Source organism: Bradyrhizobium zhengyangense, assembly GCF_022012555.1.
Classification (GTDB): domain Bacteria; phylum Pseudomonadota; class Alphaproteobacteria; order Rhizobiales; family Xanthobacteraceae; genus Bradyrhizobium; species Bradyrhizobium zhengyangense.
The window spans coordinates 56521-112199 of sequence record NZ_JAKLTZ010000015.1; the positions used below are offsets into that span (position 1 = coordinate 56521).

Here is a 55679-nt window from a genome sequence, read left to right on the forward strand (position 1 = left end):
ATCTCGTGCCTCCGCTCGGCTGCTGGCCCGGCGTCGTGGGCTTCTTGGCCGACAATTCGCTGAGAGGCAGATAGGGCACAACGCCCTGGCCCGATGGACCACCGTCATAAATCAGCTTGTCCGAGCCGCCGAGCACGCGCTCCATCGTCTCAAGATAGATCCGTTCACGGGTCACTTCAGGGGCCTTCTTGTATTCGTCGTACACTTTCAGAAAGCGCGCGCTCTGGCCCTTCGCCTCGGCGACCGCCTGCTCCTTGTAGCCCTCGGCGGCCTGCAGGATCTTGGCCGCGTTGCCGCGCGCTTCCGGCACGACCTTGTTGGCATAGGTCTGCGCTTCGTTTGACAGCTGCTCGAGATTTGCGCGGGCCGCCTGCACATCGCGGAACGCATCGATCACCTGCGCCGGCGGATCAACCTTCTGCATCTGCACCTGGGTGATCTGGATGCCGGCCCCATAACCGTCGAGCGTCTTCTGCATCAAATCCTGCACGGTGGCCTCGGTCTGCGTCCGCGCGCCAGTCAAAATCGGCTGGATGTCGGAACGGCCGATCACCTCGCGCATCGCACTTTCGGCTACCGCCTTCACGGTGCCCTCGGGGTTCTGGATGTTGAACAGGAAATTGCCGACGCCGTTGGGCTTGATGCGCCACAGCACGGTGAAGTCGACGTCGACGATGTTCTCGTCGCCGGTCAACATCAGGCTCTCTTCGGGCACATCTCGGATCGAGCGGCCGCGCCGGGCCGGATCGTCGATCAGCGTCATACCGATGGAAATGGTGGAGACGCGCAGCGCCTTCGGCAGCAGCACTGTCTCGATCGGATAGGGCAGATGATAATTCAGGCCCGGGTCGACGGTGCGCACATGCTTGCCGAAACGGAGCACGACGCCCTGCTCTTCGGACTGCACCCGGAAGAAGCCCGACAGCAGCCAAAGCGCGACGACGATGAGCAGTATCAGCGTGATGCCGATACCGGAGAAATAACCGCCCGGCATGATCTGCTGCAGCCGGTCCTGGCCACGCCGCAGAAGGTCTTCCAGATCCGGCGGCCTCGGCCCGACCGGTTGCGGGCCTGTGCCCCATGGTCCTTTCGGACCCGAGCCCCACGGGCCACCGCCCTGATTCTTCCACGGCATTCGACGTTCTCCTCGGCAGACCGGGACTAGAACTAAAGCCGGCCCGCATTGTCCGGTCCGGCTTTATAGGGGACCGAGAGGACCCTTACAACGCAAGCCTGACCGTCTCACGAGCTATGCTCGGGGGCGGAAAAGTCAATGTAAACATTGGCGAATGCAGTTAATGGGGCGGCCGCCGACGATATGTCACATAGGAGTAGTCGGCGCTGTCGTCCGGGCCGGCGGGATGGCGGACGCGCGCCGTCTCCTCCCACGTTGCCTTGTCGATGTCGAAATGCGTGTCGCCGCCGGGCAGCGCATGCACTTCCGTGATCTCGAGGCGGTCAGCACGATCGAGCCATTGCCGGAAGATTTCGGCGCCACCGATCACGGCAATTTCAGCGGCCGAACGCCGCAGGGCATCGCCAAGCGCAACCGCGAACGCGTCCGCCCCCGATGTCGTGACGATGGCGCCGGCGGCGCGATAGGCCGCATCGCGCGTGATCACGATGTTGGTGCGGTTGGGCAGCGGCCGGCGCGGCAAAGACTCGAAGGTCTTGCGGCCCATGATCACGGGCTTGCCGATAGTAAGCGCCTTGAAGCGCGCCATGTCGGATTTCAAACGCCACGGCATCGCATTGCCAGCGCCGATGACGCCGTTCTCCGCGATCGCGACGACGAACACGATCTCCATCAGGACGAGCCCCCTGCAAGTCGCGTCAACGCAGGCCCCGTAACACGACACAGCGTCCAGTCGTCCATCATCGCGGCGCCGAGCGACTTGTAGAACGCAATCGAGGGCGCGTTCCAGTCGAGCACCGCCCATTGCAGGCGCGACCAGCCGTTATCGACGCATTCCCTCGCCAGATAGATCAGCAGCGCCTTGCCGAGACCCTTGCCCCGATGCGACGGCCGCACATACAAATCTTCGAGATAGACGCCATGACGGCCGCTGAAGGTCGAGAAATTCAGGAACCACACTGCAAACCCGACAGCTTCGCCGTTCCATTCGGCGATCGCACAAAACAGCCTGGGATCGTGACCGAACAAGGCGTCCGCAATGTCAGCTTCGGTCGCCTCGACCTCATGCGAGAGCTTCTCGTACGCGGCAAGCTCGCGGACGAAATCCAGAACGAGCCCGGCTTCGTCCGAGCGCGCGCGGCGGATGTTGAGCGACATCGCCTTACAGTGCCCGCATGATCGCGGCGCAAACGCATTTTGCGCTTGTCGCGAGGGAAAACCGCTTCACGCTGTTCCGGATCATGCTCTAGACCGCGACTTCCGCCTTGATATGCGGATGCGGATCGTAACCGACGAGCTCGAAATCCTCGTAGCGGAAGGAGAAGATGTCCTTCACGTCAGGGTTGATCTTCATCGCCGGCAGCGCGCGCGGCGCGCGGGAGAGCTGGAGGCGCGCCTGCTCCAGATGGTTCGAATAGAGATGGGTGTCGCCGAACGAATGCACGAAGTCGCCGGGCTTGAGGCCCGTGACCTGCGCCACCATCATGGTGAGCAGCGCGTAGGAAGCGATGTTGAAGGGCACGCCGAGGAACACGTCGGCCGAACGCTGATAGAGCTGGCACGACAGTTTTCCATTGGCGACGTAGAACTGGAACAGGCAGTGGCACGGCGGCAGCGCCATCTTGTCGACCTCGGCCGGATTCCAGGCCGAGACGATCAGGCGGCGCGAGTCCGGATTGCGCTTGATCATGTCGACGACGTTGGCGATCTGGTCGATGCTGCGCCCATCAGGCGCGGGCCAGGAGCGCCACTGATGCCCGTAGACCGGGCCAAGATCGCCATTGGCGTCAGCCCATTCGTCCCAGATGGTGACGCCGTTGTCGCGGAGATATTTGATGTTGGTGTCGCCCTTCAGGAACCACAACAGCTCATGCACGATCGCCTTCAGCGGCAGCCGCTTGGTCGTCAGCATCGGGAAGCCGGCGGACAAATTGAAGCGCATCTGATGGCCGAACAGCGACAGCGTGCCGGTGCCGGTCCGATCCGTCTTCTCGGCGCCGTCTGAAAGAATCCGCTCAAGCAGGTCCTGATACTGGTGCATGTGCCAAATGAGCCTTTGGGGAGGCGGCGAACATAACGGCGCCCCCTGCGCTGCAACAGCGGCGATTCGCTGCGCCCACAGATTATACCCTGAAAAGGTGACCCTTCCCGCCGCAAACGACAAGGGGCGGAACTCGCGTCCCGCCCCTCTCCTATCAGCTTGATTATTCTGATTAAACTTGCCGGCCGAGCACCGGAGTCCACTTCTCAATTCTCGGATTCGGTGAACACCTCGTCGCGCTTGGCGCGTAGCATGGGTAGCAGCGTGAGCACCAGCAGGAAGGCCGCGATCGCGAGCAGCGCAGCCGAGAGTGGACGCGTCAGGAATACGCTCCAGTCACCACGCGAGATCAGCAGCGCACGGCGAAGGTTTTCTTCCATTAGCGGTCCGAGCACCATGCCGAGCAGCAGCGGCGCCGGCTCGAAATCATGCTTGATCAGCCAATAGCCGACCAGGCCGAACACGCCGGCGAGGATGACATCGACCGGCGCGTTGTTCACCGAGTAGATGCCGATCGCGCAGAAGATCACGATCGAGGGGAACATCAGCCGGTATGGCACGCGCAGGAGGCGCACCCAGATGCCGACCAGCGGCAGGTTGATGATGATCAGCATGAGATTGCCGATCCACATCGAGGCGATCATGCCCCAGACGAGGTCCGGCTGCTTCTGCATCACTTGCGGACCCGGCACGATGCCGTGAATGGTCATCGCCCCCACCATCAGCGCCATCACCGCGTTCGGCGGAATGCCGAGGGTGAGCAGCGGGATGAAGGAGGTCTGCGCAGCGGCGTTGTTGGCGCTTTCCGGCGCCGCCACGCCCTCGATCGCGCCGCGGCCGAACCGCCGCGGATCCTTGGCGAGCTTCTTCTCCAGCGTATAGGCCGCAAACGACGCAATCACCGCACCGCCGCCAGGCAGGATACCGAGGATCGAGCCGAGCGCGGTGCCGCGCAGGATCGCGGGCGCCGAGTCGATCAGGTCCTTCCTGGTCGGCATCAGGCCGGTGATCTTCTGCTGCACGAGATCGCGGTTCATCTCGGCGCCGGCGTCGAGATTGCGGATGATCTCGGCAAAACCGAACACGCCCATTGCAACCGTTGCAAAGCCGAGACCGTCGGCAAGCTCCGGAATGTTGAAGGCCATGCGCGAGGCACCGGTCTCGATATCAGAGCCGACCATCGACAGCAGCAGGCCAAACACGATCATCGCGATCGCCTTCAGCACCGAGCCCTTGGCGAGCACGACCGCGAAGATCAGGCCGAGCACCATCAGCGAGAAATACTCCGCGGGCCCGAACGCCAGCGCGAGCTTCGTGAGCGGCGCACCAAGCACGGCGATGAGCACGGTCGCAACGCAGCCGGCGAAGAACGAGCCGATCGCGGCAATCGCCAGCGCCGGACCGGCGCGGCCCTGCTTGGCCATGGCGTGACCGTCGATGGCGGTGACGACCGATGTCGCCTCGCCTGGAATGTTGACCAGGATCGAGGTGGTCGAGCCGCCATACTGGGCACCGTAATAAATGCCGGCGAGCATGATCAGCGCGCCGACCGGCGGCAATCCGAAGGTGATCGGCAGCAGCATCGCGACGGTGGCGATGGTGCCGATGCCCGGCAGCACGCCGACCAGCGTGCCGACGAGCGCGCCGATCAGGCACATCAGAAGGTTGATCGGAGAGAAAGCGACGACGAAACCGTGAGCGAGGTTGGCAAAAAGCTCCATGACAGCCTCACTGAACCAGGAAACGCGGGAACATCGGCATCGGCAGGCCGAGCACGTAGGGGAAGAGCAGCGCACAGCCCAGCGTCAAACAGGCGCCGACGATGGCGGCCTCCACCCAGCGTGTTTCATGCGATCCGAGTGCAGCGATCATGAAGCTCACGAATGCCGAGACCACGAGGCCCAGAGGCCGGATCGCCAGGGCGAAGAACAGGATCGCGCACATCACGAACAGCGGCCCTCGCCAGGAATAATGTGCGAGTGCCGGTCCCTCATGCAAAAGGCCGGTCAGGGCGATGGCCGCGGACAGAGCCACCAGCAGTCCGCCGAACATCCGCGGCGCGGTGCCCGCACCGAAGGAGAAGCCGCGCATGCCCTGCAAATCGCTCGAGGCCCACAGCGCGAACAGCGCGAGGGCCATCAGGATGACGCCGCCGATGTAGTCCTGCCCCGACTTGATCGTCATGAACAGCGTGACGATCGCCACTGCAAACAACGGATAGGAATAGATCAGCGCCAACAAAACATCCGATGATGCCTTCTTGGTCTCACCGCCGATCGCGCCGAGCAGCGCAGCCGGCGCGCCGGCGACGAGCGCCGTCGTGTGGCTGATCAGGACCGTGGCCGGACCGCGTCCGGCGCCCCAGCCGAAGATCGTCCCGATCGACCAGATCAATTCGAAAATCTGAGGGGCGAGCGCCAGCAGGCAGAAGCCGAGGGCCACCGAGGTGTTTTTGGTGGCTGTTGCCGAGTGGCCCATTGTGTCGGCCATGCATGTCTCCTCCGCGACCCGTAAGTCACGAGCACTGTTGTTCTAATCGGCTGGAAATCGATCCGCCCCTGATCATTGCCTAGCGATTTTCATCACACAATACCAGCAAAACCCAACAGTCCGCCTGCGAGTAGAAGCCACAACGGATTGACCCGCGTAACGGAAGCGATCACTGCAACCGTCGCGGTCAGAAGCAGCGCAGCAATGGTGCGATCGGTCGACCGTGCGAGGATCAAGGCACTCGCCGCCATCAATCCGATCGACAGCGGAACCAATGCAGCCTGGATCAGGGCAGGCCAGCGCGATTGGTTCGGCCGATTCAGCAGCCGGCTGACATAGTAGGCAAGCAGCGCGGTCGGCAGGCACATCGCGAGCGTCGCGGCCAGCGCGCCTGGAATGCCGGCAACGGCATAGCCGATCAAGGTGACGATCAGCACGTTTGGACCCGGCGAGAGCTGCGCGATCGCATAGGCATCCGCGAACTGCTTGTCGGTCATCCAGTGATGCACATCGACGGCGACGCGGTGCATCTCGGGCACTGCGGCGGCAGCGCCACCGACCGCGAACAAAGACATAAGTCCAAAGGTGGAGATCAGCGCCCAGATCGGGTTCTGGCTGTTCATGCTGCTACCTTCCGTCGCATCACATAGGTGACCGCGATGCTGAGCGGGATTGCAATGAGCAACACCGCCTGCAACGGCCAGCGAAACACGCCAATGGCTGTGAACACGCCAAGCATCAGGATGAGCACGACGACGTCCATCCGCTTGAGCAGCGGCGTCATCATCCTGAAGACCACGGCGATCAGCAGGCCGACCGCGGCGCAGGAGATACCTGCGAGAATGCGGCGCAACACCTCCACATCGCCGAACCGGGCGTAGATGATCGCGAGCACCGTCATGATCAACGTCGGCGGCAGCAAAAGCCCAGTGAAGGCCGCGACACCGCCGGCGATGCCGCGCAGCCGCGATCCGAACACCATCGACAGATTGACGATGTTAGGCCCGGGCAGGAAATGGCAGAGCGCGAAGGTCTCGTTGAACTCATCCGCCGTCATCCAGCGGTGCTGGTCGACTATGGCGTGTCTGGCAAATACCAGGACGCCGCCGAAGCCGGCCAGCGACATCCGGGCGAAGGCCAGGAACAGTGCTGGCAGGCCGGGCGGAGGGGCGTGGATTGCGGGATGATCCGGCTCTTGGGCGGCCGGTGCTGAATCCGTGGACATGTCAGGAGCTTAGAACGCGAGCCGCAGGCCGGCCAAGATCAGGCTGCGGGCCATCTGGACCTATCCAAAGGGAACCGTGCCCTCACCGCTCGAAACCTCTGTTTTTTGAAACCTTTGCCCCCTATATTGGGGGTGCCGGTTCGCCGGCTATGGAAATAAACGGTCGTCGCAATAAACCATTCGGACCCGGGGGCGGTACCCGGCGCCTCCACCAAAGCCCACCAGCGGGCTGACCCGAAAGCGGGCTTTGGCGGGGGCGAAATAGGATCGACGAGGGCGTAAAGGGCGTGCTTTTTCCCGGTATTGTTCCGCCGTTATCGGGCTACTGCAATAGTTGCCAACGACAACTTTGCTCCGGTTGCTCAGGCTGCGTAACGCAGTTTGAAAGACCAACTTAAAGTCCTAACGGGTTAAGCTCCGTTAGGCGGGGTTCGGAGGCACCTGGCAACAGAAGCCTCCACTTACCTCTGATTTCCTTCCCGGCGGGGACTCCTGCCGACCCGTCAGGCGCGGTACTATTGCGGCTTGGCGAGTCGGACCGGCGGGGCCCGTCTCCTGGAATGCAACAGGACCACCATGGCGACCGATCACATCCGATACGACGTGCTGGCGAGCGAGGCTATGCGCGGCGTGGTCAAGAAAGTGCTGACTGACGCTGCGGCCCATGGCCTGCCGGGCGAGCATCATTTCTTCATCACCTTCCTATCGAAGGGCGAGGGCGTGAAGCTATCCAGCCGATTGCTGGCGCAATATCCGGAAGAGATGACGATCATTCTGCAGCACCAATTCTGGGACCTGACTGTGCTTGAGGACCGTTTCGAGGTCGGCCTCTCCTTCGGCGGCATCCCGGAGCGGCTGGTGGTGCCGTTCAGCGCCATCAAGAGCTTCCTCGACCCGTCCGTGAAGTTCGGCCTCCAGTTCGAAACCGCCGATGTCGACGAGGTGGCGGGCGAGAATTTGCCGGCTGCCCCTGCCCCGTCGGCTGTCGCGATGCCCACGCCGGCCGTTGAGCCGACGGAGACCGCGGAAGAGCCGAGCCCGCCGAACCAGGGCGGCGCCGAAGTCGTTCGGCTCGATCGTTTCCGCAAGAAATGATCTGGCTTGGCCGCGAGAGCGTCGCGTCCGGCCAAACTCCCTATATAGAAGAGCACATGAATACGCCGTGCGGCACCGCGCGCGGCAGAATGGATGTGCTCATGGCCAAAGCTGCGAAGACCGCCCGCCCCGCGACCCGCACCGAGACCGACAGTTTCGGTCCCATCGAGGTGCCCGCAGATCGTTATTGGGGGGCGCAGACCGAACGCTCGCGGCAGAATTTCCGCATCGGCATCGATCGCATGCCGATCTCGCTGGTCCATGCGCTCGGCATCGTCAAGCTTGCGGCGGCACAGTCCAACCTCGAGCTCGGCCTGCTCGACAAGCGCAGAGCCGGCGCCATCATCCGTGCCGCGCACGAGGTGATCGAGGGCAAGCTCGACGATCATTTCCCGCTGGTGGTGTGGCAGACCGGCTCGGGCACCCAGAGCAACATGAACCTCAACGAGGTCATCGCTAACCGCGCCAACGAGCTCCTCGGTGGCGAACTCGGCGCCAAGAAGCCCGTGCATCCCAACGACCACGTCAACATGAGCCAGTCGTCGAACGACTCCTTTCCGACCGCGATGCACATCGCTGCCGCAAGCCGCATCAATGCCGATCTTGTCCCAGCCCTCGGCGAACTGCACCGCGCGCTCCGCAAGAAGGAGAAGGAGTTCGCCAAGATCGTGAAGATCGGCCGCACGCACACCCAGGACGCGACACCGCTGACGCTTGGCCAGGAATTTTCCGGCTATGCCGCGCAGGTCGAAAGCGGCATCGCGCGACTGAAGGTCGCAGTGAAGGATCTCTATCCGCTGGCGCAGGGCGGCACGGCTGTCGGCACCGGCCTCAACTCCAAGCCGCGCTTTGCAAGGCTATTTGCAAAGCACGTTGCCGGGATCACGAAGCTTCCCTTCACGAGCGCCGCCAACAAATTCGAGGCACTCGCGTCCAACGACGCCTATGTGCTGGCGCACGGCGCCATCAATTCCGTCGCCACAGGCCTGTTCAAGATCGCCAACGACATCCGCCTGCTCGGATCGGGCCCGCGCTCGGGGCTGGGCGAACTGATCCTGCCGGAGAACGAGCCGGGCTCATCGATCATGCCGGGCAAGGTCAATCCGACGCAATGCGAGGCGATGACCATGGTGTGCTGCCAGGTGTTCGGCAATCATACAGCGATCACGGTCGCCGGCAGCCAGGGTCATTTCGAGCTCAACGTCTACAAGCCCGTGCTCGCCTACAACATGCTGCACTCGATCCGCCTGATGGCGGACGCGGCGCGCTCCTTCACCGAGCATTGCGTCAGCGGCATTCGCGCCGACGAAAAGCACATCAAGGAGCTGATGGAGCGTTCGCTGATGCTGGTGACTGCGCTCGCGCCGAAGATCGGCTACGACAACGCCGCCAAGGTGGCCAAGACCGCGCATGCCAACGGCACCACGCTGAAGGAGGAGGCGCTGCGGCTCGGCTTCGTCTCGGCCGACGAATTCGACCGCCTGGTGCAGCCGGAGAAGATGACGCGGCCCGGGTGAATTCCGAATTCCGATAGTCATCCGTAGTGATACGGAGCCCTGAAGCTCATAATTATGAGGTTTAGGGCGCAGGATTTGATTACCGTCAATGTTCCTGCGGAGGTGCGTGCTACGCAATGCCTTCGTGCCCGTGACGGGGCGAAATTCATCGTTTGATGGCCCTCGAGGCCAATTGACGAGGACAAGCGAATGACCACGATCAAGCCTTGTGGGGCGCGAGGCCGCGCCCTGTTTCTGAATGTAACATCCTGCCGGCAGAGGATCAGGTGATGGAGACGCGGCATGGGGAACGTCATCAACCTGAATCGTTTCAGGAAGCGCGCCGAGCGGGAAGCCTCGGCGAAGCAGGCGGACGCCAACCGAACGAAGTTCGGCCGCACGAAGGCCGATCGATCGGCGGAGGAGAAGCAGGCGGACCAGGCGAAGGCGCATCTGGACCAGCACCGGATCGATCGCGAGGAGCAGCCATGAAGTCGCCCGTCGTGAAGCGTTCGATCGTGGTCGCCGGCCACAAGACCAGCGTCAGCCTGGAAGAGGCGTTCTGGAACGGCATGAAGGAGATCTCGGGCCTGCGCAACATGACGCTGTCCGAGCTCGTCGGCGAGATCGACGGCGCCCGCCAGCAGGGCAATTTGTCCTCGGCGATCCGCCTGTTCGTGCTCGACTACTTCAAGAGCCGCGCCCTGGCCGCCATGCAGCCGGACAAGGTTCCGGCGCAATAGCGCCGGCGCCTGGGCACGGCTTCGTGATCTGCACTTTAAAATCCCTCTAAGGTGCAGTTTCCATGGGCGCGCGCGCTTGACCTACATGCCTTGCGTTGAAAATACAGGGCATGACCGACACTCATGATATGCGCCGCGAGATGCCGCTGGGCCTGGCCCAGCGCGGCTACACCGGCGTCATCCAGCACCTCGCCGCCAAGGAGGCGGGCTCGGCTCTCTCGGATATCGAGCTCGAGAGCCGGCTGATCGAGCTCGGCTTCGTCGAGGGCGCCCGGGTCGAGGTCCTGCACGAGGGGCTGGTCGGGCGCGACCCGATCGCCGTGCGTGTCGACAACATCACCATCGCGGTGCGCCGCCGTGAGGCCATGGCCATCATCGTCGCTTAAGCGCGCGACCGGATATCTGTTTCCATGGAATTACCCCTTCTGCATCTCGCCCTGGTGGGCACGCCAAACAGCGGCAAGACCTCGCTGTTCAATGCGCTGACCGGCAGTCGGCAGAAGGTCGCGAACTATCCGGGTGTCACCGTCGAGCGCAAGGAAGGTTTTTTCGTCACGCCGCTCGGGCGCCAGGTCTCGATCGTCGACCTGCCCGGCACCTATTCGTTGCGCGGCCGCAGCCCCGACGAGGAGATCACCCGCGACTTCGTGCTCGGCAAGGCCTCCGGCGAGATCGTACCTGACCTCGTGCTGTGCGTTGCGGACTCCACCAATCTGCGTCTCACCATCCGCCTGCTGCTCGAGCTGAAGCGCACCGGCCGGCCGCTGGTGTTGGTGCTCAACATGTTCGACATCGCGAACCGCCGCGGCATCTCGGTCGATGTCGACAGGCTCGCCAAGGAGCTCGGCGTGCCCGTGGTCACCTCGATCGCGGTGCGCAAGGGCGGCACGGCCGACCTCTTGAAGCTGACCGACGAGATCTCCGCAAAACTCGCCGCCGAGCCGCAGCCAAACAACTGGCGCGCACTCAGCGTCTCCGAGCTGCGCGCGACCCAGCGCGAGGCCGACCGCATTATCTCGGACTGCGTCAGCCTGCCTGCCAGGCCCGACACCTTGACCGCGCGGATCGATGCGATCGTGCTGCATCCGGTCGGCGGCCTGATCGTGCTGGCGCTGATCCTGTTCGTGATGTTCCAGGCGGTGTTCGCCTGGGCGCAGCCGCTGATGGAGCTGCTGCAATCCGGCTTCGATGCGCTCGGCGAGTTCGTGCACGCCACCCTGCCCGCGGGCCTGTTGCAGAGCTTCCTTCAGAACGGCGTGATCTCGGGCGTCGGCAGCGTCATCGTGTTCCTGCCGCAGATCATCATCATCTTCCTGTTCATCCTGCTGCTGGAAGATTTCGGCTACATGGCGCGCGCCGCGTTCCTGATGGACCGCATCATGGGCGGCGCCGGCCTGCATGGCCGCGCCTTCATTCCGCTGCTGTCGAGCTTTGCCTGCGCCATTCCCGGCATCATGGCGACGCGCGTCATCGACAACAAGCGCGACCGGCTGACCACGATCCTGATCGCGCCGCTGATGACCTGCTCGGCGCGCATCCCCGTCTACACGCTGATCATCTCGGCGTTCATTCCGGCAAGGGACGTCTTGGGCTTCATCAATTTGCAGGGCCTCGTGATGTTCGGCCTCTATGCCGCCGGAATCACCAGCGCGCTGGCCGTCTCGTTCCTCATCAAATTCTTCATGCTGCGCGACTATGCGCCTGCCCCCTTCATGCTGGAGCTGCCGGACTACAAGGTGCCCCGGCTGAAATCGATCGCCATCGGCATCTTCACCCGCGCAAAGATGTTCCTGCAGCGCGCCGGCACCACGATCTTCTCGATGATGGTGCTGATCTGGTTCCTGGCCTCGTTCCCGCAGCCGCCGGCAGGCTCGACGGAGCCCGCGATCGACTTCAGCCTCGCGGCCATCATCGGCAAGGCGATCGAGCCGCTGCTCGCGCCTGTGGGCTTCAACTGGCAGATCGCGGTCGCGCTGATCCCGGGCATGGCGGCGCGCGAGGTCGCGGTCGCAGCGCTCGGCACGGTCTATGCGATCGAGGGCGGCAAGGAAGCGGCGGAGCAGATCGGCCAGGTGCTGGCGACGAAATGGTCGCTCGCCACCGCGCTGTCGATGCTCGCCTGGTACATTTTCGCCCCGCAATGCGCCTCGACCCTCGCCGTCATCAGGCGCGAGACCGGAAGCTGGGGCTGGATGGCGGCGACCTTCACTTACATGTTGGTGCTGGCCTATGCGGCGAGCCTGTTGACCTACAACGTCGCGGTTGCGCTGGGCGCCGGCTAGCGCCCCGCAAAACCAAAACGCGAAAACAACCCCATGCACAGTAGACAGGGGGGTCCCTCGCGCGATGCCCGACCGGCCCCGCTGCGCTCCAACCGGCTACACGCTTCGGAAAATCCGTTGACGCGTCGGGCAAAACACTGGCACAATGGCACCATCGAAGGATTACGACGGGCTTGGGGGACAGACCGCTCCCGATCGGTTCACTGATGCGAGCTGTCTGAATCCAGTGCCGTCCGAACCGCCGACGCAAGCTCGGCGGGCCGGAACGGCTTGCGCAGAAACGGCGCGTTCCCCATTGCAGCTTCCAGCGCTGCGGAATCGGCGTAGCCGCTCACGAACAGGACCGGGAGCGAGGGTTGCACGGCTCGCGCCGCCTTGACGACCTCGGCGCCGTTAGTGCCGGGCATTGAGAAATCGATGATCATCAATTGCGGGTTCACGGTTTTCTGCATCGCGAGCGCCGCATTGCCGTGGTCGGCCTCGTGCACGACGTATCCGATTTCGGCCAGAAAGCTGGTCATCAGGCCGCGGACGTCATGATCATCGTCCACAACCAGAATGCGCTCGGCATGTCCGCTTTCGGCGGCAGCCTGCGCTTCGGCGGCCGTCTCGGTGCCGGCGATTGACCGGCGTAGCGACAGTTGCACCAAGGTGCCTTTGCCGACCTCGCTCTTGATGTCGACGTCTCCGCCCATCTGCCGCACCAGGCCATAGACCTGCGAGAGGCCAAGACCCGTCCCCTTGCCGGGAGGCTTGGTGGTGAAGAACGGATCGAAGGCGCGGGCGATGACATCGGGCGGCATGCCTTTCCCGGTGTCCGCCACTGACAGCATGACCCGGCGATTGTCCGGATCGTCGCAGGCGGTCGTGATCGTCAATGTTCCGCCATCTGGCATCGCGTCTCGGGCATTAATCGCCAGATTGAGCAGGCTGACCTCGAGCTGGTTGTAATCGGCGACCACGAAAGGCGCACGCGCATCAAGCTCGGTCTTGATCGAAATGCTGGCGCCGAGCGAGGTGTTGAGTAGCTCGGATGCGTTCATGATCAGGCGATTGAGGTCGACGGATTCGGTCGCAAGCTTCTGCGTCCGTGAAAACGCCAGCAATTGCGCCGTGAGCTTCGAACCGCGCTCGGCCGCCTTGAAGGCGTTCTCCGCAAGCCGCGTAATGCGCGGCTCGGTCGCGCGAGCACGGATCAGGTCGAGATTGCCGACCACCGCGGTCAGGAGATTGTTGAAATCGTGTGCGAGACCGCCGGTCAACTGTCCGACGGCTTCCATCTTCTGGGCCTGCAACAACTCGGATTCTGCCTTGCGGCGCTGCACGATTTCCCGATGTAATTGCGCGTTGGCCTTTTCAAGCTCTTCGGTGCGCTCTCGAACCTGTTTGTCCAGCGTGGCGTTCAGCGTTCGCAAGGCATCCTCTGAGCGGCGCACGCGCAGCAGCGCATTGATCGCAGCGGCAAGCTCGACCGGTTCGGCAGGCTGCACGAGGTAGGAATCGGCGCCCGCGTTCAGTCCGCTCACTCGATCCTCTGTCGCAGTGAAGGTCGCCGATGTCTGCAACACCATCACCTGGGGCCATTTCTGCTTGATGAAGGCGCAGACCTCGAAGCCGCTGATGTCGGGCAATTGAACGTCAAGCAGCACGACAGGCGGCTTGTGCTGCTCGATCAGGCGGAGCGCTTCCGCGCCGGTCTGGGCCTCGATCACGGCAAATCCGGCAGCGTTCAGGTCGCGTGTCTTCACATAGCGCTGAGATTCGAGATCGTCGACGTTCAGCACGACGACCTTTTCGCTGGCGCTCATGTGGCCCCCTGAACCGCGTCACGCAGGAAGGAGGACACGCTCTCCCGGGAGATCGCATTCTTGGAGATCAGGCGCACATGTTCGGGGAGACGCGATCGGAGCGATCCATCGATCGTCATCGAGGTCGAGATGACGACAGGGATGTCGTTGGTGCGGTCGTCCGCGGCGAGCTGTTGGAGCACGGTGAAGCCGTCGATCGCGGGCATTTGCAGGTCGAGCACGATGACATCGGGCTTTCTTTCCCGCGCGAGCCGCAGTCCTTCCTCGCCGCCGTCGGCCTCCATGAACTCGTAACGCGTCTCGTTGCCGACGATCTGCCGCATGACGTAACGGAACGTCTCGTCATCGTCGATCAGCAGCACACTCCTGCTGCCGTCGCCGGCAGGAATCGGCATTTCGCGGTCTGGATCGCCGAGCGAGGCCGGAATCTTCAGCGAGAACACCGAACCCTGCCCCAGTTCGCTCTCGACCGTGAGGTCGCCGCCCAGCAGGCGCGCCAGAGATCGCGACAACGGAAGGCCAAGCCCCGTGCCCTTCACCTTTCTTTGCAGCTTCGTGTCGACCTGCGAGAACTCCTCGAAGATGCGCTCATGGTGCTCCGACGCAATCCCGATGCCGGTGTCGCGAACGGAGAACACCACGCTGGCGCCGTTGTCACTGGTGCGCGAGGTCACCCGCACCTCGCCCTCTTCGGTAAATTTCAGCGCGTTCGAGATCAAATTACGCAGGATCTGCGCGACCTTTGCCTCGTCGGTGTAGAGCGGCGGCAGGTCTTTCGGCGATTCGAACAGAAGTTCGACCGCCGTGCTGGTCAACAGCGGCTTCAGCGCTCCGCGCAAGGCGCCGAACAGGCTGGCGACCGCGAACCGCACGGGCTTGATCTCCGCCTTGCCGGCCTCGACCTTGGCCAGGTCCAGCATGTCGTTGACAAGTTCGAGCAGGCTTTCGGCGGATCGCCTGATGTAGCCGACCTGTCGCTCCTGCTCCGGCGTCAAATCGCCGTCGATGCGGTCAAGCAGCAGGCGCGACAGCGCCAGCACGGAATTCAATGGCGTCCTGAACTCGTGGCTCATGTTCGAGAGGAAGCGCGTCTTGAGCTCGCTCGCCTGGCGCAACTGCTCGGCGCGCCCGTCGAGCTCGGCATAGAGCGCCACCACGCCGCGATTGGTGTCGCCGAGCTCCTGGTTGAGCTGCTGGCTTTCCTCTTCGCGGCGCCGCAGCTCCTCCAGATTCTGCATCAGCTCGCGGTTCTGCTCCCGCAGCGCCGCAAGCGGATCTGACGACGTCTCCTTCTTCAGGCTGGACACGATGTCGGTGAGCTTGGCGCGCGGCCATGGCGCGACGCGGAGCGGCAGCTTCTGCCCAACTTCGACAGTTGTCCCTTTGCCGGGCACGGAATCGATGCTGAACGTGTCCATCAGACGGCGCGCGCCGATCAGGCCGAGCCCCATCCCGCTCGGCGAACGATATTGCCCGTCGAGGATGAGCTGGAGATTGTCGATGCCCGGTCCGCTGTCGCAGATGCGAACGACGAAGCGTTGAGGGATCGTCGCCGCATCGAGCGCGAATTCGGCGCGGCCGCCGCCGGCATAGCCATAGGCATTGCGTGCGAGCTCGGAGACCGCAGTCGCGATCCGGGTCTGGTCCTGTCTTTCGAACCCCAAGAGATCGGCAACGCGATGGGCACGCTGCCGAACTGTGACGACATCGCTCTCGTTCTCGATCGGGACTGTGACGATGGGCCAGTGTTTCGAGGTTGCTGCCATAACCTTCACCATTTGGCCACGAGCACGGTCGCGTCGTCGCGATGGCGACTGAAATCGCGATAGAGGATCGCGGCGATCAGCGAGGGATGAAGCGCGGCCAGATTGGGGTAACGGTCGACCGTCCAGCTTGAGGCCAGACCGTCCGAATGCAGAATGATCAGGCCTTGCGTGAACGGGTAATCGAAGGCGCGGATTTTTCGCGTGTTGAAACCCGCCGTCCCCGCCATCGACACCATCCGTTTGGTCTCGCCCGCGGCGATGATGACGCCGGCGACATTGCCGATCCCGGCAAAGTTGATGTTCCCGGTTGCGGGGTCGAAGCGGGCGATGGACACGGCCGCGCCGCGTGTCGCGCGCAGGCCGCCATGGACGTAGTCAAGCAGGTTGGCGACGGTATGACCATTATAGCGATGGAAAATTCGCACCGCCTCGACGGCAGCTTCGGCCGCCTCCGGCCCGTGCCCGAGGCCGTCTGCCACGAAGAGCGTGCGGACATCTCCCGTGTTGGAGAGGCTCCAGGCATCGCCGCAGACATCTTCGCCCGCCTTGGCAATCGAGACGGCGCCCCAGGTTGGGACAGTCGGCGGCTTGAGGGAAGGCGCAGCGCCAGGCGCAACACGCGCCAACACGGCAGTCCCTACCCCCGGCCACGAGCCGATATCGACGAAGTGCGATTGCCGTACCACGGCGCCCAGGCCGCGCCCGGCGGTGCCTGCGCTGGAGTAGCCGTCTTCGAGGCATGCGGCGACGTTGCTCATGCCGGCACCCTTGTCTAGGGCAAGAACTTCAATGCCCTGGCTTTCATTGTCCTCATAGGCTCCGACGAGAATTTCCCCGCCCGAGCCGTGCTTGACGAGGTTGGTTGAAAGTTCGGTCGCGATCAGGGCGAGCTTGCCCTTATCAGTCTCGTTGAAGCCGACGCGTTGGGCGAGATCAGTTGCTGCCCGCCTTGCCTCCGCGACGCCGCTTGGATCGTTGACGCCGACGGATTTCATCATCACTTCCAACGTGCGATTGTGACTTTAGTGCCTAAGCCCGGCTCCGAGACGATCGAAAATTCGTTGCAAAGTCGCTTGGCGCCCCCTAAGCCGAGGCCCATGCCCTTGCCGGAGGTGAAACCGTCCTTGAGGGCCTGCTCGATGTCGGCAATGCCGGGGCCTTTGTCCTCGAAGGTCAACCGGACGCCGCGGCGGCCGCCTTGCTCCACGATCTCCGCGGTCACGTCGCCACCCCCGCCATAGTCGAGCGTATTGCGCGCAAGCTCACTGGCCGCCGTGACGACCTTGGTCTGGTCGACCAGACCGAGGCCGACCTCGAGCGCGAACGTCCGGGTCAGCTGCCGCACCCGAACCACGTCGTCCGAGATCCTGATCCCGAGACGTTCAGTCTTCGTCGTCGGCATCGTCAGCCTCCGAACCGGCGAGGCGATCATGGATCATGGCCATGCCGCGCTCGACGTTCAGCGCGGTTTTCACTCCGGTCAGCGACAGGCCAAGCTCGACCAGCGTGATCGCGACGGCCGGCCGCATGCCGACGACGACCGTGTCGGCGTCGAGAATACGCGAGACCGCTGCGATGTTGTCGAGCATCCGGCCGATGAAACTGTCGACGACCTCGAGCGCCGAAATGTCGATCAAGACGCCGCGCGCATTGTTCGAGACGATCCTGCTGGTCAGATCTTCTTCCAACGCGGTCGCCAGTCGGTCGTGCATGTCGACCTGGATGGTGACAAGCAGCGCATTGCCGAACTTGAGGATGGGAATGCGATCCATCGTCAGGCGCCCTGCCTGCCGCTCTTCTCAGGAAGCGCGAAGCCCTCGATCCTCCTGGCCTTGACAACGGCTCGCCCGGTTTGCCGCAATGCAACTGCGAAGGCGTCAGCCAGAGACGCTTTCGAGATCACGTTCAGCTCGACGCCGAGATGCACCATGGTCTGGGCGATCTGCGGCCTGATGCCGCTGATCAGGCAATCGGCGCCCATCAGGCGCGCCGCCGCGACGGTCTTCAGGAGATGCTGGGCCGTGAGCGTGTCGACCGTCGGCACGCCGGTAATATCGATGATGGCGATCTCGGCCTCGGAGTCCACGATCGTCTGCAGAAGGTTTTCCATCACCACTTGGGTACGCTGGCTGTCGAGCGTGCCGATCAGCGGCAGGGCCAGAATGCCCTCCCACAGCTTGACGACGGGAGTCGACAGCTCGGCGATCTCACGCTGCTGGCGGACAATGATCTCTTCGCGACTCTTCTGGAAGATTTCCAGCGTGAACAGACCGAGCTCGTCGAGCAGAACGGTCAACGACCACACCGTCGACGCGATCTGCTCCCCGGACAAGGTCTTGTCGCGGTTCAGCGCATTGAACAGCGGCTGCTTGAGCGAAAAGACGAATGTGGCCGTCTCGCTCGGAGAAAAGCCCTGCAATGCGCGGCTTCGCGACAGTTCGGTCAGCATGGCTTTCGCGGGCTCGTAAGGCGCCGCTGACGTGTCTGTTCCGGATTGCGTCAGCGCGTCGCGCAGCAGATGGAGGAAGTTTCTGGACTGGGACTGCAGTTCGCCTTCCGAAATGCGTCCGGTGTGCAGCGTGCCGGCGTTCTTTTGCAATTCGACCCATTCGGGGAGAATGTTTTGCTCGTTTCGGGTTACGAGCGATGCGACGTCACTGCCCACTTGCCCAGCCATTCCTGTTCTCCTTGATCACGCACAACCGCAGCCACTCGTTGAGCGTAGGCGGCACTACGGTGGCAAATGCCCGCCTGCGTACTGCTGAATTTGTCGGTAAGTCGTTGCCCCCGGCAACACGATCGCCCAGCGTGACGCGCTGAGACCCCCAATATGCCGAGACCCAACGCGACAGGGAACAACTGGTTCCATCAGCGGTGGAACGATAGTTGTGGGAAGCCCCCGACTGTGTACGATTTCGAACACTGCGATCCGGAGGGGTGCCCCACAGAGGAACTTGTTCCTCGATCTGGGATTGAGGTTCCGGCCTTTTCGCCAAGGAGTGTCGTCATGGAGCGCCGTCGGAGCAAACAGGTCGCGAACCTGGAGACACGCCTGGCCACCGAGGCCAAGCGGCTTCGCGAGGAAGCCAAGGCGCTCGAGCCCGGAGCGATCCGTGACGAAATGCTCCGGAAAGCCCGCCAGTGCGAGACCGGCTCGCACATGAGCGACTGGCTGAGATCGCCCGGATTGCGAGCGCCGGAATAACGCCGCGTTCGTCCCATCTTGGCTGCGACACGCCGATGACAAGGCCTAGTGACGGCGATCGTTTTCCGCCCGGTTCGCAGCGGAGAGCTTGTCCCGGACGTATCCCGTCAGGTCGCCAACTTCGTTCGCCATGTCCCGTTCGGAAATGCCCTGGCCCCTGGCTCCCTCAATGAGGCGACTGACCAGGTCGTTCACGCTCTGGGAGGCACCGGGGGTACCGTACTGCTCTGCCGCGTGAACGCTGGTCTCGATCCAGAAATCGATGTACTCGCGGACTTTGCTCGTCATCATCCCTTACCTGCTGCGCGGACAAATAGACTGCGGGGCACTTTGCCGCAATCGGCATTCTGGAGACGCCAGCGATATCGACCACTGACGCAGGGCGACGAACACGGCCATCTGCCCCCATGGATCAAATCATGGATCATTTCAGCACCGCGAGATTGACGGCCCAGCGCCTGCGCGAGGACCACCTCGCCGACCTCGTCGCACTCCATCTCGATCCGGACGTTTCCCGCTATCTCGGTGGCGTGCGTTCCGCCGAGGTCACGAAGACCTATCTCGCGACCAATATGGCGCATTGGGACCAGCACGGCTTTGGGCTCTGGGTGCTGCGTACGAAAGACGGCGCATTCGCCGGGCGGGCCGGCATCAGGCATATCCTCGTGGACGGCGTGGACGAGGTCGAGATTGCCTACACGTTCAAACGCGACCTCTGGGGCCAGGGGCTCGCCAGCGAGATTGCGACCGCGCTGACCGAGATCGGGCTATCACAGCTAAAGCTGCCGTCCCTCATTGGTCTCGTCGCTGTTGAGCACTGCGCCTCGCGGCGCGTGCTGGAGAAGGCGAACTATGCGCTAGAGAAACACACCTCGCATCACGGCGAAGACGTCGTGATCTATCGCATCAGGCGATGATGCATGACATGCCGGCAGCTCACAGCCTCATCAGCGCCGCAACCAGCCGTTCGGGATGAAACGGCTTTTCCAGCAGCACGCTGTCGGGCACGCCCTGCGACGTCCACAATGCAGCACCGGCGCTGCCCGTGATGTACACGACCGGAAGGGCCGGATCCTTTTCCCGCATCCTCCGGGCGAGATCCCAGCCATTGAGCTTGCCGCCCAGATTGACATCGGTCACCAGCGCCCTGTGACGCTTGCCGCGCGCGACGAACACCGTCATCGCCTCTTCACCGGACGAAAGGATGTCGGAGGCAAAGCCGGCATCCGCCAGAACGCTCTCGAGCACGCCCTGAAGCGGATATTCATCCTCCACAATCAGGATCGAAGGCGGTTCCGACATGCTTGCCTTTGGCTCGACACGAATGTTCCAGACCGTGCGGAGTTCACCACGTGTTTTTGGCTTTCTCACGATGAACCGCATGAAACCTGAACAGCGGTTCAAGAAAGTTTCTTGTCAGTTCCTGCAACAGGCGACGGCGGCATCCGTTGACGAACCGACGAGGCAGAAGGAGGAGGAACAGATGAGGAAGCTGACTTACGCCCTTGCGGCAGTTGCGACACTCGCAATCGGTGCCCCCACCATCGCCAACGCGGCCGGCTTCGGCGTCTATGTCGGCGGCGACCGCGATGATTACGGCCCGCGTGCACGCATCTACGAGCATGACCGCGGCTGGCATCATGGCTGGTACCACCACGACCGCGACTACCGCGGCGTCGTGATCCGCCGTCATCACTGGGACGACGATTAGGTCGTGCCAGCATCGTGAAACAAGAAGGCCTCGCTTCGGCGAGGCCTTTTTGCTTGGACGGGGCTCGCAGCTCGTCGAACCTCTACCCCGCCGAAGGACGATCCGGCCACGCCGCCATCGCCGCCCTCGCCGCACCTTTGAGCTCGTCGGTCGTCGCGCCGTCCTTGGCCTGGATGGCCATTCCTTCATAGACGCTGAGATAGAACCGGCTCAGAGCATCGGCGTCCGTTGCGGCAGGCAGTTCACCGCCGGTCATCGCAGCCTCTATCCGCGCACGCAGATTGCCGAGCATCTCCAGGCGAATCTTCCTGATCGCGCGGGCAATCGGCGCTGGCCACTCATCGCTGACGGCGCCCAGCACGGCCATGCAGCCCGCCGGCGCGGAGCGCGATTTCGGCAGGATCGCGGCCGCCGCGAACAGGAAGTTCTCGATGCCTTCACGCGCGGTGGCGCCTTCCGCGAGCCTGCCCCAGACCGGCGGCGCCTCGGTCTCGACGTAATGTTCGATCGCCGCGAGGTAGAGCGCCTCCTTGCTCTCGAACGCGGCATAGAGGCTCGGCGAGCGCACGCCCATGGCCTCGCACAGATCGTTCATCGAGGTTGCCCCATAGCCCTTGCGCCAGAACAGCAGCATGGCCGCCTCCAGCGCCGCCTCGCGATCAAATTCCCGTGGCCGTCCCGCCATGACGTCTCTTTCTGTAATGATCAACACATAATTGACTTGACCGGGCTGATCAAGATCCCAGATATTCTGTGTCGATCGTTACAGAATAGGAGAACACGATGACGCTAACGGTAAAACGGGCCCTGGTGACGGGCGCAAGCAGGGGTATCGGCGCGGCCATCGCGAAGGCGCTTGCCGCCGAAGGAGCGGACGTCGCCATCACTTACGAAAAATCCGCCGACAGCGCCGCTGGGGTCGTCGATGCGATCAAGGCGAGCGGGCGGAAGGCCGTAGCGATCCAGGCCGACAGCGCCGATGTCGCCGCCGTCCAGGCTTCCGTCGACAAGACCGTCGCCGCCCTGGGTGGGCTCGATATCCTCGTCAACAATGCCGGCATTTTGCGCCTGGGCGGCCTCAACGACATGTCGCTCGCCGACATCGACGCGCTCTTGAACGTCAACGTCCGTTCGCCGATCGTGGCAAGCAAGGCCGCGCTGCGCCATCTCGGCAAGGGCGGGCGCATCATCACCATCGGCAGCTATTTTGCGGATCGCGTGCCGGCGCCGGTGCTCGGTCTATACTCGGCCTCGAAGTCGGCGCTATCAGCGTTCACGAAGGGATTGGCGCGCGAGCTCGGTCCCAAGGACATCACGGTCAATCTGGTGCAGCCGGGCTCGATCGACACCGACATGAACCCGGCCCACGGCCCGACCGCGGAAACGCTGAAGCAGTTCATGGCGGTCGGCCGCTACGGCGCGCCTGACGACATCGCCAATGCGGTCGCGTTCCTGGCGAGCACGAAGGCAAAATACATCACCGGCTCGACGCTCACCGTCGATGGTGGCGCCAACGCCTAAGCGACAAGGACATGACGGCCGGGCCAGCGATTCGGCCCGGCCGAATTTTTATGCGCGCGAGGGCCGCAAAAAGACCACTGGGATTTGAATGGCTTTCCGGCAATCGACTGTCTATGGTCTGACCATGTCGCGCATCTCATGTCTGTTTATTGCTGCCATCCTGTCGCTGCTGCCGGCCTTTGCGCCGACCGAGGCCGTCGCAAAGAAGCCCAAGCAAAGCTGGCATGGCTATGGCTTCCTGCCGGGCTATCGCCAGCCGCTCAGCAACAGCCAGCCGATCTTCATGCAGAAGAACGGCTTTCGTCGTTATGCGCGCGAAAACCAACGCCCCTGGTACATCGATCCGGTGCCGGCCTATTACCGCTACTTCGACGGCGAATGGCATTATTTCGGCCGGCCCGGCTTTGGCGGCTCTCGCTACAATGGCGGCAGCTTCGGACCGTGCTGGACGCGGACGCCGATCGGCGCGATCTGGAATTGCGGCTAAGCAGGCTCTCGTCGAGCGCCCGCAAGCAAGACTGAGCTTTGCTTGCTTACCTGAAATATCCGACCACGAGATCGGTGTCCGCACTGGCGGCGACCGTGCCGTTCAGCTCGGCGTCGATCACGCGGCGGCAGGCTTCGATCGCGGCGTGGTCGCCGAGGTCGTTGGCGGCTTCCAGCACGAGCCATGCGGCGTCGACTGTGGCCTTCTCCGGAGCCGCCCCGCCCGTCTCGGCGGGAAGCGGCTTGGCGAGGCTCTTGTTCTTGCGAACTGCGGTGCCGAATTGAGGCAACATTGCAAATACTCCCTCGATATCCCGCTCAGTGAACCTGGAGCTCAGGCTGACGACCCGTGGCGGGATCGGCGCCGGCGCTGTTCTTGCGCGACTGGTAGAATTTCAGAATGCTGCGCGAGGTCTCGATCTTCAGCCGGCTGAAATCGCGCTCGTTGTCGTGGAGCTCGCGCGCCGTGATCAAATGATCCTTGGCGCCGAGGAACAACAGCGACATCGTCGTGTCCCAGGAGAAGTCGAGCGCCTTGCACAGCACAAGGATCATCTCGCGGTTACGATCCATCAGCGCGCGCTCGATCACGTCGACCGGGAGCGAGGACAACAATGACAGGCCGATCTGGACCTCGTCGAAGCGATGCTGGCGCGCATAGTTCGAGATCGAGACCTGGTTGAGGTTGCCCTGCCGGTACTGCGTCGTCACCACGCGTTTGGCGACGAAGTAGCTGCGCGAGGACGGGCCGAACTTTGACTGCAGATCGCCGGTGACCTCGGTCACCGAGCTCTGGATCTGCGACATCATCTCCGGGCGCTCGGTCCCGAGCCGGCGGCGGACGTCCTCCGATGCCTTGGAGATGAGCTGCTGGAAGATGTGGCGCGGCACGTCCTTGCGCAGGCCAAGTTGTTCAGCAAGAATCGAATCGCCCTCGGCGCGGCGGACCATGTGCAGCAGGCCCGAGCCGGAGAAGCGCGCACCCTCGTTCCTGGCGACCGAGGTGACAACCTCCTGGTTACCACGCTTGACGAGAACGTCGGTCACAGCCTCGCCGATCGCCTCGCGCTGGGAGATCGCGAGCAGATGTGCCTGGCCCTTGGTCATGGCGCTTTCGACCAGCACCTTCTCGCCGATCCGGTTGGAGTCGCGCAGCACGGGGCCGGCGACCGCGATCTCGTCGTCGAGCGCGAGCTTCTCGATGACGTTGAGCGGCGCGTGATCGCAGCCTGCCATCAATTCGGAGAGCTGCGTTCGCGCGGCGACCTCGATTTCGTCCGCAAGCCGGCCGATGACCTCGCCGAACATGCTGATCTCGTCGTCGACGTAGCGACCTGTGATCAGAAGATCAGTCGCATGCCACAACGCCTTTGCCCGGCTCTCGTCTGTGCCGCGCGCGATTGCGTCGTCCAGATCCTGCAGAAGCGTCTTCGCCCCATCCATGTCGATAACCCCAATTCTTGGTCCAGTTCCTGGCGAGCCATCCTGCCGATGCGGGCAGGACGCCGGATTCCTCTGGGAGCCACACTAGGGAACAAACGCGAGAATCCAGTAAAACCGTCACATCAGTTTTGCAGACAAAAATTCGTTCAAATGCGAGCGAATGTGGTTACCGGGGCGTAAGGCTGCTCACCTCTCCCGTAGGGAGAGGTGAGGACCGACAGAGAGAGAGAGAGAGAGAGAGAGATAGAGCCCCAGCGGATTGCTGCTCCACGTTACGGATTCTGTGGCGTCAGGATCAGCGGCGGCTTCGGCCGGGGCTTTGCGGGCGGCGGGCCCGGGGCGGGCCGCACGTCGATCGGCGGCGGCAAGGGGGCGACCTGCTGGCTCGCCAGCGGCGGGCTTGGCACGGCGGGCGCGGCAAGCGGAGGCTTCGGCGTCGGTGCGACCTTGGGCTCGACCTTCGCCTTCGGCGGCGCGCGGCGCGGATCGCGGCCGGGCATCGGCACGTCGGTCAGCGACGGCTCGGGTACGGGCTCGGGCGAGACCAGCGTCGGCAGCGCGGCGGTCGCCGGCGGCGGCTCACCGCGCTCGATGGCGTCGAGCCGGCGCGTCTCGCGGTCGATCGTGCGCACCGCAAGCCACGACGACAGCGGCGTGAGATCGACGGTGCGGCTGAGCTTGTCGGGGGGACCTGCCGCAAACAGCTGGATCTCCGGCGGCGCGCCTGAGAGGCCGGTCATGATCGGCGTCAGGCTGGCGCGGATATCGGCCTGGTCGGCGGGGATGTCGTAACCGCCGGAGACAATGGCATGGGCGTTCTTCGCTTCCAGCGGCGTTGCGCCGACGCGCAGGCGACCGTCGCGGATCGTGAACGGGATCTGCGCCGAGGCGACCGCGATAGGGGCCGCAGACAATGCGGGCTCGACCAGCTGACGCAGCCTGGCGTCGTCGGAGACCTGGCCGCCGTCGCTGGCGCGGATGGCAATCTCGAAGGCGCGCGGATTGAGGCCGCTGATCTCGGCCGCATCGAGCGTCACCGTGCCGTTACCGGCGAGCGCGCCTGTCAGCGCCGAGACGCTGCGGCCCTGGCTCGTCAGCGTCATCTGGGCCGAGGCGCGGCCCTTGGGCAGCGCAAGATCGCGGTAACGCAGCGAGGCCGCATCGACATTGGTGAGATCGAGATGCGCGTTCAGCGCCAGACCGTTGGGGCCGTTGCGCGCGTCGAGGCTTGCGGTCATCTCGCCGCCGCCAAGGCCGCCCTTGAGCGTATCGAAGGCGAGCGACTGACCGTCGCTCCTGAGCGTGCCGCTGAACGGACGGATCTCGATTCCACCGGGCAGGTTGCCGCGCAACGCCTGGAATGCGATGCGGCCGCGCCAGCCGCTGACAAGGCCCGCACTCAACGGCTCGCCGCTGCCGCGCCCGGCAGCGCCCACGGCAAGCGCGAGCGCCGGCATCAGGTCGAGCGTATCGAGCCCGACTTCGCCGTCGACGCTTTTCTCCTGGTCGAACGTCACGGCGAGATGGCCGCGCAGGCGCGAACCGGATGCGGTGCCGTCGAGATCGTCGAAGGTCAGGCGATTGCCTGACAGCGTGAGGCGGGAGGACAGGCTTACGGTCTGAGCCGATTTGTCGGCCGGAGCGGTCCCAAACAGCGGCGCCAGATTGGCGTTGCGTACACGCAGATTCACGTTTGCTTTCGGTTCTGCCGCCGACAAGTCGACGCTGCCTTGCGCATCCGCGTCCAGGCCGCCGCCACCGAGCTTTGCGTTCAGCTGCATCGGCTTGCGCCAGGCGCCGCTGAGCCTGCCCTCGATCTGCGAGGCGCCCTCGCCTGCGGCGACCATGCGATCGAGGCCGAGCAGCGCCGTCAGGGCGGTCGCCTGCGGCGTCGAGACTTTCGTCTCCAGCGTGAAGTCGCTACTGCGCAATTTGTCGATGTCGATGCCGTTGACATCAGCGACCTGGGGCTGCGCGGCGAACGTCGCGGAGGCCTTGAGCTGCGGTGCATCGAGGTCGAGCGCGACGCGCGCATCGCTGCGGTCGGCATGTTCGGCGTTCTTGTCGAGGCTGAGATTGAGCGTCAGGCGCGTCGCGCCCGGCAAGGCCGGGATGGCATCGAAGCGCGCGCGGACCGCAGGCGCGATCGGCTCCAGCAGCGCCGTGAGATCGCGCAGCGAATTGGCCGAGGATTTCAGTGCGAGCTTGCCGGTGGCCCTGGTGCGGTCAAAACTGCCTGATGCCTCCGTGGTCACGCCGCTGGCCTGGCCGAACCGCAATTGCTCAAGCGACAGCGCCGTCGGGCCGTAGCCCAGCCTGGCCGCGAACGGCCGCAACTCCTGCCCCGACGAGATCGCGCGGCCGATCTCGAGCGAGAGTTTCGCCTCCTCCGGCCATTCGCCTTGCGGACCTGCGAGCGCGCGGACAAAGCTCGCGGCGGCATCGAGATCGAGACGATCCGCCTTCAGCTCCGCATCGATCCGCGAGCCCTTGTTGGCGCCCGTTTGCACGAAGGCGATCCGTCCCTCGACGGTGCCACCTTCGATATCGGCCTTCAGCCCGTCGATGGCCAGATGGTTGGCGGCGATCGTCAAATTGCCGTTGAGGCGGAGCGGCCGCGTGCTGCGCCTGATAATTTCGCTGCGGCCCTGGAGCCAGGCCATGAGCGTATCGGGATCGGAGGATTCGACGCCGAGGCGGCCGCTAAAACTGTCGGCGCCGGGCGCGGCGCCGTTGAGCGAAACCTGCGTCATGCCAGGTGCGCGCAGGTCGAGCCGCTGAAAGGTCCAGGACCGGCCATCGGTCTGAAGCTCGGTCGTGATGTTCTGGAGCGGACGGCCGCCCAGCATGATCTGGTCGGAGTTGAACTCGATCTGCGCCGGGATCGGCGCCTGCGGGATCGCGGCAAGGCCGGCGCGCAGGGCCGGAAGGATGCGCAGCGGCTCGGCATCGGCGCGACCGGCGAGCTTGTCGGCATCGACCTGCCGCGCCGACAGCACCGCACGCAACAGCGGCGAGGCGCCGAACCTGAGGTCGCCGACGCCGCCGACCTTCAGCGGGCTGTCTTCGGGGCCGAAGCTCGCGTCGATCTGGTCGAACTTGGCACCGGCCGGATCGGCCTTGAGTTTTGCGGCGAGCTTCCAGGGCGTCGGCCCCGCCTCGCCTGCCTTCTTCGGTGGCGGCACGGCCAGCGTCAGCGCGCCATCGAATTTCGGCAGGCGGTTGTCGAAGGCAAGCACGCCTTCGAGATCGGCCAGAATGGCGCGCTCGCCGGGATCGATATTGAGGTGCACGCGGGTGGCGCTGCCGTCGGGGCTGGGACCGGAGGAGACGCGGAACGGATAGCGCACGCCATTGGCGTTGAAATTGCCGTCGCCCCGCACCGAGCCTGCGAGCGAGCGGACGTCGCCGGAGAAGACGATGTCGTTGAGCTCGAGCGTCGAGCGGCTGGCGGCATCGTGGAGGGCGATGCGGCCGGTGAGGTTGAGCCGCTCGATGGCGAGCGAGGCGAGATTGAAGGTGCCGGTCGCGGTGGAGGGCAGATCGACCTTGCCCTTGGCGTCGAGGCCGAGGTCCACCGCCATACCACCGACCGAGAGCTCGGTGGCGCGCCATTCGCCGCGCATCAGCGAGCTCAGACTGAACTCGACGTCGAGCTTGTCGGCGCGCAGGCGTCCGAGATCGTTGTTGCCGCCGAAGGTGACCGAACGCAGCCGCAATTTCGGCGCCGGCAACAGCCGCGCATCGAGCTCGCCGGCCACGCGCACCGGGACGCCGATGATTCGGGTCGCCTCTGCCTCGAACTGGGGCCGGAACTGGTTCCAGTCGACGAAATATGGCCCGATCAGCGCGGCCAGCAGCGCTACGATGAAGGCAATCGCCAATCCGAGCAGCGTCGTCTGCACGGGTCTCCCCTCGGCCAAGCCGGCACCCGGGTCAAACCCAAGCTGACAAACCAAGCTTCAGGCGCGCCGGAACAGCCCCTTATATAGGGGGAAGTGTGGCGAAGTCACAGCGACTGTTGCGCGCGGCGGTTAATGCCCCAAGCCTTACTAACAGGCCTCACCAGCTCGCCGGAAGCTGCTTCAGGCCCCGCAGCACGAAGGTCGGACGCCATTCCGGGTTCTCGACGTCGTCGATGCGCAAATCCGGCAGGCGCCGCAGCAGCGTGGCGATGGCGATCTCGGCCTCGATGCGCGCCAATTGGGCCCCCAGGCAGAAATGGATGCCGCCGCCGAACGACAGCGGCCGGACGTTCGGCCTGGTGATATCGAGCCTCTCGGGGTGATCAGGGTAAACCGCCGGGTCGTGATTGGCCGAGCCGAGCAGGCAGAGCACGGTCTCGCCCTTGGGGATTTTCTTGCCGCCGAGATCGTCAATCTCCTCCAGCGCGACGCGGCCGGTCATCTGCACCGAGGAATCGTAACGCAGGAATTCCTCGATCGCGTTGGTGATCAGGTCCGGCCGCGCCTTCAGGAGCGCGAGCTGGTCCGGATTGCGATGCAGCGCGAGCAGGCCGTTGCCGATCAGATTGACCGTCGTCTCGTGGCCGGCACCGAACAGCAGGATGATGTTCGCCGTCAGCTCCTCATTGGTGAGCTTGTTGCCGTCCTCCTCGGCCTGCACCAGCTGGGTGATGAGATCGTCCCCGGGAGTCTTGCGGCGCAGCTCGAACAGCTGCTGGAAATACATCTGCGCCATCGTGGTGGCGGCGTTACCCTTCGCGATCTCCTCCGATGTCATCGGCACCGGGTCGAGCAGCCGCCCGCCGTCGCGCGAGCTCTTGTAGAAGACCTCGCGATGATCCTCAGGGATGCCGAGCATCTCGCAGATGATGGTGACAGGCAGGCGGAAGGCGAAATCCTCGATCAGGTCCATATGACCGCGGTCGATCACGGCATTGATGGTCTGGTCGACGATCTCCTGGATACGCGGCCGCATGTCCTCGACGCGGCGGGCGGTGAAGGCCTTCACGACGAGGCCGCGCAGGCGGGTGTGGTCGGGCGGATCGGCCTGCAGCATCCAGTGCCCCATGCTGCGGAACACCGGCTCCTTCATGATGTCGGGGCCATAGCGGCGCGTCGTGCGCTCCACGAAATCCTTGCCGAAACGCTTGTCACGCATCACCAGGCTGACATCGGCATGGCGGCTGGCCACGAACTGGCCGAACGGCGTGACGTGGATCGGGTCGATCGTGCGCAGCCGGTCGTAATGCGGATAGGGATTGCGAATGAAGTCCGGCGCCAGCGGATTGAACAGGGGATCGCTGGCGACGCTCTGAACTTGCTCGTTCATGGTGACCTCACATCGGTTGCCGCATGACACGATACGCCGGTTGCAGCCCCGGAGCCGGCGTAACCATCCCTGATGAATTATCAACTCGATACATTGTTGTATCGAGTTGCATTTTGCCCTAAACTGCTGCGATGTCAAGGCTGAGGACCAGGCCGACCAGGGACGACACGCGCGAGGCGCTGTTCGAGGCGGCCGCACGCGTGTTCGAGCAGGACGGCATCGGCGGCGCCAGCATAGAGGCGATCGCGGCCGAGGCAGGCTTCACCCGCGGCGCGTTCTATTCGAACTTCAACAGCAAGGACGAGCTCATCTTCGCCATGCTCGAGGACCATGTCGAGCAATCGATCCGGCGCAACATGGAGATCCTGGCGCAACACAAAAACCTCGACGACTTCATCGCGGCGCTGAAGACGATGGACCGCGCCCGGCAGGACCCCCTCGCCCGCTCGCCGCTGCTGCATATCGAGATGATCCTGTTCGTCGCGCGCGCCGAGAAGCGTCGCCCGGAACTTGCAAAACGCCTGCGCGCGCGGCGCAAGCTGATCGCCGATATCGTCGAGGCGACCTTGAAGGACAGCGCCAAAGGCGAGACGTTGAACCCGCCCTGGATGGCTTCGGTCGTGCTGGCGCTGGAAGATGGCTTTCGCCTGCACCGGCTGATCGATCCCGAGACCACGCCGGCCGACAGCTTTCTGCGCGCGATAAGCGATTTGCGACGCAGGACGGGATTGGCGTCGGACTAGGGCGCGCCAGCGACGCGCGATATCGTGTGTTCTCGCAAACGAGGATGCGTCTTCGAAAGAGCCGCGCTTTGTCGCGCGGGATAGTTTTTCGAACGCATTCGTAGCGGCGGGCGCTGCCGGCGGTCGCGCGTCACACCGGCACCGAAAGGAACTTCCAATGGCCTTCCTGTCAAAGACGACCATCGCAACGGCTGCGTTCGCGATCATCTCTAGCCAGGCGTTCTCGGAAGCGTGCTGGGATTTCAAATCCGACACCGCCTACATGTATCGCGGGCCGGGGCAAATGAGCGTCCGGGAATTCGGAGGCGACCGTCGCAGCGCGATCATGAAGTACGCGGCGAAAGTACCGAAGAACACCGTGTTCTTCATGAAGGACGGCGAGCTCTATTCTGCGGCGGGGATGTCGGAGAATTCGCTGAACGAGCTTCATATGGAATGACGGACGCAGCAAGGCGGCCACGACATCGGGAATCGGGTGGGCCGGCGGCCATGACATCGTCATAACTTCTCATGGTGGGCGCCAAAGCGCACAACAGGAGAAGTGACCGTGTCGATTGAAGACGACAACAAGGCCATCGTTGGCCAGTGGTTCACGAAGTTCTGGGGCAAGACCTGCGACCTCGGAATTGTCGATGAACTGGCAGCGCCAGATATGCTGCTGCAATACTCGCTGCACGAGCCGCGGCGTGGGCGCGACGACATCAAGGCGTTCATGACGGACTTTCGGAAAGCGTTCCCCGATCTCAATTTCTGGGGCGCTGCCGATCTCATCGCCGAAGGCGACTATGTCGTCGGCCGATGGGAAGGCGGAGGCACGCATACCGGGCCGGCGTTCGGCGACTTCCTGGCAGGATCGCTGCCGGCCAACACCGGCCGCAAGATGAAGTTCACCGGCACGACCGTGTTGAAACTCAAGGACGGAAAGATCCTCGAGGAAATCGGTCTTGACGACGGGGTTACGGCCTTGCAGCAGCTCGGCCTCATCCGCGCCGCGTGAAGCGCAAATTGCCCTGTGCCGGGCGGAGACCTCAACGAACACACCGGCGACCTCGAGGTCGCCGGTGTCATATTGGAACGCGCGCTACGCCGACCGCTTCACCGCAACCACATCCGCAGGCTTGACATCCAGCCGGCCCAGCATCGCCCGTGCCTGCTCGGCACAGTGCTCGATCAGCCAGCGCTCGAAGGCAACAGGCGCGAGCGCAGGGGCGTAGAAGAAGCCTTGCACGACGTCGCAGCCGAGCTCGGCCAGCATCTTGCGCTGGCCTTCGGTCTCGACGCCTTCGGCGACGACGGTCATGCCGAGGCCCTGGCCGACGCGCACCACGGCGGTGGCGATCGCCAGTGCGCCCGCGTCACGCTCGATGTCGCGCATGAAACTGCGATCGATCTTGATCTCGCGGATCGGCAGATGGGCGAGCCGGCTGAGGCTCGAATAGCCGGTGCCGAAATCATCCACGGACAGGCCGATGCCGAGCGCGCGAATCGCGTGCATCGTCTCCAGCGCGGCGGCGCCGTCCTGCATGAAGGTCCCTTCGGTGATCTCCAGCATCAACGCATCCGGCGGCAGATCGTATTCGGCGAGGACGTCCTCGAGCCGTGCGGCCAGCGCGACGTGGCGGAAATTGATCGGCGACAAATTCACCGAGACGCTGGGAATGTTGAGCCCGGCGCGACGCCAGGCCGCCATCTGCCGGCAGGCCTCGCGCACCGACCACAGGCCGATCTGCTCGATCAGGCCGCATTCTTCGGCGAGCGGGATGAATTTGGCCGGCGAGACATCGCCGAGCACGGCGTCGTGCCAGCGCGCCAGCGCTTCGACACCGTGGATGGCGCCGTCGCAGCTGCGAATCTGCGGCTGGTAGCTGAGGCTGAGCGCGCCCTCGGCAATGGCGCGGCGGAGCGCTGCGATCATCGCCAGCCGCTGTTCGGTCAGGCCGTTCATTTCGGCGTTGAACATGCGATGAGTCGAACGGCCCGCCTGCTTGGCCATATACATGGCGGCATCGGCCTGCTGCATCAGCGTGTCGATATCGGTGGCGTGGTCGGGATAGAGGCTGATGCCGATGCTGGCCGACATCGGCATCAGCTTCGATCCGAGCCGCAACGGCGCGGTCAGCGCTTCCGTGATGCGAGCAGCGATCTGCTCGGCACCCTCGGCATTGCGATGCGGCAGCAGGATGACGAACTCGTCGCCGCCGAGCCGGCCCAGCATGTCTTCAGGCCCGATCTGCTCGCGCAGGCGCTGCGCGAGCTGGATCAGAAGCTCGTCGCCGGCGGCATGGCCGAGCGTGTCGTTGACGTCCTTGAAGTGATCGACGTCGAGGAAGGCCAGCGCGACATGGCTGCCGGTCGGACAGGCGTTGATCGCGGTCGTGATCAGGTGTCGCAATTGCGCGCGGTTGGGCAGGCCGGTGAGAATATCGTGATAGGCAAGCCGCGCGATCTCGGCGCGCGCTTCCTTGCGTTCGATGGCGAAGGCGCCGAGGTCGACGCAGGCATCGACAATGCGCCGGTGCCAATTGCTCGGCGCGCGAGGCTCGCGATAGTAGAATGCGAAGGTGGCAATAACCCGGCCGTCCTTGGCCTTGACCGGGGTCGACCAGCACGCACGCAAGCCGGTCGCCAGCGGCATGGTCTTGTAAGGTTGCCAGCGCGGATCGGTGTCGAGATCTTCAGCCAACACCGGTTCGCCATAGAAGGCGGCGGTGCCGCAGGAGCCGACATTGGGGCCGATCGCGATGCCGTCCAGCGCGCGGGAATAGTCCGCGGGCAAGCTCGGACCGCCGAGCGGATGAATCAGGCCTGCGGCATCGACATGCAGCAGCGAGCAGACGACGTCGGGCGCGATCTCCTCGACGCGGCGGCAGAGCCGGTCGGCAATCTCGGTGATCGGCACCTCGTCGGCGAGCGCGCTCATGATGAGCTGCTGCAGCGAGCGCAACTGCCGGCTCTCGGTGATGTCTTCGACCAGTGCGAAGATGTGCTTGGCGCGGCCTTTGTTGTCGCGGAAGGCGTCGATCCGGGCGGAAATCCAGATCTCCTCGCCATCCTTGTTATAGACCAGTGTCTCGACCTCGCCGCGCCGGCCGCCGTCGAGGAGCCGCTTGACGAGCTTGGCAATGGCGGTGCGGTTGGTGTGGCATCCGGCGATCAGCTCACCTGCGCGGCGGCCCTCGGCCTCCTCGCTGGTGTAGCCGAACAGCGTCGTGAAAGAGGAATTGACGTAGAGGATGTTCTGCTCGACGTCGGTGACGATCACCGCGCGATTGGTCTGGTCCGAGACTGCGTTGAGCAGCCCGATCCTGACGCGACGCTCGGCGTCGGCGGTGACGTCGCGCGCGAACACGATGTAATGGGTGGCGCCGTTTATGGTCGTTGAGGACAACGCGATCGTGGCCTTGATCCGGCTGCCGTCGCGCCGCACCAGGCTGATCTCGTCGCGAAAGTCCACGACCGGATCGGCGTGAAGACATTTGAGGGTGAGAATGGCGGCATCGCCGCCGAGCACCTCGGCACGAGCGAGCTTCCAGATCCGCTCAGCGCCGGCGTTGAAATAGGTGATGCGATGCGCATCGTCGACGATGACGATGCCGTCGTCGGCGCATTCGAGCACGGCGCGCAGCACGTCGGGCATTTCGGTCACGGAGCAGTCGGAGGCAGACATCGTTGAACCCGGCAGCATCAGCAAGATACGGCAATCGGCTCCAGGTTAACGCGTCGATGGTGTCCAAGACCTTTTTGCAACCGACCCGCGTTCGGCCAAGCCGCGACATGCTTAACAGTCCGCGAAAGATGCAGAGGTAATCCAGTGCGAGTGGAACCTATTCCGCGCCAGTTCCCGCCCGGAGCGTGTGAAGCCGGCCGGCCACGGCCCGCACTTTGCCCGGCGAGGCCCGCCAGACCGACAGCGCCGACAGGAGGCTTACGAGGATGGCGATGGCAAAGGCGAACGTATAATTCCCAGTGCGGTCGTAGAGCAGGCCTGTCACCCATGGCCCGGCCGCCCCGCCCGCCAATGCCGCGAGCATGATCATGCCGAAGATGCTGCCCTGTTGGCGGCCCTGAAAAATCTCGAACACCACTGCGCCCATGATCGAGGTGAGCCCGTAGCCGAGCGCGCCTTGCGTGAACACCATCAGCCAGACCAGCCAGACCGAGGGCTGGTATTTCAGCGCGATCAGCGCCGCGAAGCAGATCGCAAAACCCACACAGCTGATGGCCCAGACCCATTCCCGCCCGATCCGGTCGGAGATGTGGCCGAGGAAGATCTGGCCGGGGATACCAAGCAGGCTGACGGCACCGAGCGCCCAGACCGCAACGCTCGGGCTGAAGCCGATGTCGAGCAAGAATTTGGTCTGGTGCACCTGCACCGCGTACCAGATGTACAGGCCGCAGAAATAACCGAGCGCGATCCACCAGAAGCGCGCGGTCGCAACCGCCCGCTTCAGCGTCCAGTCGGTGGCGGCCCAGTCCGGATCGACGATGTTGGAGACCGGCTTTGCGGCGCCTGTGACCGGCGCGGCGTCGCCGTCGGGTTGCAGGCCGATGTCTTCGGGGCGCTTGTGCAGCAGCAGATTGATCGGCGTCAGCACGACCAGGATCATCAGGCCCATCGCGGTGCAGGCGGTGCGCCAGCCGGTCTGCTCGATCAAATGCTGCACCCACGGCAGCAGCGTGATCGAGCCGATGCCGACGCCGGCGAACGCAATGCCGATGGCAAAGCCGCGCTTGCGGATGAACCAGTTCGGCAGGAACAGCGACTGGCCGGAATAACCGAGACACACGGAACCGGCTCCGACCATGACGCCGATCGTCAGATAGAGATGCCAGGGCTGGCTGGTCAGCGGTGCGAGCAGCAGCCCGCCGCCCATCAGCAGCACCCCGAGCTCCATCACCGCGCGCGGGCCGGCGCGGTCCATCAGCCGTCCGATCAGCGGGCTGGCCACGGCAGAGGCAACGAAACCGAAGGAGAACGCGCCCGCAGTCACGCCGCGCTCCCAGCCGAACTCGGCAATGATCGGCGGAAAGAACAGCGAGAAGGAGGTGCGCGCGTTGACGCCGATCGCCATGGTGACGAATGTCACAGCAACCACGACCCAGCCGTAGAAGAACGGAAGCCGCATTTTTCTTTGTTTCACCCCTAGACGATCCTTCGGACCATCTGGGGACGGCGGGGTCAAGCGATTTTCGCGAATGCCGGATGCGTGGCGCGCTCAGGCCGCGTCGCGCCGCGAGCCTTCGGAGGACCCATCAAGCTCAATCTGGTCGATCGGCAGCGGACGCCCGAACAGATAGCCTTGCGCGAAGTTGACTCCGAGCGCCTTCAGACGCTCGAACTCCTCTGGTGTCTCGACGCCTTCGGCGGTGACCGACATGTCGAGCCCGCGCGCCAGTGTCACGATCGAGGAGATGATCGCGGAACTGCGCGGCTGGTACGTGAGATTGCGGATGAACGATTTGTCGATCTTGATCTTGTCGAACGGAAATGCGGTGAGATAGCTCAGCGAGGAATAGCCGGTGCCAAAATCGTCGAGCGCGAGCTCGACGCCGATGCTCTTCAGCCGCTCCATAAAGGCGTGATTCTCGGCGCCGCGCTCCAGCAGAACGGATTCGGTGATCTCGATCTCGAGGCGCTCCGGTGACAGGCCGGAATCCCGCAGTGCCATGGTGATGACGTCGAACAGATCCGCTTCCTTGAACTGGATCGGCGACAGGTTCACCGCGACCATCAGGTCGGACGGCCAGCCGGCCGCATCCGCGCAGGCGCGACGCAGCACGAATTCGCCGAGCGGCACGATCAGCCCGGTCTCCTCCGCGAGCGCTATGAACTGATCGGGCGGGATCAGCCCGCGGGTCGGATGCCGCCAGCGCACCAGTGCCTCGAAGCCGCGCCGAGCGCCGGTGCTGGCATCCATGAACGGCTGATAGTGCACCTCGAGCTGGCAGAGCGCGATGGCGTCGCGCAGGTCCCCCTCCAGCGTGTTGCGCGCCTCGAGCTCGGCCGACATCGCCTCGTCATAGATGGTGAAGCAGTTGCGGCCGGCCGATTTCGAGCGATAGAGCGCAAGGTCGGCCTTCTTCAGCAGTTGCTCCTGGTCGCTGCCGTGATCCGGCGCGACGGCAATGCCGATGCTGGTGCCGATCTCGACGCGATGTCCGGGCAGCAGGAATGGCTCGGCGACCAGCTTGGCGATCCGCGCCGCGAGTTCGGTCGAAGCGGCGCGCTGATCCTCGCAGCCCTCCTGGATGATGGCGAATTCGTCGCCGCCGAGCCGCGCCAGCACGTCGGTGGCGCGCACCGCAGATTTCAGCCGTTGCGCCACCAGGCGCAGCAGCGCATCACCAGCACCATGACCGAGGGAATCGTTGACGTTCTTGAAGCGGTCGAGATCGAGCATCAGGATCGAGAAGGACCAGCCGCCGTGCTCCAGCTGGCCGTTGAGCTCGTCGAGCCGGGTCAGGAAGAAGGCGCGGTTCGGCAATCCGGTCAGCACGTCGGTCTGCGCCAGCTCCAGCACGCGCCGGTTGGCCAGCGACAGTCGCCGCGAATTGCGGCTGGCGAGCATCAGATAGGTCGACAGCGACAACGTCAGCAGCATGCCGACCATCAGCACGGCGCCGGCGCGGTCATAGCTCGTCTCCAGCGGGCCGCCGGCCGTCGGAATTGCCCGTACTTGCCAATCGGCGTCGCCGATCTTGAGGCCGCCCGACCAGTGCCGGCCGCGCGCGACATCGCGCATCGACTGCGGTGCGTCCGCTGCGGAAGCGTAGTCGGGCAGCATGCCCTCCAGGCTGATGATCCGGGCGCTGTAGGGTTGATAGACGTTGATGCTGACCGCCGGGCTCGCGCCGGTCCTGACACGGATGGCCTGCATCAGCAGGGGCAGGTCGAAGATGCCGACAACGAAGCCCGAGATATTGCGGCGGCGGTCGGCGACGGCGTCGCGCGAGGTCCCCTTGGCGTAGACGGGCACGATCACGAGTACGTTCGGCAATTGGCCGGCGCCGTTCCGGGCATAGAGCTCGGTGCGGATCGCGGCAATGTTGTCATTGTCCCGGGCGCGCTCGAGCGCGACCTTGCGGTCAGGCACGCTCATATAGTCCATGCCGTAGACACGCGATGTCTTGGCCTGCGTCGAGTAGAAGATCGGAAAGTATTCCTCGGCCTGCGGCGCAGTGGCGAAGTCGCCACCTTGGAGCGCCTTGATGTGATAGCCGGATACGCCGTCGGCAATCGCGGCCGCCTCGTATTCGGTGCGCTCCTTGCGGGTGATCCGCGGCAGCCAGCCGATCCGCAACAGGCCGGGATAACGTTCGAACAGCTTGCCGCTGAACGTCTCGAACTCGCTGCGGGTGACGCCCTCGTTGGAGGATTCGAACAGGGTGCGCAGCGCCACGAGCCGGCTGATATATTCGTTCATGCCGTTCTGCATGACGATGGCCTGCGTCTCGGCCGCGTTCTCGAACTCGATCTTATTGACGCGGTCTTCCCAGCGCGCCACCGCAGCGGCGCCCGCAAGCGAGAACAGCAGGCCAACGGCAGCCGCGACCAGCGCAGGGCGATGAAGGCCGAGCAGCGCCGCAACGCGCCACCGTCCAGTCATACGCTTTCGATCCTGATCGTTCTGATCGCGATCGCTCATCTTGATTCCGAAACGTCCCCTCGGCGCGCCAGCAGTACCTTGGGTTGAGCCGCCGTGGGGACTATCGGACAAGGAATGGGGTTAAAAACTGCACAATGTCGGAACCGACCCGCCGCGCATTGCGCGGTGTAGTTAACGATTGATCCGCGCATTCCCGCAATCTGACGGCCAATTACCGCATTTACCCGGAATCCTACGGATCATCTTCTCGAGGCCGGTTAGCGCCCTGTTCAGCCTGCGCGCCTATTGTAGCCACGACTTTTCCAGCTTCCGGCGAACTCTCTCATGAAACGACCGCGCGCAGCGCTAGGCATCGCGCTTGCCGCCGCGCTGCTGGCAGCGGCAATGCCAACGGCAAGAGCCGACGAAGTCGGCGTCAGCGAGGACGCGATCCTGTTCGGCCAGGCGGCGGTGCTCGAAGGTCCCTCCTCCCAACTTGGTCAACGCATGCGGCACGGCATCGTCGCGGCGTTCACTGAAGTCAATGCCAATGGCGGCATTCACGGCCGCAAGCTCCAGCTCATCAGCCGCGACGACGGCTACGACCCTGATCGTTCGGTGGTCCAGACGCTGCGGCTGATCGAGGACGACAAGGTGTTCGCGCTGATCGGCGCGGTGGGTACACCGACTGCGATGGCGACGATCCCGATCACGAGCGCCCGCGAAGTGCCGTTCATCGGACCACTCAGCGGGGCCGCACTGCTGCGCGACGTGGAACTGACGAATGTCGTGAACATCCGCGCCAGTTACGGCGCGGAGACGGAGACCATCATCGGGCATCTCACCGAGGATCGCCACTTCACCCGGATCGGCATCTTCTACCAGGACGATTCCTTCGGCCGTGACGGGCTCAGGGGTGTGAAGAACGCGCTCGCCAAACGCGGCCTCGAGCTCGCCGCCGAAGGCACTTTCGAACGCAACACCCGCGCGGTCGGCGCGGCCTGGCGCACGATCAAACGCGCCGAGCCCGAGGCGATCGTCATGGTCGGGACCTACGGCCCCAGTGCAGAGTTCATCAAGCTCGCACACCGCAGCGGCGTCTATCCGACATTCGTCAACATCTCCTTCGTCGGCGCGACCGCGCTCGCCAAGGAGCTCGGCCCGGACGGGGAAGGCGTCGTCGTCGCGCAGGTCGTGCCGTTCCCCTGGGATCGTTCGATCAAGCTCGTGGCTGACTACCAGGCGGCGCAGACCGCGTTTGATCCCACGCTGGCACCAGACTTCGTGGCACTCGAAGGTTATCTCTCCGGCCGCCTCGTGGCGGCTGCGCTGGAAAAAGTCGGACCGAATCCGACCCGCGCCGGCCTGTTACGCACGATCAGCGATATCGGCCGCTTCGACATCAGCGGCAGCATTGTCACCGTTGGCGCGCGCGCGATCGAGACGCCGCCAAAGGTGTTTCTCACCGTGATTCAGAAGGACGGGACGTTCAAGCCGGTGGACCGGCTGTAGGTCAGTTCACGACCGCCGCGTCCAGCGTTCGGCGTTGACCGCGCCTTGCGGCGCTTCGCCCTTGATGATGGCATCGACCTGCCGCACCGTCTCCAGCGACTGGTATTCGATCGCCTGCGGCGTCAGGCCGCCGACATGCGGCGTGGCAATGACACCAGGGAACTTCGCCAGCTCCGGTGTCGGCATCTGGTCGGGCGCACGGCCGACATCCATCGCAGCGCCGGCGATGCGGTTCTCCAGCAGCGCCTTGGCGAGCGCCGCCTCGTCGACCAGATTGCCGCGCGAGAGATTGATGAAGACGGCATGCATCTGCATGCGCGCCAACGCTGCCTCTCCGATCAGCTTCTCGGTCTGCTCGTTGGCGATGGCGAGGCACACGACGTAGTCCGAGGCCGCGAGCAGCTCGTCGAGCGCGACATGCCGGATCGCGCTGTCGCTGACATCAGCGAAGGGATCGGCCACCAGCACCTGCATGTGCAGCACCTTCGCGATCTCGGCAAGATAGCGCCCGATGCTGCCATAACCGATGATGCCAATCGTGCTGCCGGCAAGCTGCCGGCCCATCCGCGCCTCCGGCTTGCGGCCAGCGTGGTAGTCGGCCGTCGCTCGCGACACGCCGCGCGACAAATCGACCATGAAGCCGACCGCGAGCTCGGCGACCGCCTGCACGAAGCCGGGACCGGCGCGCGTCACCAGCACGCCAGCTTGCGAGGCCGCCTCGACATCGACGTTCCTGATATCGACCGCACAGCGCACGAAGGCTCGCAGGCGCGGCAATTGCCCAAAAATCTCGCCGCGGCCCTCGGTCATGCGATCGGCGACGATGATGTCGGCGTCCTTGGCCGCATTGACGAGGTTCGCCGAGTCGAGCGCCTGGTCACCTTCGTGCAGGATCACCTCGGCGATGGCGCGCAAGCCGTTCAGGCTGCGATCACCATAGTAATTGCGGCGCATCTCCGGCGTGTGGGCCAGCAGGACTTTCACGGGTAGCACTCCTTCAATAGCCAAACGCGCGCGGCAAGGCGGTGCTCAGCCATGGCACGAAAGCGATCACCAGCAGGCACAGGAACAACAGGCCGAGATAGCCGAGGATCGGCTTCACCGTCTGCTCGATCGGCACATTGCCGATCAGGCAGGCGCCGTAGAGCCCGAGCCCCAGCGGCGGCGCGAACAGGCCGACGCCCATCGCAATCACGAGCACGACGCCGAAATGCAGGGGATCGATGCCGAGCTGCACTGCCACCGGCAACAGCAGCGGCCCGAAAATGATCAGCGCGGCCGCCCCTTCCAGCACCGAGCCCATCACGATCAGCACGGCGATGGCGAGCAGGATGAACAGCCACGTGCCGCTCGTCTTGGACAGGCCCAGCATGAAGTCGCCGACCGCATGCGGCACCTGCTGCAAGGTCAGCGTGAACGCCAGCGATTGCGCCGCGGCGACGATGAACAGCACCAGGCCCGCACGCGTTGCAGCCTGCACGAAACTCTGCGCCGCCGATCTGAGGCTGAGCTCGCGGAACACCACGCTGCCGACGACAAGCGCATAGGCGACGGCGAATGCGGAGATTTCCGTGGCCGTGGCAAAGCCGCTCTTGAAGCCGAAGAAGATCATGAAGATCAGGCCGAACGATGCGATCGCGCCGCTCCAGAGGCCCGAGACCGCAACCTGCGGTTCGACCTCCTCGGCGTCATCAGGCGTCTTGCCTGACATGATGGAGAAGGCGATCAGCACCGCCGCCATCAGCGCCGCGGGCAGCAGGCCTGCCATGAACAGACCGCCGATCGAAAGGTTTGCGACAAAGCCCAGAATGATCAGATTGATGCAGGGCGGAATGGTCTCCGCCATCACCGCGGACGCCGCGAGCAGCGCCACCGCGCTGCCCGGATTCTGCTTCGAGCGGCGCGCTGCCGGGATCAGCACCGAGCCGACGGCGGCAACATCAGCCATCTTCGAACCTGATATGCCGGAGAACAGCACCATCGAGGCGACCATCACGACATTCAGGCCGCCGCGCATGCGGCCGACCGCGCGCTGCAGCAGCTCGATCAGGCGTACCGACATGCCGTTGGCTTCCATGAGGTAGCCGACGAGGATGAAGAACGGAATTGCCAGCAGCACGAAATTGTCGATGCCGCGCGCCATCTGCTGGGCGAAGATGACGCCGGGCAGCGCGCCCTCGACCCAGATGAAGATCAGCGCGGCCAGCGCCAGCGCAAAGCCGATCGGCAGGCCGCCGAACAGCGTCGCGAAGAAGCCGATCAGCATCAAGGTGCCCGCCGACGGCACCGAGGACGGCGACAGAGTGTCCCATGCGAGATAGAGGCCGGTGACGACGGCGACTGCGACGAGGCCCCTGGCAATCTCCGGCAGCGATCGCGCGCAGAGATGATCGATCGCGAACACCGTCATGAACAGCGCGCCGATGCCCATCGGGTAGAATGTCAATTCCAGCGGCAGGCCCGAGCCGGTTGTCTGTCCTGATGTCAGCGAGCCCAGCTTGATCGCGTTATAGGCGACATAACCGGAGATCAGCACGACGAGCAGGCTGCTTGCCGCATCGACCAGCGTGCGCAGCCGCATCGGCAGCAGATCACGGAAGAAGGACACGCCGACATTCTCGCCGCGCGCCAGCGCACTCGCCGCGCCGAAGAAGGCCGATCCGACCATCAATCCGCGCGCGACGTCATCGGACCATTCGACCGGAGCGTTGAAAAAGAAGCGCAGCAGCACCGATCCGCAGACGACCGCGAGATCGGCGGCCAAAAGGATGGCCGCGATCGCGTCGCTGCAACGAAGCAGCAACCCGATGCCCCCGCGGCGGCCGCTCGGGAGCGATACGGCTTCTGCCATCGCCATCTCAGGCTTGCGTCGAACGAATGATGTCGATCACGGCCTTGGACTCCGGCCGCGCCTTGATGAAGTTATCGATCTGCGGCGCCACGCGCTTCTTGAAGGCCTCGCGATCGCATTCGGCTACCGTCACGCCCTTCTCGGTCAAGGCCGTCAGCGCCTCTTTCTCGACCGCAAGCCCGTGGGCCCGCGTGTCGACCGCGGCCTTCTTGGCGGCGTCGAGGAAACCCTCGCGCAGCTTCGGATCCATGCGGTTGAACGTCATGTCGCTGAAATAGACCGCCAGCGGCGAGAAATTATGCTGCGTCAGCGCATAGGACTTTGCCGTCTCATAGAACTTGCTGGCAAGGATGGTCGGCGGATCGTGCTCGAGACCGTCGAGCACCCCGGCCTGCAGCGCCGTGTAGATTTCGCCGAACGCCAGCGGCGTCGCGGCAGCACCCATGAGGCGCAGGCATTCGGTGATGACGGGATTGGGCAGGGTGCGGATCTTGAGGCCGGCAAGATCCTCAGGCGTCTTCACCGGCTTCTTCGCGAGCACGCTGCGCGAGCCGAAATTATAGGCCCAGGCGATGATGCGGATGTTGCTGCCCTTGAGCAGCGCGTCCTCGATCGGCTTGGCCGCACCCGCGTCGAACGCCTTGGTCTGCTGCGGGAAGCTCGCGAACAGAAAGCCGAGATCGTAGGTGCCGACCAGCGGGACCAGATTGGCCGAGATCGACGAGCCCGAGATCATGAGGTCGATGACGCCGAGCTTCACCGAGTTGATGACGTCGATCTCCTGACCGAGCTGGTTGTCGGGGAAGAAGGCGACCTCGACCTGCTCGCCAAGCCCGTTGGCCTTAATCTGCTTCACGAGATTGTCGTAGTAGACGCGGCCGTTGGCGAATTTGGGATCGTTCGGCAGCGAGGAGGAGCATTTCAGCTTCAGCGTCGCAGCTTCGGCGCGGCCGATGATGGCGGGAGAGAGCACGAGGCCGGCGGTCAGCGCCGTCGACGACTTGATGAACGTGCGACGGCTGACGGGCACGAGGGTCATGATGTCTCTCCCCAATATGTTTTTATTTGCTGGCCACGGTCGTTGCCACGGCCTGTTGCGCGCAGAGTATGGCCAAAGCGACGAGGCAGGCAAGGCTTGCCGTCAAGCGCGATCCGCGTGCGAGCGGCAGGCACGCCAGCACGAATTGCTGGGAAATGCCTATATTTGCGGTTGTTTTCGATCATGCCGCATCGCGGCCGAACGGCTTCCATGCAAGATTGACGCAGATCGATCCAATTCAGGTATGGATCAATGCCGAACGCAGATTGATGGGCACGCAGCAAAAAGCTGCGGGACCGGAATCCCGCAGCTCTGCCTTTTTCAGCGATCGACGAGATCAGCGCGACGGCGCGACGCTCAGCTGTCCGTTCGCCGCCTCGACATCGCGCGAGGGCCGCAGCGCGAAGGCGCCATCGCCGAGCAGCGCCTGCGCGACCAGCGCGATCACCCAGAACGCCGGATATTCCCAGCCGCCCTTCGGATTGGTGAAAAAGAAACCGGCCGCACCATGCACGGTGAAGATCGCGCCGAGCAGAACGGGAATGCCGACCAGCGCCGCATAGCGGGTCCAGACGCCGAGAATCAGAGCAATGCCGCTGAGAACCTCCACGGTCATGACGACGTAGGCGAGCTCGGGCGGGAAGCCGAGGCTGCCGAAGAACTTTGCGGTGCCGGCGGGGGTGAAAACGAACAGTTTCAGGCCGGCATGGGCCAGGAACAGCGCGCCCAAGGTCACGCGCAGCACCAGCGCGGCGTAGGGAGCGGTACGGGAATCGATCATAGCAGTCTCCATTGTTACGCGATCTATGATCTATTCTCAGAAGAATGATAATCTGCTATTTTGGAATTATACTTCACACTATCAGAGTGAAATCGATGCTCGACCGGCTGACCAGCCTGGAAGTCTTCGCCAAGGTGGCGGCGAACGGCAGCCTGTCAGGCGCGGCCCGGGCGATGGGCCTGTCGCAGACCATGGTGACCAAACATGTCGCCTCGCTCGAGGCGCGGCTCGGCATCAGGCTGTTCCACCGCACCACGCGGCGGCTGTCGATCACCGAGGCCGGCCGGCTCTATCTGGAATCCTCCGAGCGGATTCTCGCCGACATGGAGACGGCCGACGCCGCGGTCGCGCGCGAGCGCGTCGAGCCGCGCGGCTCGCTGCGGGTCAACGTGCCCGTCGTGTTCGGCACACGCCAGATCGCACCGCTCATTGCCGACTTCTCGGAGCGTCATCCCGAGGTCACGATCGAGCTCGGCCTCAACGATCGTCTGGTCGATCTCGCCGAGGAAGGCTGGGACCTCGCGATCCGTATCGGCAAACTGCGTGACTCCAGCATGGTGGCGCGCAAGCTCGCGCCGAACCGCCTGGTCGTCTGCGCTGCCCCGTCCTATCTCGCCAAGCACGGCACGCCGCGCAGCGTGGCCGATCTCGCCGCGCATAATTGCCTCGGCTACACGCTGTCGCAGCAGGCAAGCGCTGCGGAATGGCTGTTCGGCGCGGATGGCGAGATCCGCGTCCAGATCTCCGGCAATCTGCGCGCCAACAATGGCGATGCGCTGCGCGCGGCGACGCTGGCTGGCCTTGGCCTCGCGCGACAGCCGACCTTCATCGTTGCCGACGATTTGCGCGCCGGCACGCTGGTCGCGCTTCCACTCGACCAGCCGGAGATGCAGTCATCTGCCGTGCATGCGGTCTACCTGCCCGATCGTCGCCCGCCGGCAAAAGTGCGCGCCTTCATCGATTTCCTCGCTGCGCGCTTTGCACCTGATCCACCATGGGATCGCGGGTTGTTCTGACAGTGCACGGCATGACGCGACGGCTGCGGCAGAGCCCCTGCCCCACTTTTCCGGATCATGCTCGAGCGTGAGCTAGCGCACAGACAGAGCAATGGCGGACGACTAGAAAAGGTGACATCCTCGCGCCCATTGCCAATGGAGGTGACATCATGCGCCGTCCAGTCCTTTGCAATTTGATTCTTGCCTCCGGTCTCCTTGCGCTCACCCAGTTGATGACGCCGACGGAAGCTGCGGCCGAAGCCCGGCTTGCGCTGGTGATCGGCCAGTCCGCCTATCGCACGGTGCCGGAGCTGCCCAACGCCGCCAATGATGCCAAAGGCATGGCCGAGCTGCTCGGCAATGCCGGCTTCACTGTCACGTCAGCACCGAACCTCGCGCAGAATGAGATGCGCCAGGCGATCTCGGACTTTGCCGGCAAGGTCAGCGCCAGCGGCGCCGACACCGTCGCGCTGGTGTTCTATGCCGGTCACGGCCTGCAGATCGACGGCGAGAACTATCTCGTTCCCGTCGATCTCGATCCCAAGCGCGAGGCGGACATCCCGCTCCAGGGCGTGCGGCTGAACGACATGCTCAACACCCTCGGCGCGCTGCCGACGCGGGCGCGCATCTTCATGCTGGATGCGTGCCGCAACAACCCGTTCCCGGCGCTCTCAGGCGCCGGCCACGGGCTCGCCATCGTCGACACCAAGGCCGGCGCGCCCGGCTCGTTCATCTCCTACTCGACCTCGCCCGGCGCCGAAGCCGAGGACGGCTCCGGTGCCGACAGTCCCTACACCACGGCAGCCCTGGCCGTCGCAAAGCAGCCGAACGTTCCGATCGAGGAAGTGTTCAAGCGCATCCGCATCGCCGTGGCGCAGTCGACCGACGGGCGTCAGATCCCCTGGGAAAGCTCGTCGCTGACGACCGACTTCAAGTTCTTCGGCGAGAGCAGCGGCCAGCCTGCAGCACCGGGCGCAAACGCGATGGCGCTCGCCAGCACCCCGCGCAGCGTCGCTGACTGGCGCAAGGATTTGCAGGGCAAGGATGCCAAGGTCGCCTATGATCTCGTGATCGCCGACGACACGGTGGAAGCCTATCAGGCCTATGTCGAACTGTACGCGCAGGATCTCCGCACGCCGCGCTTGCGCACAGTCATGGAGCGGCGGCGCCAGATGCTGGCATGGGACCGCGCGGTGGCGATCAACACCCGTGCGTCCTACGAGGCTTATCTGGCGAACTGGGACAACAGCGACCTCGCCGCGACCGCGCGCCGGCTCTTGCTGCGCGTGCAGAACCGCAATTATGTCTTACCGGTTGCCGCGGCTGCGGTCCCGGTCGCCGTCGCCATGGCGCCGACCTGCCCGTGCTCGGCCCCGACGCCGCCGGCATCGACGCCGGTCAACCCGACGATCGCCCCCATCATCAAGAAGCGCGTGGACGACACGCCGCCGCCGTCGAAGCGCAAGGTGGTCGACACGCCGCCGAAGCGCCGGCCGCCGCCTGACGAAGTCGTGGTCGAGCGTGCACCGCCCCAACAAGGCCCGCCGCCGGCCGCCATCATGCAAGGCATCGGCATCGGTGTCGGGATTGGCATGGGAATGGGCGGCGGAGGCCGTGGCGGAGAGATGGGACACGGCGATTACGGCCGCGGGAACAGATACTGAGATTATTGATCGTGAAGCGGAGGGCCACCTTGCCCTCCGTCATTGCGAGCGCAGCGAAGCAATCCAGAGTCTTTCCGCGGAGGGATTCTGGATTGCTTCGCTGCGCTCGCAATGACGATGGAGAGGCCGCTACCTGTCTCCCTTCCGGAAATGCTGTAGTCTGATGGGCCGATACGCACATTCCGGGGATTCGACATCGATGCCGCAAGACGCTCACGCCAAAGACTCATGGCCGCTGTTTCGATCGCTCGCGCCCTATGCCCTGCCCGGCGATCTCATGGCGGGACTGACGCTCGCGGCCATCGCCATCCCCGAGCAGATGGCGACCGCCCGGCTCGGCGGTTTTGCGCCGCAGATCGGCTTCTTCGCCTTCATGGCGGGATCGCTCGGTTTTGCGCTGCTCGGTGGCAATCGCTTCCTGTCCTGCGGCGCCGATTCCACGATCACGCCGATCTTCGCCGGCGGACTTGCTGCGCTAGCTACTACCGGCTCACCTGAATATCAGGGGCTTGCGATCGCGCTGGCCCTGATGGTCGGCGCCATGATGCTGGCTGGCGGCGCATTCCGGCTCGGCGGCATTGCGAACCTCCTGTCGATGCCGGTCATGGTCGGCTTCCTCGCCGGCATCTCCGTCCACATCATCGTGTCGCAATTGCCTGGAGTGCTGGGACTGGAATCGCCAGGTGGCCCGACGCTCGACCGCATCGGCGTGCTCGCGAGCGAGATCGGGCGCACCAATCCCATCACGTTCTGCATCGGCTTCGGCGTGCTGGCCGTGGTCTTCATTTCCGAGAACATCAGCGCAAAAATTCCCGGCGCGCTGATCGGCCTCGTCGGCGCAACGCTGGCCACCATCGCGCTAGGTCTCGAGAGCAAGGGCGTCAACGCGGTCGGCACTGTACCGGGCACGCTGCCACGACCGACCTTCCCTGATCTTGCGCCGGAGCTCTGGGTGCGGCTGGTGCCGCTCGCTTTTGTGATCACCGTTGTGGTGATGGTGCAGACTGCCGCGACGACGCGGTCCTTCCCGTCCGATCCCGACAAGCCCGCCGATGTTGATCGCGACTTCCTTGGCGCCGGCGCCGGCAGCGTGCTGTCAGGCCTGTTCGGCGCGTTTCCGGTCAATGCGAGCCCGCCGCGCACCGGCATCGTCGCCGAGACCGGCGGACAGTCGCAGCTCGCAGGCCTTGCCGCGGCGGCGATCGTGCTGGCGCTGCTCGCATTCGGTACCGGATTGCTGCGCCACGTTCCGGACGCCGCGCTTGGCGGCATCTTGCTGTTCGTGGCGCTACGGATCATCCGTGTGCAACAGATCGTGACGATCTATCGCCAGTCGTTCAGCGAGTTCCTGCTGATCGTCGCCACCGCGGCGCTGATCATCGTGCTGCCGATCCAGCAGGGCGCCTTCCTCGGCATCGTGCTGTCGTTGCTGCACGGCATCTGGAGTACGACGCGCGCGCGACTCGTCGAGTTCGAGCGCGTGCCGGGCACCACGATCTGGTGGCCCGCGCATCCGCACATCACCGGCGAGCGCGTGGCAGGCGTTGCCGTGATCGGGCTGCAGGCACCGCTGTCCTTTCTTAACGCGCCGGGTTTTCGCAGCGACGTGAGCAAGGTTCTGGGCACGGCGGCACCGCAATTGCTGGTGCTGGAGGCGAGCGGCATGGTCGAGATCGACTTCACCGCCGCGCAGATCCTGCTCGATGTCTTCAAGGTGTGCAACGCGCAAGGGGTCACGGTCGCACTGGCGCGGCTGGAATCAGTGCGGGCGCAGGACGCCTTCGAGCGCTTCCGCCTGTTCGAAGTCCTGCCGAAGGAGCACGTCTTCCACAGCGTGGACGAGGCCGTACACAAGCTCGCGAAATAGCTGCCGTTACTGAACCAGCGCCGGATGATCCCGCTGCGCCACCTCGCGGATCCAACTGGTGTGGATCGCGCGGAACAGGATCTGCGCGGTCTTGAGGTCGTTCGCCGTCATGCAGAGATTGACGATGCGATGCACCGCATCGTCGCGCATCAGGCCGTCGGAAATCTTCATGGCGATCTCCATCGCGACCTTCGCCGCGCGCTCATAACGAGCACTCTCGCCCTTGTCGTTTCGCGCAGTGGCGATGGCGCTCTGGGCCGCAGCGTCACAGATGGCACGGATACGCGCGGCGGCCTCGATGTCGCCGAGCGGCGATTCGATCGCTTCGTCCCAGATGTCTGCCCGCTGCTGCCTCGCAAACCACTTCATCGCCCCACCATCCGCGGTCTTCCAGACGTCGATCTGCCGCACTCCAGGCTCACTGAGCATAGAGAGACCAATCGAGATCGGCGAGACGATTTTTACGTCACGAACTTTCGCAGGGCGCGCATTCAGGATGTTCGACGCGGTCCGATGGCCTCAAACTGCGCCTTCTGCTCGTCATTGAGCGTGCCGTAGAAATCCTCCAGCGCCGCGCGAACCGACTTGACGCCGTCGAGCATGACATCGAGTCGCTTGCGGACGGCGGCCATCCGCGCCGGCGGCGTCATCACCTCGTCAGGCTGGCAGGCCGCCTTCAGCGATGTGCTGGCCCTGGCGCTGGTGTCCTGAAGCACTTGCAGCGCTGCGCGCTGGGTGTCGTTGGGATGGAGCCTCGCCTCGATCTCGGCGCCGGGCCAATCGAGCGCGGCAGGCGCACCGCAATTCTGGATCAGCGATGCACCGGCGTTGCCGGAATTGGTCGCGCGCCGCTGGTCTTCAGCGAGCGCATTGAAGCGCGCCTTCTGTTCGTCGGCGAGTGACCCGTAGAACTTATCGAGGGCCGGTTGAACGAGATCGACGGCCTTCTCCATCGCCTCGATGCGCTGCTGCATCGCCGCCAGCCGGCCGGGCGCCGTCGCCGCGACCTGCGTCGGGCATGACGCGCGGATCAATCCGGCCGCATCTATCGAGGCATTGCCGAGCTCGTCGAGGCTTGCGCCTTGTGCTTCAGTCGGCTGCACCGCGGCGGCAATCTGGTCGATCGGCAGACCGACGATCTCGCGGCGGTCGCTGCCGCAAAGCTGATCTAGCGCGACGCCTCGCGATTGCCGGCGTCCCCGCGGTCGTGACGGCAGATAGGCTGACAAAGCGTCGTAGCCATAGGGCGCGAACAGGCCGGCATAGATGTCCTGAAAGCCGTAGCCCCAGAAGCCGAGCCCGTCGCCCCAGATCGTGTAGTCGTAGAGGTCGTTGTACGCGAACGGCCAGAACAGCGGTCCGACCCAGCCGTAACCGCCCCCTGCATGTTGCCACCATCCGCTGCTCGCACCATGCCGGCCGGCGAGGGCGGCCGCAGCTGCGATCTGGGCGCGCGCCGCAGGATTGCTGATCAGACGACCGTTGCGGAAGGCGCTGGAATGCAAATTGAGCGCGTTGTGGAAATTCGCCGGGCGAACGGCCGCATTGCGGATCTGACCGAAGTTCGGTCCGCCATGTCGAGCGCCTGCCGCAAAGCGAGGCCCGCCATGATGCCCGCCGCCATGCGCGTGCCCACCCCCATGTCCACCACCGTGTCCGCCACCATGATGACCACCATGGCCACCGCCATGCCCGCCACCGTGACCACCGCCACCATGGCCGCCACCGTGTCCGCCTTTACCGAGAGCCGTGCCCGCCAACGCGCAGGCTAGCGCCATCACGGCGATCCCAATGACCGGTCGCAACATCGCATCCTCCCGCCATTGAGGCATCGGAAATGGACGGGAGATGGAACCGGCATATCAACGGAAAGTTCCGCGACGCAGCAGGCTACGCCTCCGGCACGATCTTGCCGGGGTTGAAGATGTTTTGCGGATCGAGTGCCTTTTTCAGCGCACGCATCGCATCGAGCGCTTCAGGGCCGAGCTCGGCCTTGAGATATTTCTGCTTGCCCTGGCCGATGCCGTGCTCGCCGGTGCAGGTGCCGTCCATCGCCTGCGCGCGTTCGACGAGGCGGTGCATGAACTCCTCGCCGCGGGCCATCTCGGCGGCATCGTTGGTGTCGCACACCAGCGAGCAGTGGAAATTGCCGTCGCCGACATGGCCGACGATCGGCGACAATAAATTAAGGCGCTTGAGATCTTCCTCGGTCTCGCTGACGCAATCGGCAAGGCGCGAGATCGGCACGCAGACGTCGGTTGCGACCACGCCGATGCTGTCGCCGGGCCGCAGTGCCTTGACGGACCAATAGGCATCGTGCCGTGCCTGCCACAGTTTTGTGCGATCCTCCGGCTTAGTGGTCCAGGAGAAATCGCCGCCGCCACAGTCTTTCGCGATCTCGCCGAATGCCTTGGACTGTTCGGCGACCTCGATCTCGCTGCCGTGGAATTCCATCAGCAGCAGCGGCGTCTCCGGCAGCGTCAGCTTCGAATAGGCATTGCAGGCCTTCACCTGCGCGGCATTGAGCAGCTCGATGCGCGCGACGGGAATGCCGGTCTGGATCGCCAGAATCACCGCCTGACACGCCCCGTGCACGGTCTCGAACGACACGGCGCCGGCCGCGATCGTATCCGGGATGCCGCGCAGGCGAATGGTCAGCTCGGAGATGATGCCGAGCGTGCCTTCGGCACCGACGAACAGATGCGTCAGGTCGTAGCCGGCCGACGACTTTTTCGCACGCGTCCCTGTCGTGATGATCTCGCCGTCGCCACGCACCACCTTCAGCGCCAGCACGCTGTCGCGCATGGTGCCGTAGCGCACCGCGTTGGTGCCGGAGGCACGGGTCGAGGCCATGCCGCCGAGCGAGGCATCCGCGCCGGGATCGATCGGGAAGAACAGGCCCTGGTCGCGCAGATGCTCGTTGAGCGCCTTGCGGGTGACGCCGGGCTGGATCACGCAGTCGAGATCCTCGGCATGGACCGCGAGCACCTTGTTCATGTCGCGCAGATCGATCGAGATGCCGCCGGCGGGCGCGTTGACCTGGCCTTCGAGCGAGGTGCCGGTGCCGAAGGGAATGACGGGCACGCCGTTCCTCGCGCAGATCCGCACCACGTCCTGGATGTCGGCCGTCTCCTGCGCCATCACCACGCCATCGGGCGGCTGGTTGACGATCCATGTCGTGGTATGGCCGTGCTGTTCGCGGACGGCCTGCGAGGTGATGAGGCGGTTGCCGAAGCGTGCGGCAAGCTGCTCCAGCGCGCTTGCAAGGGCTTTCGGCTCCGGCCGCGGCGGATTATTGGTGATTGATGTACCCACGGATCGTCCTCCCGACAGAAGAAACCGTGGCAAAGGACATCTCACCGGTCAAGTCAAGCGACCGGACGCATAGCCAGGGAATGAGACATGCCGGAGAGTGCCGCTTCGAAGCCCGCCGAGCCGTTCCGCAGTTCGATCATGCAGATCGAGCCGCAATGGATCGATTATAACGGCCATCTCAACATGGCCTATTACAACGTGATGTTCGACCGGGCGATCGACCAGATGTGGCTGCAGCTCGGGATCGGACCAACCTATATGAAGGACCGCAACGGCTCGACCTTCACGGCCGAATGCCACGTGCGGTATTTGCGCGAGATTCATCTCGGCGATCCCGTGCAGGTCTCGGTCTGGCTGCTGGAAGCCGACGACAAGCGCCTGCACACATTCCAGGAACTGCGTCACGCGACCGAAGGCTGGCTGTCGGCCACCTCCGAGAACATGTCGCTGCACATCGACATGGGCTCGCGAAAGGTGGCGGCGTTTCCGCCAGATATCCGCGAGCGCATCGCAGCCGTCGTCAAGACCCACAGCGCCGTGCCGCGACCCGAGGGCATCGGCCGGAACGTGGCGATGCCCTCGAAGCGATAAGAGAAGATGCTGCCGTCCACCTCTCCCCGACGGGGAGAGGTGAAGAGCGCGCGCTAGATCCTGCGGCCGCGGGCGAGGCCGACCACGGCCGAGACCAGGAACAGCACGACCGCGACGAAGAAGATGATCTTGGCGATTTCGATCGACGCGCCGGCGAGGCCGCCAAAGCCCAGGATACCGGCGATCAGTGCGATAATCAGAAACGTCACAACCCAGCTCAGCATGGTCAAAACCTCTGTTTCGATGACTGCATGCGTTCGGCGCGACTGAGGCGCCTCACTTGCAGAAACAATCGCCGGCTCGGAACATTGGTTCCGGCCGCCGGCCGCCGGAAATTCGCTCGGCGTCCAGGAACAAATCGGCCCGCCGTGCACGTGGAAAACCTCGTCGGGCCGCCCCATATAGGGGCCAATCCCTGTTAAGAAGGCTCCCTTCCGCCACCCCGCGGTGCCATCGTGGGGCCAATGATTCGCATGACCGAGCCGAGCAAGATCACCAGCGTACCCGACCACCAGCCCGCAGCCGGCGGCATCGCCGCGCGTGCGCGCGCCTCCGTGGGCCCGAAATACCTCTCCGGCCTCAATCCCGAGCAGCGCGAGGCCGTGGAGACGCTGGACGGCCCGGTCCTGGTGCTGGCCGGCGCCGGCACCGGCAAGACCCGCGTGCTGACCACGCGCATCGCGCACATCCTGAGCCAGGGCCGCGCCCGCCCCGCCGAGATCCTGTCGGTGACCTTCACCAACAAGGCCGCGCGCGAGATGAAGCACCGGCTCGGCCAGATGCTCGGCCATGCCGTCGAGGGCATGCCGTGGCTCGGCACCTTCCACTCCATCGGCGGCCGCATCCTGCGCTTCCATGCCGAGCTGGCGCAGCTCAAGTCGAACTTCACCGTGCTCGACGTCGACGACCAGGTGCGGCTGCTCAAGCAGCTCCTGCAAGCCGAGAACATCGACGACAAGCGCTGGCCGGCGCGCATGCTGGCCGGACTGATCGACGGCTGGAAGAACCGCGGCCTGACGCCGTCGCAGGTACCGTCAGGCGAAGCCGCGATGTTCGCCAACGGCAAGGGCGGCAAGCTCTATGCGAGCTACCAGGAGCGGCTGAAGATCCTCAACGCCGCCGATTTCGGCGATCTCTTGCTGGAGAACATCCGCATCTTCCGCGAGCACCCGGATATTTTGCGGCAATATCAGCAGCGCTTCAAATTCATCCTGGTCGACGAGTACCAGGATACGAACGTCGCGCAATATCTGTGGCTGCGGCTGCTGTCGCAGGCGCCGTCGTCTCTCGCCTCTCCCCGCGTGCGGGAAGAGGCCGACGCGCAAAGCGCGGCGGGTGAGGGGGACTCTCCGCAAGCTGGGTTCGTGGAAGCAGCCCCTCACCCCAACCCTCTCCCCGTAAAGGACGGGGAGAGGGAGAAAAACCACGTCAAAAACATCTGCTGCGTCGGCGACGACGATCAGTCGATCTATGGCTGGCGCGGCGCCGAGGTCGACAACATCCTGCGCTTCGAGCACGATTTCCCGGGCGCGAAAGTGATCCGCCTCGAGCGCAACTACCGCTCGACCGGCCACATCCTCGCCGCCGCCTCGCACCTGATCGCGCATAATGAAGGCCGGCTCGGCAAGACGCTGCGCACCGAGGACCATGACGGCGAGAAGGTCACGGTCACGGGCTCCTGGGATTCCGAAGAGGAAGCTCGCGGCATCGGCGAGGAGATCGAGCAGATCCAGCGCAAGGGCGAGAAGCTCAACGAGATCGCCATTCTCGTGCGCGCGTCCTACCAGATGCGCGAGTTCGAAGATCGCTTCGTCACGCTCGGCCTGCCCTATCGGGTCATCGGCGGCCCGCGCTTCTACGAGCGCGCCGAAATCCGCGATGCGCTGGCCTACTTGCGCGTCATCAATTCGCCCGCGGACGATCTCGCCTTCGAGCGCATCGTCAACGTGCCCAAGCGCGGCCTTGGCGATGCCACCATACAGTTGCTGCACGATCACGCCCGCAAGCGCCGCATTCCCTTGTTCGACGCGGCGCGCGCGGTGGTCGAGACCGACGAGCTGAAGCCGAAGGCGCGCGGGTCCTTGCGCGACGTCGTTGCCCAGTTCGATCGCTGGCGCGCCCAGCGCGAGGTTACCGCGCATACGGATCTCGCCCAGATCGTGCTCGACGAGAGCGGCTATACCGAGATGTGGCAGAAGGACCGTTCGGCCGATGCCGCGGGCCGGCTGGAGAACCTCAAAGAGCTCGTGCGCTCGATGGAGGAGTTCGAGAACCTGCAAGGATTCCTCGAGCACATCTCGCTGGTGATGGACCGCGAGGGCGGCGCCGAGGACGACGCAGTGTCGCTGATGACACTGCACTCGGCCAAGGGCCTCGAATTCGACAACGTGTTCCTGCCCGGCTGGGAGGAAGGCCTGTTCCCGAGCCAGCGCACCCTCGACGAGCAGGGCCGCGCGGGGCTCGAGGAAGAACGCCGGCTCGGCCATGTCGGCCTGACCCGCGCCCGCCGCCGCGCCATGATCTATTTCGCCACCAACCGCAGGATCCATGGCACCTGGTCGACCACGATCCCGTCGCGCTTCCTCGACGAACTGCCGGCGGCCAATGTCGAGATCACGGAATCCAAGGGCGGCTCGGCCTGGGGCGGCACCGGCGGCTACGGTGCTTCGCGCTTCGACGACATGGAAGCCTTTGGCTCGACCTATTCGACGCCGGGCTGGCAGCGCGCGCAGGCCAATCGCAACCGCGGTGGCGGCCGCAATGGCGGTGGCGGGCGCGGCGGCTTCGAGGAAGAAGCCGCAACGTTCTCCTCGTCGTCGTCAGGCCCCGATTTCGGCAGCTTCTCCTCGCGCCGCCGCGGTCCCCTGACGATCGAAGGCGAGTTGGTCGCCAAATCCACCGGCACGACGTCGGAATTCTCGCTCTCCGACCGCGTCTTCCACCAGAAATTCGGGTACGGCCGCGTCACCAAGATCGACGGCAACAAGCTCACC

At 64.4% G+C, this 55679-nt stretch carries 54 protein-coding genes and 1 other RNA gene (3 of these 55 cut by a window edge); 22 read left to right on the top strand and 33 right to left on the bottom strand.

What is annotated here, in order from left to right:
- Positions 1-2 carry a 2-nt sliver of a protease modulator HflC gene (hflC, locus tag L6639_RS34710; protein ID WP_237866110.1) on the bottom strand. The gene continues 895 nt to the left of window position 1, outside the view, so a 2-nt sliver of its 897-nt coding sequence is all that appears in the window; the start codon is cut by the window's left edge — 2 of its three bases fall inside, at positions 1-2; its stop codon lies off the left edge, out of view.
- Positions 1-1135, bottom strand: partial view of an FtsH protease activity modulator HflK gene (gene hflK / locus L6639_RS34715; RefSeq protein WP_237866111.1) — the 5' portion only. The gene continues 2 nt to the left of window position 1, outside the view; 1135 of the gene's 1137 nt are visible here — the first part of the coding sequence; its start codon is at positions 1133-1135; only part of the stop codon is in view: it crosses the left edge, with 1 base visible at position 1. Before hflK ends, hflC begins: the two co-directional genes overlap by 4 nt.
- 160 nt (positions 1136-1295) lie before the next feature.
- On the bottom strand, positions 1296-1808 hold the full coding sequence (locus L6639_RS34720) for a dihydrofolate reductase (RefSeq protein WP_237866112.1): 513 nt from the start codon (positions 1806-1808) through the stop codon (positions 1296-1298).
- Positions 1808-2293, bottom strand: coding sequence for a GNAT family N-acetyltransferase (locus L6639_RS34725; protein WP_237866113.1), 486 nt, complete (start codon positions 2291-2293; stop codon positions 1808-1810). Before L6639_RS34725 ends, L6639_RS34720 begins: the two co-directional genes overlap by 1 nt.
- A gap of 88 nt (positions 2294-2381) precedes the next feature.
- A complete protein-coding gene (locus L6639_RS34730) occupies positions 2382-3176 on the bottom strand; it encodes a thymidylate synthase (RefSeq protein ID WP_237866114.1) in 795 nt (264 codons plus the stop codon).
- Positions 3177-3382: 206 nt separating this feature from the next.
- Positions 3383-4897, bottom strand: coding sequence for a tripartite tricarboxylate transporter permease (locus L6639_RS34735; protein ID WP_237866115.1), 1515 nt, complete (start codon positions 4895-4897; stop codon positions 3383-3385).
- 7 nt (positions 4898-4904) lie between these two features.
- Entirely contained in the window at positions 4905-5666 is a 762-nt protein-coding gene (locus L6639_RS34740) for a tripartite tricarboxylate transporter TctB family protein (protein ID WP_237866116.1), read from the bottom strand.
- A gap of 92 nt (positions 5667-5758) precedes the next feature.
- Positions 5759-6289, bottom strand: coding sequence for a chromate transporter (locus L6639_RS34745; protein ID WP_237866117.1), 531 nt, complete (start codon positions 6287-6289; stop codon positions 5759-5761).
- Positions 6286-6891: a chromate transporter gene (locus tag L6639_RS34750; protein WP_237866118.1), complete on the bottom strand. Its 606-nt coding sequence runs from the start codon at positions 6889-6891 to the stop codon at positions 6286-6288. Before L6639_RS34750 ends, L6639_RS34745 begins: the two co-directional genes overlap by 4 nt.
- A 95-nt stretch (positions 6892-6986) precedes the next feature.
- Here L6639_RS34750 and ssrA point away from each other — a divergent pair.
- The 7 genes from ssrA (at position 6987) to feoB (ending at position 12507) form a co-directional block, all read left to right on the top strand.
- Positions 6987-7353, top strand: a transfer-messenger RNA (tmRNA) gene (gene ssrA, locus L6639_RS34755).
- A 114-nt stretch (positions 7354-7467) separates the two neighbouring features.
- Entirely contained in the window at positions 7468-7986 is a 519-nt protein-coding gene (locus tag L6639_RS34760) for an SspB family protein (RefSeq protein WP_237866119.1), read from the top strand.
- 89 nt (positions 7987-8075) lie between these two features.
- Positions 8076-9503: a class II fumarate hydratase gene (fumC, locus tag L6639_RS34765; RefSeq protein WP_237866186.1), complete on the top strand. Its 1428-nt coding sequence runs from the start codon at positions 8076-8078 to the stop codon at positions 9501-9503.
- A gap of 282 nt (positions 9504-9785) precedes the next feature.
- Positions 9786-9974, top strand: a complete 189-nt coding sequence (locus tag L6639_RS34770) for a DUF4169 family protein (RefSeq protein WP_237866120.1) — start codon at positions 9786-9788, stop codon at positions 9972-9974.
- Positions 9971-10225: a ribbon-helix-helix domain-containing protein gene (locus L6639_RS34775; protein WP_194466717.1), complete on the top strand. Its 255-nt coding sequence runs from the start codon at positions 9971-9973 to the stop codon at positions 10223-10225. Before L6639_RS34770 ends, L6639_RS34775 begins: the two co-directional genes overlap by 4 nt.
- 110 nt (positions 10226-10335) lie before the next feature.
- Complete coding sequence (locus L6639_RS34780) at positions 10336-10611, top strand: FeoA family protein (protein WP_237866121.1); 276 nt, start codon at positions 10336-10338, stop codon at positions 10609-10611.
- A 24-nt stretch (positions 10612-10635) separates the two neighbouring features.
- Positions 10636-12507 (top strand): ferrous iron transporter B, encoded by a 1872-nt coding sequence (gene feoB, locus L6639_RS34785; protein ID WP_237866122.1) that lies wholly within the window; start codon positions 10636-10638, stop codon positions 12505-12507.
- 200 nt (positions 12508-12707) lie between these two features.
- Here the strand turns inward: feoB and L6639_RS34790 are convergent, their stop codons facing one another.
- From L6639_RS34790 to L6639_RS34815, 6 genes are read right to left on the bottom strand one after another with little or no spacing between them, the layout of a single operon-like run.
- Positions 12708-14315: a response regulator gene (locus L6639_RS34790; RefSeq protein ID WP_237866123.1), complete on the bottom strand. Its 1608-nt coding sequence runs from the start codon at positions 14313-14315 to the stop codon at positions 12708-12710.
- A complete protein-coding gene (locus L6639_RS34795; RefSeq protein ID WP_237866124.1) occupies positions 14312-16081 on the bottom strand; it encodes an ATP-binding protein in 1770 nt (589 codons plus the stop codon). Before L6639_RS34795 ends, L6639_RS34790 begins: the two co-directional genes overlap by 4 nt.
- Before the next feature lie 5 nt (positions 16082-16086).
- Positions 16087-17076, bottom strand: coding sequence for an ATP-binding SpoIIE family protein phosphatase (locus tag L6639_RS34800; protein WP_237866125.1), 990 nt, complete (start codon positions 17074-17076; stop codon positions 16087-16089).
- Between the two features lie 2 nt (positions 17077-17078).
- The gene (locus tag L6639_RS34805) at positions 17079-17483 is read right to left on the bottom strand and encodes an anti-sigma regulatory factor (protein ID WP_237866126.1); all 405 of its coding nucleotides are present in this window, start codon (positions 17481-17483) and stop codon (positions 17079-17081) included.
- A complete protein-coding gene (locus L6639_RS34810) occupies positions 17464-17853 on the bottom strand; it encodes an STAS domain-containing protein (protein ID WP_148775837.1) in 390 nt (129 codons plus the stop codon). The genes L6639_RS34805 and L6639_RS34810 overlap by 20 nt, the downstream gene beginning before the upstream one ends.
- Positions 17854-17855: 2 nt before the next feature.
- On the bottom strand, positions 17856-18758 hold the full coding sequence (locus L6639_RS34815) for an STAS domain-containing protein (protein WP_237866127.1): 903 nt from the start codon (positions 18756-18758) through the stop codon (positions 17856-17858).
- 330 nt (positions 18759-19088) lie between these two features.
- On the opposite strand from L6639_RS34815, the gene L6639_RS34820 reads away from it, so the two are divergent.
- Positions 19089-19286, top strand: a complete 198-nt coding sequence (locus tag L6639_RS34820; RefSeq protein WP_237866128.1) for a hypothetical protein — start codon at positions 19089-19091, stop codon at positions 19284-19286.
- Positions 19287-19331: 45 nt separating this feature from the next.
- Here L6639_RS34820 and L6639_RS34825 read toward each other — a convergent pair whose 3' ends face one another.
- Complete coding sequence (locus L6639_RS34825; protein WP_237866129.1) at positions 19332-19577, bottom strand: hypothetical protein; 246 nt, start codon at positions 19575-19577, stop codon at positions 19332-19334.
- 128 nt (positions 19578-19705) lie between these two features.
- Here L6639_RS34825 and L6639_RS34830 point away from each other — a divergent pair, with 128 nt between their 5' ends.
- The gene (locus L6639_RS34830; RefSeq protein ID WP_237866130.1) at positions 19706-20203 is read left to right on the top strand and encodes a GNAT family N-acetyltransferase; all 498 of its coding nucleotides are present in this window, start codon (positions 19706-19708) and stop codon (positions 20201-20203) included.
- 19 nt (positions 20204-20222) lie between these two features.
- Here L6639_RS34830 and L6639_RS34835 read toward each other — a convergent pair whose 3' ends face one another.
- Positions 20223-20669, bottom strand: a complete 447-nt coding sequence (locus L6639_RS34835; protein WP_333909375.1) for a response regulator — start codon at positions 20667-20669, stop codon at positions 20223-20225.
- 100 nt (positions 20670-20769) lie between these two features.
- On the opposite strand from L6639_RS34835, the gene L6639_RS34840 reads away from it, so the two are divergent.
- Positions 20770-20997: a hypothetical protein gene (locus L6639_RS34840; RefSeq protein WP_237866131.1), complete on the top strand. Its 228-nt coding sequence runs from the start codon at positions 20770-20772 to the stop codon at positions 20995-20997.
- Between the two features lie 82 nt (positions 20998-21079).
- On the opposite strand, the gene L6639_RS34845 is transcribed toward L6639_RS34840, so the two are convergent.
- Positions 21080-21682 carry a TetR/AcrR family transcriptional regulator gene (locus tag L6639_RS34845; protein WP_237866132.1) on the bottom strand — a complete coding sequence of 201 codons (603 nt, stop codon included), beginning with the start codon at positions 21680-21682 and terminating at the stop codon, positions 21080-21082.
- A 98-nt stretch (positions 21683-21780) separates the two neighbouring features.
- Between L6639_RS34845 and L6639_RS34850 the strand changes: the two genes are divergently transcribed.
- Positions 21781-22518: a 3-oxoacyl-ACP reductase family protein gene (locus L6639_RS34850; RefSeq protein ID WP_237866133.1), complete on the top strand. Its 738-nt coding sequence runs from the start codon at positions 21781-21783 to the stop codon at positions 22516-22518.
- 88 nt (positions 22519-22606) lie between these two features.
- Entirely contained in the window at positions 22607-23005 is a 399-nt protein-coding gene (locus L6639_RS34855) for a hypothetical protein (protein WP_237866134.1), read from the top strand.
- A 46-nt stretch (positions 23006-23051) separates the two neighbouring features.
- On the opposite strand, the gene L6639_RS34860 is transcribed toward L6639_RS34855, so the two are convergent.
- From L6639_RS34860 to L6639_RS34875, 4 genes are all read right to left on the bottom strand, one after another.
- Positions 23052-23297 (bottom strand): hypothetical protein, encoded by a 246-nt coding sequence (locus L6639_RS34860; protein ID WP_237866135.1) that lies wholly within the window; start codon positions 23295-23297, stop codon positions 23052-23054.
- Positions 23298-23322: 25 nt separating this feature from the next.
- The gene (locus tag L6639_RS34865; RefSeq protein WP_237866136.1) at positions 23323-24447 is read right to left on the bottom strand and encodes a DUF2336 domain-containing protein; all 1125 of its coding nucleotides are present in this window, start codon (positions 24445-24447) and stop codon (positions 23323-23325) included.
- Between the two features lie 272 nt (positions 24448-24719).
- Positions 24720-28352 carry an AsmA family protein gene (locus L6639_RS34870; protein ID WP_237866137.1) on the bottom strand — a complete coding sequence of 1211 codons (3633 nt, stop codon included), beginning with the start codon at positions 28350-28352 and terminating at the stop codon, positions 24720-24722.
- Positions 28353-28509: 157 nt separating this feature from the next.
- Complete coding sequence (locus tag L6639_RS34875; protein ID WP_237866138.1) at positions 28510-29742, bottom strand: cytochrome P450; 1233 nt, start codon at positions 29740-29742, stop codon at positions 28510-28512.
- Between the two features lie 131 nt (positions 29743-29873).
- Between L6639_RS34875 and L6639_RS34880 the strand changes: the two genes are divergently transcribed.
- From L6639_RS34880 to L6639_RS34890, 3 genes are all read left to right on the top strand, one after another.
- Entirely contained in the window at positions 29874-30485 is a 612-nt protein-coding gene (locus L6639_RS34880) for a TetR/AcrR family transcriptional regulator (RefSeq protein ID WP_237866139.1), read from the top strand.
- A 157-nt stretch (positions 30486-30642) separates the two neighbouring features.
- A complete protein-coding gene (locus L6639_RS34885) occupies positions 30643-30924 on the top strand; it encodes a hypothetical protein (RefSeq protein WP_237866140.1) in 282 nt (93 codons plus the stop codon).
- A 108-nt stretch (positions 30925-31032) separates the two neighbouring features.
- A complete protein-coding gene (locus tag L6639_RS34890; protein ID WP_237866141.1) occupies positions 31033-31482 on the top strand; it encodes an ester cyclase in 450 nt (149 codons plus the stop codon).
- An 84-nt stretch (positions 31483-31566) separates the two neighbouring features.
- Here L6639_RS34890 and L6639_RS34895 read toward each other — a convergent pair whose 3' ends face one another.
- The 3 genes from L6639_RS34895 to L6639_RS34905 all read right to left on the bottom strand — a co-directional run bounded on the left by L6639_RS34895 (position 31567) and on the right by L6639_RS34905 (position 38131).
- Complete coding sequence (locus L6639_RS34895) at positions 31567-34152, bottom strand: EAL domain-containing protein (protein ID WP_237866142.1); 2586 nt, start codon at positions 34150-34152, stop codon at positions 31567-31569.
- A gap of 157 nt (positions 34153-34309) precedes the next feature.
- Positions 34310-35611, bottom strand: a complete 1302-nt coding sequence (locus L6639_RS34900) for an MFS transporter (protein WP_237866188.1) — start codon at positions 35609-35611, stop codon at positions 34310-34312.
- A 90-nt stretch (positions 35612-35701) separates the two neighbouring features.
- Positions 35702-38131, bottom strand: a complete 2430-nt coding sequence (locus L6639_RS34905) for a bifunctional diguanylate cyclase/phosphodiesterase (protein WP_237866143.1) — start codon at positions 38129-38131, stop codon at positions 35702-35704.
- Positions 38132-38416: 285 nt separating this feature from the next.
- Here L6639_RS34905 and L6639_RS34910 point away from each other — a divergent pair, with 285 nt between their 5' ends.
- Complete coding sequence (locus L6639_RS34910; RefSeq protein WP_237866144.1) at positions 38417-39583, top strand: ABC transporter substrate-binding protein; 1167 nt, start codon at positions 38417-38419, stop codon at positions 39581-39583.
- Positions 39584-39589: 6 nt separating this feature from the next.
- Here L6639_RS34910 and L6639_RS34915 read toward each other — a convergent pair whose 3' ends face one another.
- From L6639_RS34915 to L6639_RS34930, 4 genes are all read right to left on the bottom strand, one after another.
- Positions 39590-40567 carry an NAD(P)-dependent oxidoreductase gene (locus tag L6639_RS34915; protein ID WP_237866145.1) on the bottom strand — a complete coding sequence of 326 codons (978 nt, stop codon included), beginning with the start codon at positions 40565-40567 and terminating at the stop codon, positions 39590-39592.
- A 13-nt stretch (positions 40568-40580) separates the two neighbouring features.
- Positions 40581-42434 (bottom strand): TRAP transporter large permease, encoded by a 1854-nt coding sequence (locus tag L6639_RS34920; protein ID WP_237866146.1) that lies wholly within the window; start codon positions 42432-42434, stop codon positions 40581-40583.
- 7 nt (positions 42435-42441) lie between these two features.
- Complete coding sequence (locus tag L6639_RS34925) at positions 42442-43473, bottom strand: TRAP transporter substrate-binding protein (protein ID WP_237866147.1); 1032 nt, start codon at positions 43471-43473, stop codon at positions 42442-42444.
- 337 nt (positions 43474-43810) lie between these two features.
- On the bottom strand, positions 43811-44254 hold the full coding sequence (locus tag L6639_RS34930; protein ID WP_237866148.1) for a DoxX family protein: 444 nt from the start codon (positions 44252-44254) through the stop codon (positions 43811-43813).
- Positions 44255-44349: 95 nt separating this feature from the next.
- Between L6639_RS34930 and L6639_RS34935 the strand changes: the two genes are divergently transcribed.
- From L6639_RS34935 to L6639_RS34945, 3 genes are all read left to right on the top strand, one after another.
- Positions 44350-45270, top strand: coding sequence for a LysR family transcriptional regulator (locus tag L6639_RS34935; RefSeq protein WP_237866149.1), 921 nt, complete (start codon positions 44350-44352; stop codon positions 45268-45270).
- A 149-nt stretch (positions 45271-45419) separates the two neighbouring features.
- Positions 45420-46913 carry a caspase family protein gene (locus L6639_RS34940; RefSeq protein ID WP_237866150.1) on the top strand — a complete coding sequence of 498 codons (1494 nt, stop codon included), beginning with the start codon at positions 45420-45422 and terminating at the stop codon, positions 46911-46913.
- Positions 46914-47112: 199 nt separating this feature from the next.
- Positions 47113-48780 carry a SulP family inorganic anion transporter gene (locus tag L6639_RS34945; RefSeq protein WP_237866151.1) on the top strand — a complete coding sequence of 556 codons (1668 nt, stop codon included), beginning with the start codon at positions 47113-47115 and terminating at the stop codon, positions 48778-48780.
- A 6-nt stretch (positions 48781-48786) separates the two neighbouring features.
- Here L6639_RS34945 and L6639_RS34950 read toward each other — a convergent pair whose 3' ends face one another.
- Positions 48787-49149, bottom strand: a complete 363-nt coding sequence (locus L6639_RS34950) for a hypothetical protein (protein ID WP_237866189.1) — start codon at positions 49147-49149, stop codon at positions 48787-48789.
- A 122-nt stretch (positions 49150-49271) separates the two neighbouring features.
- Positions 49272-50285 (bottom strand): Spy/CpxP family protein refolding chaperone, encoded by a 1014-nt coding sequence (locus L6639_RS34955; protein ID WP_237866190.1) that lies wholly within the window; start codon positions 50283-50285, stop codon positions 49272-49274.
- On the opposite strand from L6639_RS34955, the gene L6639_RS34960 reads away from it, so the two are divergent.
- Positions 50280-50552, top strand: coding sequence for a hypothetical protein (locus L6639_RS34960; protein ID WP_237866193.1), 273 nt, complete (start codon positions 50280-50282; stop codon positions 50550-50552). The genes L6639_RS34955 and L6639_RS34960 overlap by 6 nt on opposite strands.
- Positions 50553-50670: 118 nt before the next feature.
- Here L6639_RS34960 and L6639_RS34965 read toward each other — a convergent pair whose 3' ends face one another.
- Positions 50671-52095 (bottom strand): FAD-binding oxidoreductase, encoded by a 1425-nt coding sequence (locus tag L6639_RS34965; protein ID WP_237866152.1) that lies wholly within the window; start codon positions 52093-52095, stop codon positions 50671-50673.
- A gap of 87 nt (positions 52096-52182) precedes the next feature.
- Between L6639_RS34965 and L6639_RS34970 the strand changes: the two genes are divergently transcribed.
- Complete coding sequence (locus L6639_RS34970; protein ID WP_237866153.1) at positions 52183-52686, top strand: thioesterase family protein; 504 nt, start codon at positions 52183-52185, stop codon at positions 52684-52686.
- A 53-nt stretch (positions 52687-52739) separates the two neighbouring features.
- Here L6639_RS34970 and L6639_RS34975 read toward each other — a convergent pair whose 3' ends face one another.
- A complete protein-coding gene (locus tag L6639_RS34975) occupies positions 52740-52910 on the bottom strand; it encodes a DUF1328 domain-containing protein (protein WP_128950323.1) in 171 nt (56 codons plus the stop codon).
- Positions 52911-53150: 240 nt separating this feature from the next.
- On the opposite strand from L6639_RS34975, the gene L6639_RS34980 reads away from it, so the two are divergent.
- Positions 53151-55679: the 5' portion of an ATP-dependent helicase gene (locus L6639_RS34980; RefSeq protein ID WP_237866154.1), read on the top strand. 60 nt of this gene lie beyond the right edge of the window; 2529 of the gene's 2589 nt are visible here — the first part of the coding sequence; its start codon is at positions 53151-53153; its stop codon lies beyond the right edge, outside the window.

What these genes read in the sequence shown, in the direction of transcription:
- L6639_RS34720 (WP_237866112.1), bottom strand. Translation starts at nt 1,808, where the DNA reads ATGGAGATCGTGTTCGTCGTCGCGATCGCGGAGAACGGCGTCATCGGC.
- L6639_RS34725 (WP_237866113.1), bottom strand. Translation starts at nt 2,293, where the DNA reads ATGTCGCTCAACATCCGCCGCGCGCGCTCGGACGAAGCCGGGCTCGTT.
- L6639_RS34730 (WP_237866114.1), bottom strand. Translation starts at nt 3,176, where the DNA reads ATGCACCAGTATCAGGACCTGCTTGAGCGGATTCTTTCAGACGGCGCC.
- L6639_RS34735 (WP_237866115.1), bottom strand. Translation starts at nt 4,897, where the DNA reads ATGGAGCTTTTTGCCAACCTCGCTCACGGTTTCGTCGTCGCTTTCTCT.
- L6639_RS34740 (WP_237866116.1), bottom strand. Translation starts at nt 5,666, where the DNA reads ATGGCCGACACAATGGGCCACTCGGCAACAGCCACCAAAAACACCTCG.
- L6639_RS34745 (WP_237866117.1), bottom strand. Translation starts at nt 6,289, where the DNA reads ATGAACAGCCAGAACCCGATCTGGGCGCTGATCTCCACCTTTGGACTT.
- L6639_RS34750 (WP_237866118.1), bottom strand. Translation starts at nt 6,891, where the DNA reads ATGTCCACGGATTCAGCACCGGCCGCCCAAGAGCCGGATCATCCCGCA.
- L6639_RS34760 (WP_237866119.1), top strand. Translation starts at nt 7,468, where the DNA reads ATGGCGACCGATCACATCCGATACGACGTGCTGGCGAGCGAGGCTATG.
- fumC (WP_237866186.1), top strand. Translation starts at nt 8,076, where the DNA reads ATGGATGTGCTCATGGCCAAAGCTGCGAAGACCGCCCGCCCCGCGACC.
- L6639_RS34770 (WP_237866120.1), top strand. Translation starts at nt 9,786, where the DNA reads ATGGGGAACGTCATCAACCTGAATCGTTTCAGGAAGCGCGCCGAGCGG.
- L6639_RS34775 (WP_194466717.1), top strand. Translation starts at nt 9,971, where the DNA reads ATGAAGTCGCCCGTCGTGAAGCGTTCGATCGTGGTCGCCGGCCACAAG.
- L6639_RS34780 (WP_237866121.1), top strand. Translation starts at nt 10,336, where the DNA reads ATGACCGACACTCATGATATGCGCCGCGAGATGCCGCTGGGCCTGGCC.
- feoB (WP_237866122.1), top strand. Translation starts at nt 10,636, where the DNA reads ATGGAATTACCCCTTCTGCATCTCGCCCTGGTGGGCACGCCAAACAGC.
- L6639_RS34790 (WP_237866123.1), bottom strand. Translation starts at nt 14,315, where the DNA reads ATGAGCGCCAGCGAAAAGGTCGTCGTGCTGAACGTCGACGATCTCGAA.
- L6639_RS34795 (WP_237866124.1), bottom strand. Translation starts at nt 16,081, where the DNA reads ATGGCAGCAACCTCGAAACACTGGCCCATCGTCACAGTCCCGATCGAG.
- L6639_RS34800 (WP_237866125.1), bottom strand. Translation starts at nt 17,076, where the DNA reads ATGAAATCCGTCGGCGTCAACGATCCAAGCGGCGTCGCGGAGGCAAGG.
- L6639_RS34805 (WP_237866126.1), bottom strand. Translation starts at nt 17,483, where the DNA reads ATGCCGACGACGAAGACTGAACGTCTCGGGATCAGGATCTCGGACGAC.
- L6639_RS34810 (WP_148775837.1), bottom strand. Translation starts at nt 17,853, where the DNA reads ATGGATCGCATTCCCATCCTCAAGTTCGGCAATGCGCTGCTTGTCACC.
- L6639_RS34815 (WP_237866127.1), bottom strand. Translation starts at nt 18,758, where the DNA reads ATGGCTGGGCAAGTGGGCAGTGACGTCGCATCGCTCGTAACCCGAAAC.
- L6639_RS34820 (WP_237866128.1), top strand. Translation starts at nt 19,089, where the DNA reads ATGGAGCGCCGTCGGAGCAAACAGGTCGCGAACCTGGAGACACGCCTG.
- L6639_RS34825 (WP_237866129.1), bottom strand. Translation starts at nt 19,577, where the DNA reads ATGATGACGAGCAAAGTCCGCGAGTACATCGATTTCTGGATCGAGACC.
- L6639_RS34830 (WP_237866130.1), top strand. Translation starts at nt 19,706, where the DNA reads ATGGATCATTTCAGCACCGCGAGATTGACGGCCCAGCGCCTGCGCGAG.
- L6639_RS34835 (WP_333909375.1), bottom strand. Translation starts at nt 20,669, where the DNA reads ATGCGGTTCATCGTGAGAAAGCCAAAAACACGTGGTGAACTCCGCACG.
- L6639_RS34840 (WP_237866131.1), top strand. Translation starts at nt 20,770, where the DNA reads ATGAGGAAGCTGACTTACGCCCTTGCGGCAGTTGCGACACTCGCAATC.
- L6639_RS34845 (WP_237866132.1), bottom strand. Translation starts at nt 21,682, where the DNA reads ATGGCGGGACGGCCACGGGAATTTGATCGCGAGGCGGCGCTGGAGGCG.
- L6639_RS34850 (WP_237866133.1), top strand. Translation starts at nt 21,781, where the DNA reads ATGACGCTAACGGTAAAACGGGCCCTGGTGACGGGCGCAAGCAGGGGT.
- L6639_RS34855 (WP_237866134.1), top strand. Translation starts at nt 22,607, where the DNA reads ATGGCTTTCCGGCAATCGACTGTCTATGGTCTGACCATGTCGCGCATC.
- L6639_RS34860 (WP_237866135.1), bottom strand. Translation starts at nt 23,297, where the DNA reads ATGTTGCCTCAATTCGGCACCGCAGTTCGCAAGAACAAGAGCCTCGCC.
- L6639_RS34865 (WP_237866136.1), bottom strand. Translation starts at nt 24,447, where the DNA reads ATGGATGGGGCGAAGACGCTTCTGCAGGATCTGGACGACGCAATCGCG.
- L6639_RS34875 (WP_237866138.1), bottom strand. Translation starts at nt 29,742, where the DNA reads ATGAACGAGCAAGTTCAGAGCGTCGCCAGCGATCCCCTGTTCAATCCG.
- L6639_RS34880 (WP_237866139.1), top strand. Translation starts at nt 29,874, where the DNA reads ATGTCAAGGCTGAGGACCAGGCCGACCAGGGACGACACGCGCGAGGCG.
- L6639_RS34885 (WP_237866140.1), top strand. Translation starts at nt 30,643, where the DNA reads ATGGCCTTCCTGTCAAAGACGACCATCGCAACGGCTGCGTTCGCGATC.
- L6639_RS34895 (WP_237866142.1), bottom strand. Translation starts at nt 34,152, where the DNA reads ATGTCTGCCTCCGACTGCTCCGTGACCGAAATGCCCGACGTGCTGCGC.
- L6639_RS34900 (WP_237866188.1), bottom strand. Translation starts at nt 35,611, where the DNA reads ATGCGGCTTCCGTTCTTCTACGGCTGGGTCGTGGTTGCTGTGACATTC.
- L6639_RS34905 (WP_237866143.1), bottom strand. Translation starts at nt 38,131, where the DNA reads ATGAGCGATCGCGATCAGAACGATCAGGATCGAAAGCGTATGACTGGA.
- L6639_RS34910 (WP_237866144.1), top strand. Translation starts at nt 38,417, where the DNA reads ATGAAACGACCGCGCGCAGCGCTAGGCATCGCGCTTGCCGCCGCGCTG.
- L6639_RS34920 (WP_237866146.1), bottom strand. Translation starts at nt 42,434, where the DNA reads ATGGCAGAAGCCGTATCGCTCCCGAGCGGCCGCCGCGGGGGCATCGGG.
- L6639_RS34925 (WP_237866147.1), bottom strand. Translation starts at nt 43,473, where the DNA reads ATGACCCTCGTGCCCGTCAGCCGTCGCACGTTCATCAAGTCGTCGACG.
- L6639_RS34930 (WP_237866148.1), bottom strand. Translation starts at nt 44,254, where the DNA reads ATGATCGATTCCCGTACCGCTCCCTACGCCGCGCTGGTGCTGCGCGTG.
- L6639_RS34935 (WP_237866149.1), top strand. Translation starts at nt 44,350, where the DNA reads ATGCTCGACCGGCTGACCAGCCTGGAAGTCTTCGCCAAGGTGGCGGCG.
- L6639_RS34940 (WP_237866150.1), top strand. Translation starts at nt 45,420, where the DNA reads ATGCGCCGTCCAGTCCTTTGCAATTTGATTCTTGCCTCCGGTCTCCTT.
- L6639_RS34945 (WP_237866151.1), top strand. Translation starts at nt 47,113, where the DNA reads ATGCCGCAAGACGCTCACGCCAAAGACTCATGGCCGCTGTTTCGATCG.
- L6639_RS34950 (WP_237866189.1), bottom strand. Translation starts at nt 49,149, where the DNA reads ATGAAGTGGTTTGCGAGGCAGCAGCGGGCAGACATCTGGGACGAAGCG.
- L6639_RS34960 (WP_237866193.1), top strand. Translation starts at nt 50,280, where the DNA reads ATGCAAATTGAGCGCGTTGTGGAAATTCGCCGGGCGAACGGCCGCATT.
- L6639_RS34970 (WP_237866153.1), top strand. Translation starts at nt 52,183, where the DNA reads ATGCCGGAGAGTGCCGCTTCGAAGCCCGCCGAGCCGTTCCGCAGTTCG.
- L6639_RS34975 (WP_128950323.1), bottom strand. Translation starts at nt 52,910, where the DNA reads ATGCTGAGCTGGGTTGTGACGTTTCTGATTATCGCACTGATCGCCGGT.